Consider the following 57,002-nt stretch of genomic DNA (forward strand, 5'->3'; position numbering starts at 1 on the left):
CCTGACCGCCGTTTGACCCTCCACCACCGCCACCACCGTTGCCGCCGCTCGATCCTGAAGAACCGCCTGCGCCTCCGTAGAAACTGATGCCCCAGTCACCATTGCCGGCATCAAAGAATGCACCGCTACCCGAGCCAATCGCACTGCGACCATTCGGCATGGCGCCGCCCCCTGTAACTCCGTTGGACGGCCCGCCAGTACCCCCGCCGCCGCTTCCAGCCACGCTATCTGAGGTTGTCGCGTTTCCGCCTTGAGCAAGGATGTCAACACCCGCACCGCCGGTAGGAGCACCGCTTACAGCGCCTGGCTTGACGGACGCTGCACCAAAGTCCCAATCGACTGGCAAGCTTGGCCCGTTGGGTACTGCAGCAGGGCTGGAAGCCACAATTCCACCGGGTCCTCCCGGCGCTGTGTATGTGACACCCCCGACTGTGACCGTAGTGGCCCCACCGGCTGAGCCAGGTCCACTTGCAACGCCCCCAGCCCCTCCTGCGCCAATGCTGACCACGACAGAGTCACCCTTGTTGATCCGGATGAGCTTGGCTCCCCATGCCCCCGAATACCCGCCAGTGCAGCTGCGACCACCACCACCGCCCGCCCCCATGGCCCGCACCGTCAGCAAGCCATCTGCCGGCGCCGTCCATGTGCGACTCGTAAACACTGGCACCGCATGTCGCGGCCCCAGCTGTGATGAGCCATTAAAAATCCTGTTGTAGTTCATGCCCAGTTTCCTCCTGCCCCTGTCACATCGAATTCCCCACCGCGCGGAATGCGCATGGGCGCATCCGGCACCATGTCGCGCACCGTATTGCCCCGCCAGTCCACGTTGAACAGACCAGGGCTGGCATTCGTCACCTTGACCCGGCCCAAGGCAGCGGCGGGCATCGTCAGCGTGATGCCCGCCACCGTCACGATGTAGTGCACCCCGGCGACCGCCGTTGTGTTTGCCGTGACGATCTGCACTGCCAGGCCCGCCGCACCCTTTGCAGCAACGCCGATCACCCAATCTGCTTTGGCCGCCGGACCGGAGAATTGATCCACCCCCAGAACAAGGGCGCCGGTGCTCGGGTCGTAGCTCTGCACATAGCCGCTCATGCTCGTGCCGGTATCGCTGGTGGACGTGGCCACCAGGTACATGCCCAGCACAAAAGAGCGCGACGGCTCCATTGCAAAAGCCTTGGCCCCTGCCCCCGGTATCACGCTGGTCGAGCTGGTGCCCTTGAATTGCGCCGAGGCAAAAACCTCGGCCTGGTCGCGGTAGGCCAGCGTCTCGGCGCGAGCCTCAACCACCTCGGCCAGCAGGCCCACCGTGGTGTCTCGCGCCTGCTGAGACAGCACGCGCGCATCGTCTGCAAGCCTGGCTTGCGCGGCAGCAGAGATATCGCTGTCAGCAGCAGCGCCGGCGGACTCTGCAGATGCATTGGCAGAGGCCGCAGAATTGCGGGAGAACCCGTCCGCTGCGCCTGCACTGTCAGCTGCAGCATCACGCGCGGCTTCGGTGGCCTCTTGCGCGTCGATTGCCCCGCCAGCAGCATCGACCGCCTGTTGCGCGTTGTGCTGCACGTTGTCGGCGAGTGCATTGATTTCAGAGACGAAGGGGCCGGGCCCACCCATATGGGTGCCGAAGGTATAGGCCATGCCGTTGTATTCACCAGTCGCCCTACGGGCAAGCGATGGAAACTCAGGAATGGGCGTCAATTTCGCGGCTGGTTGTATTGCCATCAAATATTTCCTTTAACAGTCAAATTCAGCGAAGCCTGTCCAAAGTTGTCAGCCCGCATCGAACCGGACACAAACCCCAAAGTATTGAGATAGCCATACCGGGGGATGCCGGTTGCCTCAAATGGCACTGCAATATTCAGAATCTCCCCAAGCACGGCATCTGCATACATGGCCTGGTCTGACGAGAGAACCACGCGGCAGGTAACATCGCGCGCGGCCTCTCTGGGCATCTGCTTATATTTCCCGTCCTCTCCGTATTGTCGGTACGTATAGGACTTGCGCTGAGCTTCGGCCCCGTACTCGGCACCACCAAAATCAGCATCACCTATCAGCATTCGCCAATCACCCACTTTGATATCCCCAACAGCAACCGCACCATCACCAGGCGAGCTAATGGTTACAGTGACTTCCGCGTTGGGCGAAATCGGGATTTCATCCAGACTTATTTTTTCCAGAGCGGGCAGTGGAGAAAAAAGCAATTCCCAAAAGCCAGCGGCCTGCGCAAAAAGGTCGCCATGCTTTTCACGGATAATTTCACCGACTGGTCCCTCTCTGACAACAAGGGAATAGTTGGCGCCCACGGGGCCATATACGCTGATCCCATTGATAAACCCCGGAGTCAGCACAAACGTCAGCTCACCTTTGCCGCGCGCTTTCGTTGCAGAGTAGTCGTCAAAAGGGGCCATCCGATCAGATGGCCCCTCTCTCAACCAGTAGCCGGGATCTGCATCTGGAAGCTGCGTGCGGCCGGAGTGCGCCCGCACACAGGACCAGACCGAGCCCTTGTAAACACGCAGGTCGTCAATGGCATAGTTCGCACTTGCCACCCAAGCGACCTCCCCGTTTTCAAGGTTTGGCTCAGGCACCGAAGTGCCCGCAGCAACCATCGCAGCGGTGATGTTGATGGGCACCATCACCCTCGCGGACGGATTCATGCCATCTCCCTTCTAATTGCCAGTGCCAAGGCTTTCGCCAATGCATCCACGTTCATGATTTCTGAGCGCATGGCGTTTCCGCCCTCTGTCACATCGTCGGTAGATCCCGCCAGTGCAGCGACTTCATCACCGACAACGCCCATCTTCTGACCCAGCTGATCCACACCAACAATGAGCCGTTCAAGCAGTCCATCCGTCCGGGACGAATATCTTTCATCGGTCTGAGCGGCATTGGAATTGCGGGCATAGGAACCAAGAATTCCATAACCACCCAACCAGGGATTGAAAGCCTTCGGAATGATTGCTTCATCCTTATGGATTTTTGCAACCATGTCGTAGGGCACACGATTGGTGCCAACGTCATAGGAGGGCATTCGCTGATTTGCAAGCCATGTCTCCCAATCGGATTGCTTCAGCCCTGATAGCTCCGCAAGGTCTTGAGGTGTTGCGTTGACACGCTGCGCCCACGAATAAAGACCGGCAGCATCCCCCGTGCCATCAAAAGAGTGATAGCCATCTTTCAGATCGTTCAATCGCTTGACACGATCATCAGCCGTCACCGGCGCGTAATATGCCGATCCATCCGGGTTTGTGTAAACGTGCTTGTACTCAGAATCGGGATTTCCATTCCCTCCATGCAAATTACTCCCAGATCCTGGCGTGACATCAGAGCCCAGCCCCCCGCCCTTGCCCGGCTGATTTCCCGTGCCTGCAGGCTTTTCGGGGAACAGCCGTGATTCCAGCTTTTTGATGGCTGCTTCAACGGACAGATTCGCATCGATCTGCTTATCCACCCCCTCAAGCAGATCACGCCAGTAGGCGAGCGTTTTATCAAGGCGATCAATCTGCTCTTGCGAGTTCTTGAACAACCGTTCCTCAACGCTGAGCTGCTCATCCCCGAGGTCTGCCAGGTCAGCCAATTGGCCAGCCAGCACCAGGGCGTCACGCTCCCTTTCAAACTGCGTCGCATACACGCCGGCGGAAATCCCACCCCTGGCCGCCGCGATGGCTTCGCTCAGCTCTGTATAGCTGGACAGCTGCTTGCCGTTGCGCACCCCGGCCAGAGCGCTTTCCACATAGACCATGCCCTGCGCAGCCACCCATTGGGCGGACGCATCAGACATGCCCTGCAGATCTCTCGCATTCGAGCGCAGCGAGGCAATCGAGCCTGACAGCGCCTGTATGGCCTCCTGAGACGATGACGCGATGGCACTCCAGTAATCCCGCTCGCGGCTGACCGCTGCCTCAAAGTTCGCGCGGGCCTTGGCGTCCGCAGCCTTGGCGTCCTCCAGCGCCCAGATGCGTTCTTGCAAAGCCCGGTTGCTGGGATCCAGCGCCTCCAGCTCGCGGCGGCGCAGCTCGGCGGTGTCGCCGTTCAGTTCAAGCCAACGGCGCTCCAGATCCATCTGCTTGTCGCGGGCAGCGATTTCGGCGCGCAACGCTTCGTTGTAGTCCCACGCGGCGCGCTCGGCCTCGCTCATGCCCTCGGTCGCAAGCCTGCGCAGTGCCTCACGGTATTTGTCCGTCTGCCCCGTTGCACGCAGGTACTCGGCTTCGAGCTTCGAGCGGTCATCCTTGAGCCCATCCAGCACACGGCCTGCAGCGTCAGCGACCTCGCCAAACATCTGTGCCAGGGGCAGCAGCTTGGCGAGCAGCTCCACGTCGCCGGCGGCCATCGCCGCTTCGACCAACTTGCGGAACTGCTCTTTCGCAGCCTGACCCTGGCGCGGATCAATCTCCAGCTTCAGATCCTTCAGCGACTTGTCCAGCACCTTCGCGGCGTTCTCAACCCGTTCGCTTTCCGAATAGAAGCCGGTGTAGAAGGCATCCATACCTGCAATCAGGTTCTCGATGCCATCCATGTCCTTGATCAGCTTCGCAATGGCTTTGTCGCCCAACTCACCGAAGTTGGTGATGTTGCGGGTCCAGCCCTCAATAGCCGAGGCCGTGAGCTGCACCTTTTGCAGCATCGCGTTGAAGCTCTCCAGGGTGATGTCGTCGCCCAGCTCCTCGAAAGAGTCCCGCATCCAGGCCGGGATGTCGGCCTTTTTCAGCTCGCCGATGAGGGCGCCGCCCATGTCGGCCACGAACTGCGCCCAGGCCTTTTCCGGATCATTCCCAAGACCTCCATCCCGCTTGGTGTAGCTGGTCAGGACTTCGCCAGTGATCTTGTCGATCAGCTTGAAGTAGCCGTAGGAATCTTCATCGCCATACTTGGGATTGCTTGCGAACCCCGCAACGATGTCGATATCGCGTGCACTGTCACCAGCGTACTTAGCCAAGGACTTATAGACATCGGACAGGGCCTCAACCGTCGTGCCGAGCTGCTTGCCAAGATCCTTGTTGCCGCGCTTGGTCAAATCGTCATACCAATCACCGGCCGCACGCCCAAACAGCATTTCTGCCGCCTTGTCGTTATCCGCGCCCGTGGTGCTGTATGCCGCCCCGACGTGATTTGCCCCACGCGACCCGAACATCCCGCCCTTGAGCAGAGAGAAGATTGCAACAGCCCCTGCAATCCAAGGCAGCGCAGTAGTGAGCGCGGCACCGAAGCTGCTACCAACCCCAGCCCAGCCGCCATTGCCGGCAATGAGAGCACCCATTGCATCACCTCCGGCCAAGCCCACAGCATTCGCGCCCGCCAGACTCGCCGCAGAAGCACCAGGCATGAAACCGAACATCGCTTGCGCACCGGCACCCCATGTGCCAAGGTTGTTGACCACCCCCATTGCTGCACCACCGGACTTAGCCTCTCCCACATTCAGGCCAAGGGCACCGGCCGCACCATTCATGGCCATCTTTACGGTTGCCATGATCAATGGCCTGAAAACCAGCGTGCGCGCCAGATTCTTAAGGTAGTCGCCAAATGATCGGCCGCCGGCCATGAGTTGGTCGGTCAAGCTCTGGCCGATCTGCTCGACCCCCTTTTCCCATTCGCTGACACTCGCGGCGGCGGCTTGCGCCGACGCATCACGGGACTCCTTCATGGACGTGAGGCCCAGGCGCTCGCGCAGCAGTTCGATCTCCTGCTGCAGGGCGATCTGCTCACGGGTCATCGTGCCGGTCAGGGCGGCCGCACGCTCCATCTCGGCAAGCTGCTGCTCTTTGACCAGGATGATTGCCAGTTGCCGCTGCGTGAGGATCTGGGACTGTTGCTCAGCGTTGAGGCCGATCAGCTCGATTTCTTCACGCAGCGTCTTGTTGCTCTCCAGCAGGCTGGAGACGGTCTGCTCTGCAGCGGCAGCGATGGCGACGCGGCGAGTGCGCTCCAGATCCGCAATGCGCAGAAATTCCTTTTGGGCAGCGTTCTCTTTTTCCAACGCAGCCAGGCTGTCTATCTTCGCCAGCACATTGGCCCGTTGCGCATCGCTCAGCCCCTTGAGCGAGTCCTTGAGGTCCTCATTGAACTTGATGCGGATCTTGTCGGACTCGGCCAGCTTTTCACCGCTCGTCAGCTCTTGCTGCTGCTCGCTGGTTTTTTCAGCAATGGACTGCAGGAGGTTGTCATAGGCCGTCTGCAGCTGCTTGGCCGACTGCGCGCCGGCCTTGGCGCCAGCGTCCTGCCTGGCATAGGTCTCCTCGATCTGGCGCTGCATTTCAGGCGTGAAGGCAGCCCCCAGCTTTCGCTTCCACTCCTCGATTTCAAGCGCTGCCTTCTGGGCGGCCGTGCCGTATTTGCGAATCCAGTCCTCCGACTGCCCCAGTGCCTGCCCGGTGCTGGCGGCTGCGGTAGAGACACCGCTGACCGATTCGGCAAGGTCATCCGCAGCGTTGGCTGTCGTGGCCGCAGCGGCGTTGCGGGCCGCGACCACCTTGTCCAACTCCTCGCCAATCGCGCTGAGCTGACGGGCATAGTTCGCATTGCCCGGGTCCAGCTCAACGAGCTGCTGCATTTGCTCGCGCTGGCTGCGCAGCCATTTTTCCCGGCCCTCGGCAGCCCGCTCCATGGCAAGCGCCTGACGCTCCGTATCGTGCGCAAGCACGACAGCGCCACCCACAGCGGCGCCCACGCCCAGCAAGGCAAGGCCGGCCGGATTGGCAGCCATGACAGCCGTCAGCGCCCCAAAGGCGGCAGCAAGCTTTCCAACCGCGCCGGCCACGCCACCGATGCCCCCAATGGCCGCCGCCACTTGCATGGCACCAGCCGCAGTAGCTGCACCGGCGATCATGCCCAGGGCCATCCCAATTTCGCCCTTGTACTCGGCCACGGCCTGGCCCAGCTTGACGATGCCCGCCATGCTGCTGGCGGCAAAGCTGCCCACGTCCACCAGGCCGCCAATCAGCGTCTGCAAGCCGTTGCGGACGTCATCGCTGTTGAGCGTGCTGTTGAGCCCCTCAACGCTATCGCGCAGGCCTGGCAGGCTTGCACTGTCCGCCGTCATGAGGCTGTTGATGGTGTTGCTGACCGCTGTCAGCGAGCCGCCCAGCGTGTCACGCGCCGCCTTGGCCGCGCCGCCGTAGCTCGACTCCAGGGCCTGTAGGATGATGTCCTGCGCCTTGGCCGTCTGGCCCGTGCGCTCGAATTGCTTGACCAGCTCTTTCTGTGCGTCGGTGAAGCGAAAGCCCTGCTTTGACAGCGCAGTGAGGCCCTCGCTGGGCACGTCCAGCGCCTTGCCGATGGTCTCGGCCGAGGCCGTGACTTCGTAGCCCATGCGCTCGGACATGTCGATCACGGCCTGCATGGCGCGCGGGAACTGCTCGCCCACCACCCCCGCATAGCTGAGCATGCGGGTCTGGGCCTGGTTGATCTGACCGGCACTGAAAGTGCTGGTCTTCTCCATGGAATCAGCCATGGCGTTGAGCCGCTCAATGCTCCAGCCAGCGGCGCTGCCAGTGGACTTGATCGCCGCCGCGAGCTGGGTCTGTTCCTTCTCGGCGTCGATGGTTTCCTGCTTGATCTTGGCGATGGCCGAGGTAATCCCCACCACACTGACGGCGCCGCCGATGGCCGCCAGGATGGAGCCCTTGAGGCTGTCCATACGCGCCGACACGCCGGCGGCCATGTTGTCGTATGCGTCCTGCACACGCTTGGCGTGCTGCTTGACGTCCTGCTCCGAGGACTGCAGCCCCTGGCTGAACTGCGCATACTCCAGCGCGAGCTTGACGACCAGAGAACCCAATGCCGACATAGCTAGCCCTCCTCTTGTTCTCGAATTTCATTGAGCGCCGCCAAGCCGGCGCGCTCCATCAACATCAGCCCCTGCATGACGCCGCGCCGCTTTCGCACAGGCATGAACAGCTCAAGCCAAGCGGTCACGCCGGCATAGTTCAGGCCTGTGCGCACCGGCATGCCTGCGCCCCCTAAAACACTGACGGGCGGAGGAAGCCAGTTCCATTGGGTTTCCACGGCACCCCAGGCCTGCACCGTGGCCCAGTTCTCGCGGTACACCCCGAACTCTTCGGGGGGCCGCTCGACGGCCGCGCGCTGCTCGGCAATGGCCTGCGCCACGCGCTCGATGTCTTGCGCCGGCGCACCCATCGCGCGCATGGCCTCCAGCATGGATTCCTGCGGCGCGAAGGGATCGACAGCCTGCGGGCGTATGCCCGCCCACCAGCGCGCGGCCTCGATCAGTTTTTTTCTTTGGCGCCCGCGTTGGTGCGCAGATAGGTGATGGCCGTTTCACGGACGGCAGCGGGGATCTGCAGGAACGCGGCCTTGTTCTCGGGCGTGAATTCCACGGGCTTGCGCTGCAGGTCCACCATGTCCCAGCCCACCAGGACTTCATCCACGACCTCGCCGAACGGCTTGTTGTGCAGCTCCTGGCGGCGCTCCTCTGCCGTGCGCTTGAAAACGGCGGTGAAGGACTCTTCGCGCCACAGGCCGCTTTCGGTCTTGGTCTGGATCTTGACGGTTTCCTTGAAGGTTTCCGAGGGAGTGAGGTTGAACATGGATTGACTCCTGACGAGATGAAACTAAAAAAGAAAAAGGCCGCATAGAGCGGCCTCGGGTGAGGGGAAACAGGGACTGGTCAGCGCACGATCAGCACCAATTCGTCATCGCCGACGATGGGCACCAGGTCGAAGGGCAAGGCCATCATTGCCACGCCCTGGTCATCGCTGAGCGTGAACGGGCCGGGCTGGATGTTGGGCATCTGCAGCTCCACGATGTTGCCGGGGTCCACGCCGTGGATGATCACGGCCGGGCCGCGCTCGCTGTTGCGCACGATCTCGGTCCAGTCCTTTGTCGTGACCTTCGGAAACTCCATGGTGATGGAGCCCGTGGGCTGGCGGTCGGGGCTTGCCGCGCCGGCGCAGTTGATCAGCTCGCGCCAGTTCAACTGATTGGCCAGGTTGACCGAAAACGCGCTGGTGCAGGCGCTATGCCCGAAGATGGTGAGCGTGGGCGTGTTGGTCTTGCCAACGACCTTGGGCTGCATGAACTTCGAGTAATCCACGCCCGTGGGCATGGCGCCCTCCTCCGGCTTGGAGTAAGCGCCCAGGAACTCGAATTTCATGACGGGGATGCCCTTGGGATTCAGTTCGAAGCTGACCGTACCCTTGGCGTCCACGATCTTAAACAGCGTGCCATCCAGATAGCCATACAGCGTCAGCAGCGGCTCACCGCCGCTCACCAGCGTGTACTGCACGTCGGTGCCGGCCGTGACGGTCTCCGCGAAGCCGCAGGCCTGCAGCAGGTCGCCATAGGCAGGCGCCACGCCTGGCGTGCCGCTGCCGGCGATTTCCACTTCGCACGTCAGCTTGCGATGCTCGCCGGACGTGAGCTTGCCGCTGTTGCCCTTGTACGGGCGGATCAGATCGCGCGCCACCTGCTCGGCCGTAATGGGCTCGGGCATCAGCGCCCGGCACAGGATGGCATTGGCCGCCGCCGTGGGCGTGGCCGCAGCGCCTGCCGCCGTCTGGACCATCGCCAGCAGCAGCATCTGTTTCATGGACTTTGCCATGGGAATTCCTTTCAGAGGTTGAGGGATGGAGCCGGGGCTCAGGGTTGCGGCACGCGCAGGCCGGTCGCAGGGTCGCGCACGTAGCGGCCCGCCTTGCCGTGGAACGCATCCCGGGGCGGCAGCGCGGTGGCCTGGTGGTGCGCGGGCTTGGCCGGCTTGGTGTTCTGCGGGGCCGGTGCAGACGTGTGCACTGCCTCGTCCTTGTCTTTCTTTGCCGTCATGGCGTGTCCTTTGCTGTGATGAATCGGGGCGTGCGCAAGCGCACGATCAAGGCGCGGGCGTAGACCTGAGGGTCATCCTCATAGTCCGCGTCCTCGCAGCCCACTTCCCATTGGTAGTGCTCCATGGCCTCGACAGCCGCGCGCACGCTGCCGCCGCCGCTGGTCGGCAGCAGGGTGTCCAGCTCGGCCGCGCTGCGGCTGAGCACGATCACCGTGGCGTCGTGGGCGTCATAGCCGCCGCCGGCGCACCATCCGGGTTCCGGTGCCGTCTCGACGCTGAAAACAGCCGCTGGCCAGGTCGGGTCTGCAGGAAGCTCTTTCCACCATGTGTCCAGCGCCGTTTCCAGCACAGGCTGCAAGCGCTGGTGAATGCTTGGAGCTGCCGTCATGTGCCTCCCTTCTTTCGTTCGCTAGCCAGGTAACGATTCAGCGCCCGTTCCATGGCCGTGATCGCGTTGTCTCGCTCCTGTTGCAGCGCGGGTTCGATGAACGGTTTGCGGCCGACCACGCCCTGCGAGGCAGCACGCCGGCGCGCACGCAGACTTGAGGCCTCGTACTTGCGCGAGCGCACCACCACGCGGCCATTGCGCAGTCGCTGGGTGTATGTCGTGGTGCCGGACTTGACCGATGCGGGGACCACACGGCGGCCGGTCTCGACCCAGCGCCAGTAGAACGGGTCGTTGTCGCGCCGCACCTTGATGCGACCCCGGCTCACGACCAGGCGCTTTTGCCCCTTGGCCTGTACGCGCTTGGTCTGGTCGCGGCCGTGACGCACACCGATGTGATACTGCGCGGTCCCGTCCGGGGCGTTGTGCTCGCGCTTGATTGCGATGTTCTCGACCATGGCGCCGCTGATCACCGAGCCGTTTGCCTTGGCAATCGCTTTGGCGCGCTCCGTGATCACCTTGCCCCCGGCTACCACCATGCGCCGCGAGACCTTCAATGCCATGTCCTCGCGGACTTCCCGAAACGCTGCGGTCAGGTCGGGCACGCCTGTGACATCGGGTTTGTCAGCCATCGCGCACCCCCGTTTCGCAGGTCAGGATCAGCGTCTCATGGCGATCCGCCAGATCTTTGACATGTCGAATCTGGTAGTACAGACCGCGACTGACCACGCGCATGCCAGCCTTGATGCCGTCGCGCCAACGCAGCGTAAACACCTCCGCAGACACAGGCACCTCACCCCCTGCCGCCTTGGTGGCGGGGCGCAATGTGCCCGAATCACTGGTGTGCCCGGCATAGATGCCATCGGTCGGTGTGACCGGAGTCCATGCCCGAACAATGCCGCCTGAGCCGTCTTTGCCCTGCTGGAGAGCCTCGATCACGATAAGGCGCCTGAGCCTTCCTGATTGCAGCATGGGCCACCTTTCAGAATCGGGGCGGCACGGCGATCTCCGCCAGCATGCTGCCCAGGAATTTCAAGGGAAGTTCGGAAACAATGGTTCCGGTCACCAGGGCTTCCCGCTGTTGATACAGCGTCCCCGCCTGCAGCAGCAGCCAGGTGCGTACCGATGGGTATGCGTCAAGATCGACCCCGGCCACGTACTCGATGCGCAGACGACCAGGCGGCCGGCCGCCCACGAAAACGACGCGGCCGACACGCTGGTCCACCTCCAGCTCGAAGCCCTCAACCGGGATCGGATCTGCACCCGCGCGCAGCACGGTCACGCTGCTGACGGAACGCACCTGGCCGACATCCAGCGCATTGCCCAAACGGTCTTGCGACCAGTCTTCGACATACTCCGCCGTACGGATGGCCGCCCCGGTTTCCGCCTCGCACATCTGCGTCACGCCCGGCACGATGATGTTTTCAACCAGCGAGCGCTGCAGGTCATCGATGTGCTCGCGGCACCATTGCGCGACCTCGGCCGCAGACAGCACGGGATCGCCTGCGTAACGCTTGCGCCGGGCCATGGTCAGGGCCGGTCAGCGTTGAGGTTGCCCGCAGCGCCCGCGCCCAGCCCCGCCTCTGCGCTGGCAGCAGCAGTTGCCGCCGCTGCAGAAGCAGCCGGAGTACCGTCAGCACCGCTTTCCCCGTCCGCCGTTTGCGCCGCGTCACGCGCTGCGGACTTGCCACCACCACGGCCCGCCGCGCCGCGTGCACCCCGCCCGCTGGTTACGGCACCGCTCGCAGTGCCCGATTTCTCGGCCACGTCACCCGCTTCCAGGCGGTCCGCCTGGTCCGCCGGAAATGCTGCGGTTTCGCCCGGGTTGTAGCCGCGCCAGTGCTTCAGGAACACCACCGCAACAATCTCTTGTTTGCCTGCTTCTTGCTTGCTCATCGCCTTGTCCTTTCGATTGGTTGCGCCCCGGCGCCTGCCGGGGCGTCATCTCACATGCCCGCGCCCCACTTCACCTTGGCGCCGACCGCAACGGACTCGACATGGCGCACGCCGAAATCGTTGTGCGCGATCACACGCACCAGGGTCTGATCGCGCTGGAAGGCGGACACCATGTTTCCGCCCGCGTCCTTGTAGGAGGCCTCGGTGCTGTAGGCGATGGACAGCTGCCCCGTTTCGCCGATGTAGCAATCGGAGAAGTCCACGAAGTAGATTTCCGACTCATCGCCGCCGGCGCCCAGGTTCACCGGGATCTGTGTGGACAGGCCGAAGCGGTAGCCCTTGAGCTGGCCCTGATCGATCTCGGGATAGGCCTTGTTGCCGTTGCCGTCGCGCAGCGACTGGAGCCAGCGGATGGTGCGCGGATGCATCAGCCAGCCGCAGTTGGCCATCGCGGCATTGGCGGCTTCCAGGCGCAGCATCAGGCCGCCCAGGAACAGGTCGATGGCCTTGAGGTCCGGATCGACGGGCGCGTCCACCACATTGCCCGGCAGCGCCCAGTAGCGCAGGCCTTTGGGCAGCAGGGCACTGCCCGCCGAGCGGATGTAGTGCAGATCCTCGGCCAGGCCGGTGCTGATCAGCAGGTCATTGGCGACGATGCTGTCCACGCGCGGATTGATGCCAGCGAACGACAGCAGGTCATTGCTGATCGGCACCAGGGCGCCCATCTTCTTGGCCTGCAGCTTCATGTCCGCGAAGGTCATGTCGGTCACCGGGATATCGGTTTCAGTGCCGATGTAGCCCACCACCGTGGAGTCCTTGATGCGCGGCAGCGTCATGTTGCCGTTGACCAGGGGCAGGCTGACCGCCCCCATGGACCGCACGACAGAGCGAGGGCGCAGCGCCTCGATCACCGAGGCGGCCATGTTGGCGGGGATCAGCACACCACCCGCGCCCGGGGTGACCGTGCTCAGGGTCTGCACGATGTCTTGCCCGAAACCGCCCTCTTGCGCCATCTGGGCCGCATGCTGCTGGTTGCCGCCAGCAGCGGCCAGCAGGCGCGCCACCTGGGCGACGGACGCGCCCGGCGGGGCGTTGTCGGTAACGGAGACGTGGGCGCCGGCAGGCGGGCCGTTGATGCCGCGCGCGCTTTCGTTGACGGGCACCGCCGCCGCAGCATTGAGGCGCTCGGCGGATTCGGCGCGTGCAATCTTGGCGGACAGCTCGCCGATTTGGGTTTCCAGCGATGTGAACTGCTGCAGCTCTTCTGCAGACAGTTGCTCGCCGGCGGCATCCTTCTTTGCGAGGGCCTGCAGCGTTTCATTGAGCTGGGCGCGTTCGCTACGCAGTTGGGTCACAAGGGACATGGTTTTGCTTCCTAAAGAGCAATGAAAAAAGCCCGCCGAGGCGGGCCGGAAAACTGCCGCGAACGCGGTCAGATCTGGGCTTGCAGATGGGCTGCAGCAGCACGCACAGCCAGCCGGCCAGGCGCGGGGCGATTGGCGCGGCTTTCGGCCACGGCGCGGGTGATACCGTCCAGGGCATCTGTGGGGGTCTGCAGCCGGTCGGCGAGGCCTGCGGAGATAGCGGCCTGGCCACGGTAGAGACCAGCCTCAGTGGCGCGCACGACAGAGGCGCTCAGGCCCCGATACTCGGCCACGGCATTCACGAACATGTCATAGCCTTCGTTGACCAGTTCCTGCAGGAACTTCATGGACTGTTCTGTCAGCGGCTCATGCGGCGACAGGTCGTTTTTATGCGCGCCTGCATACACGGTTGTGACCTTGATCCCTTCGCGCTCCAGCATGGCCGAGCGGTCCATGTGCTTGGCGATCACTCCGATGCTGCCCACGCCGCTGGTGCGGCTTACCACCAGTTCGGTGCACGCCGCGCCGATCAGGTAGCCGCCGCTGTAGGCCGAGAAATTGACCAGGCCGATGATTTGCTTTTGCAAAGCCATGGACCGCAGATCCGCCGCCAGCTCAAAGGCGCCGGTGGCAGCGCCCCCCGGGCTGTCGATGTCCAGCACGATGCGCTCGACCAGGGGATCAGCGACCGCCTGGCGCAGCTGGCTGCGCAGATCCTCGTAGCTGGTCATGGTCTCGCAGACATTGAGGTGCGCCGCACGGCTGACCAGCAGCCCATGGACCGGGATCACCTGCACGCCCGTGGCCTGCAGGTTGGCACGGCGCCGCTCTTCTTCGCGGGCAATGCGCGACTCGTAGTCGTCATCGTCGTGCCACATGCGGGGCTCTGCCACCGGGGCCATGTTGATGATGTTCAGGCTCATCACCTGATTGGCCCAGCGCACCGCCATGTCCATGGCATCCGGGGTAGTGAGCAGCGGCTGATTGAACAGTAGGCCCGCTGCGCGAAGATAGCTTTTCATTGGATCAGGAGCCTTTCGATTTCTTGCCGCTGGATCTCCAGCTGGGCCCGCACTGCGGGATTCTTCGGATCGGGCGCCGCAGCACCCGCCGCAACCATGTTGAGCGGCTGCAGGTAGGTATCGCCCCCGGCCACGGGCGGCAGGTTCTCCAGGCGCCGGATGTCGTTGACAGAGAGCCAGCCCCATTGCCGCCCGATGGCATAGGCCTCATAGCGGCTCTTTTGATCGCCCCGCATGAGGCCCGACAGGTTGAATTCGATGAAGTAGCGCGGCCGCTCATCGTCCAGCAGAAAGTCGCGCATCATGGCCTGTTCATGCCGCTTGGCCCAGGGCAACAGTGCGAACACCACGAAGTGAATCAGCAGCTGCTCAATCGTGTTGTAGTTGGCCTTGTCCAGGTCGTTGACCATGGGCAGCGGCACCTTGTAGATGCGCGCGGCATCCACGCCCGACAGCTTCAGGATGGCCGCCACGTCCGCGTCCACATTGCTCATGGACACCGGCTTGAACGTCATGCCCTCCTGCAGCAGCGCCACTTTCCTGGCGTTGTCCACGCCGCTGAATTTGCTGCCCCACTGGTTCACGATGGAGTCAATGGTCCCCTGCTCCTTGATCGCGGCCACTTCCTTCGGCCGCTCGATCACCCCTGACAGCGTGACGCCATTGGCAAACGACTTGCCGGTGTACTGGCGCACCGCTTGGGCGAGGCCAATGGAGTCGGCGTGCAGCTCAATTGGGGACAGCCCGACATAGCCATTGTGGGAATGCCATCGAACGTGATGGACCAGGCGCATAGGCAGAGGATCGGACACGCCAGCCACCTGGTAATACGGCAGCATGTCAGGCCCCTTGAGCACGGTCACCTTTGCCGTATCCAGGGGCCACAGCTGCGCCACCTGGCCGTCCCGCCCACGCTCAATGAACGTGTACGAATTGCCGCGCAGGCCTGCGGACATCTGCGACAGCTCCACCCGGTCATACGGTGTCTGGAACGGGTTGGGCGTGTAGCGCAGCACCTGATACAGCGGATGGCTGCTCGCCGACTCGCGTTGCCCGCCGCCCTTGCGCTCGTAGAGTTCAAGCGGCAGTTGCGCCAGGCTTTCGGCCAGCAGCGTGACGCAGTTCTGAATGATCGGCAGGGCCAGCGCAGATTCTGGCGTCACACGCATGCCAGAGCTGCTGCGAGCGGCCCCGATCAGTCCACGCCAAAAGCCGCTGGAGCCGCTAGACACCAGGCCCTCATTGGCGCCAACCAAGGAAGAAAAGAACATGTCTTACCCCTCCCCGCGTGCAGCCGCAAGCGCAGCCACGCCAGATGCGGCGCGGTCAACACGCCAGGCGTAGGCGACAAGGGCGACGCCCGCCACCACCATGGCAGATGGTGGATGCATGCGCCAAATGCCCGCCACCACCAAGCCGAAGCCCAGCAGGCCGCACAGCAGCGACAGCAGCACCAGTGCCACCCGAAAACTCGGCAGCTGAAACTTCATATCTTTATCCCCTTGTCATAGACGGACGGGCCGCCCAACTTGCGACCCTTGCCGCTGATGCCACAGGCCATGATTGAGGCAACAACGCCGTCAATCCGGCCCACGGACTTGGCTTTGTCCACCTTGCGGTTATTCGCCGGGTCATGGGTCAACACCGCATTGGCGGCGTTCCATGTCAGCACCGGGTTGCCGTCATGGCGCAGTTGCTCCACTTCGGCGAGCAGCTCGGCCGGCTCGTCTGCACTTCCCGAATCCACAGGCGCACCCAGCAGCCGGCGTTCAAACTCATCGACGGCCGGCCCGAAAGACTCATACCCCTGACCGAAGCCAACCAGGGGCGGCAGCGTTATCCCGTGCTCGGCCATCAGCTGAATCACATCTTCGATACGCCAGCGGTCGAACGCGATGCGCTCCAGCCCCGTGAAATAGGCGCTGATGGCCTGCAGGCGCCGCAGCACAAACAACCGGCTCACCGCTCTGCCTGGCGTGGTCTCCAGCCAGCGCTCGGCAATCCACTGCCGGTAGGGCACCTTGTCGCGCTTCTCCCGTTCGTCCAGGTCGTGATCTGGAATCCAGAAGTACGGCATCAGCCGCCAATAAGGATCTTCCAGCGTCGGAAAGAACAGCATAACGAAGGCCGTCAGGTCGGTCGTACTGGACAGGTCCAGCGCGCCCACCGCCTTGCGATGTCGCAGCAGCTGCAGCGGCACCTTCCCCTCGGCCGCCGCCCATATCTCCCAGTCGAGCCATGGCGATTCGGCCTGCGTCCATACACAGAAATTGAGGCGCAAGACCTTGGCCAACTTCGCCGGCATGCCTCGCGCGTTCTGCACCTGGGCACGCAGATACTGATAGCCCGGGATGCCCTCGCGCTGCCCTGCCAGGCGAAAGCGCAGCGACGGGTTGACCTTCGGCCAGCACCGTTCATCGTTGATCGGGTCATCGCCCTTGTCCAGCGAGCAGATGAAGCCAAAGAAATGGTCATCCTGTGCACGCCCGGTGCACACGTCTGCACCGTAGTCGTGGTACTGGCCGCACGGCGTCGTCTTGTCGCTGCCGCTGTTGGTGATCATCACCACCATGGCACGCCGGCGGCTTTTCATGCCGGCCACCATCATGTCAATCACCGTCGCCGTCTTGTGCTCGTGCACCTCATCGATCAGCCCGACATGCGGACGCGGGCCGGACTGCCCTTCATCTGCAGAGATACATTTAAAGAAACTGTTCGTCTCCGCATAGAAGAGGTTCCAAACCTTCTCATCACGGCCCGACTGCACCAGGCGCGATTGCAAATGCGGCGACTGGTTGACCATCGCCACGGCATCGCGGAACAGGATCTGTGCCTGGTCTTTCTTGGTCGCGGCAGCGTAGATCTCGGCGCGCTGTTCTTTGTCGGCCGTCAGGCCGTACAACCCGATTCCGGCGACAAGCGGGCTTTTGCCCGACCCCTTGCCGGTCTCGATGTAGACAACGCGGAAGCGCCGGTAGCCGTCCGCCGTATACCACCCGTACAGACTGCCAACGATGAACGCCTGCCACGGGGCCAGCAGGAAAGGCCTGCCTTCGTATTCGCCACCGTTGAGCTTGAGCACATCCTCGAAGAATCCGATGGCTCGGTCTGCTGCAGCCTGATCCCACACCAGGCCACGCTTGTGCCCCTGCTTCAGATCCTGCAGATGGCGCTTGCACGCGGCCCGCACATACGGCCCCGCAATGATTCGCCCCTGCAGCACCCGGCGGGCGAACTTCTTCACCCGGCAGTCAGAAGTAGCGAGCGGCAGCGTCCTTTTCGTCATTGCCGAACAACTCCCCTTGCGGCGCCGCTTGGGCCTTCATGTTTCGTCGCGCCAGGGGCGACATACCGAACAACGCGCCGGCGGCGTTTGCCCGCTTCTCGGCATCGTTGGCGAGTTGCCGCCACACGCTGATTTGCTTGGCGCCCGTCGCATAAGTCTGCACATCGCCCGCCTCGGCCTGCTCTGCATTCTTCTTGACGATCAGCGCACGAAAGCGCCGCCAGTCGGCCACCGCCTCGCAGTAGGACGAAAGCGCCATGACATCGATACGGTGCACCCAGCCCAGCAGCAGCAAGTCGGGCATCACGCGCTTCCACTCTTCCCGCGCTTCCAGCGTGAGCACCTCGGGCATGTCAGGCTCGCTGGCGGAAACAGTGTTGGCCTCCTGCTCGCGCAGCAGAGCAGCCGCGTCTTTTTTTCCGGGATTGCCACCCGCCAGATGCAGGAACGGCGGTTTTGCACTGCGCCCGGAATTGGCGTTTCCAGCCATTGGGGTGCCTCCTGTCGTATACCCCCCTCCCCATATTTCCCGCATTTTGCGTACGGAGAGGAACGGTCGGTCTCTTGCTAAAAAGGGCGAAAGTTTTTCACCCCCCTACCCCCTCGGAGCAGGTTTTGGGCCGGATCGGGCCAAAAACGCCGAAATCGTCGATGCGGCGGGCCGATTCCACGGGTGACGCGGGTCCAGCGGGCGACCATCTGGCCCGCAACCGGCGACACGCCCGGACTTCTCAAGGCGCTGCTTGTCCGAGTCGTGGCACAGCTTGCACAGCGGCTGCCAGTTGGACCGGCTCCAGAAAAGCCGCTGCGCTTCGCCCATGCGCTCCGGGTCTCCAGATTCCCGGGCTTCAGCAAGGCGAGGCGCAACGATGTGATCCACGACCTGGGCCGGGATCGACTCGCCACGCTTTCCGTGCTCAGCACACAGCGGGTGATCCCGCAAGAACTGGTCCCGAGCAGCGCGCCAGGCGGCACCGTAGCCACGCGACGAAGCTGAGCCTCGCCGCTCATCGTGGTCCTGGCGGCTGATGGCTCGGCGGGTCTCCGGCGTCATAGATACTCCGAGGGGGACAAAAAGAAAACCCCACCAGGCTCGCGCTTGGCAGGGTTGGACTTGGGTCAGTGGGTTGGGACACCTTCCACAAGTTGCCTGAAATGTACCAGGACTCTCTATGACGTAAAACTATCCGGGCGCGGCTTGACCGCCCAGAGCTGGGCCAGCTTTCGCTCCCGCTCCTGCACCATTGCCACCAACCATTCATCAATGGCGCGGTCTGCGGCCTCAAGCTGCGCATGCACGGTAGACGGTGCCCTGCCTATCCTTCTGGCCGTGCCCTGCACCCCCAGGTCCCGCAGGTAGATCAGCTCAAGGGTCTGATGCAGATGCGGCTTGCTGGGCTTGAGGGACTGGACCGCCTTGTCTGTCTCCTCTGCCTCAAGGTGCAGGACGGGGATCACTGACTCGCGCAGCTTGGGCCGCTGCTCGGCACTCGCCATCCAGGCAGCGAGCATGTTTTGCGATGGAAAACCTAGACCGTGCCCGTCGCGCCGCGCCCGCCACAAGGCCCAGTTGTCCAGCCGCTGTTTGATCCGCTCAATGCGCGCCATGGTCAATCCTCCCGGGGCAGAGGTCCGAGCAGGCAGACAAAGGCGGGGCGCGCCATCTGCTGCAGCAGCTTCGCAGGTGCGTCCAAACTCGCCCACGCGACGAAGGGCGTGCCAGCCAGTTGCGGGCCTTCCATCGCCCAAAAGCAGTTGGGCCGACCCGCCAGGCCCATCCGCACCAAGCCCCAGATCCTTTTGTCTGCAGCCGCCGCTTTGCAGATGTGCCCATAGACCCCGGGCATGTTGCTCTTGATGATCTGCTGCCCCTGCTCGATACGGCGCCTGTCCTCTGCTGTCCACTGCTGCCCATCCGGCTTGCTTGCCGGCCCTGCTGATCCTGCTTGTGTCCGAGTGTCCATACTGTCCATCCCAACCTATAGAGATAACGGGTAACCGCCCGAATCCGCGCGAGCGCGCCCGCGCCCCTGCTCGCCAGCCTGTGCCCGCCCGCCGCTGCACAAGCCCGGCCACCCGCCCAACCGCACAGACAATGCAGCGGCTGCAACCCCAGGGAATGGGGAAGTGGTGGCCGATGGTGTCCATAGCAAAACCTTGGACACCCTGGACACTTGGACACTCAGGTCATGGGCGAAGGGCAGGCCATCCCCGCCACCGCTCCGCATCGGGGCCGAATAGCGACCACCGGCCCAGCACTGGGCACGCTGCAGCGAATCACGCCTCCAGCAGCGCATGCGGTGCGGCGCGTTTCAGGCGCTGCCCACATCGAAAAGGGTTGAAGATCAGAACGGCTCATGGACATCCCAGGGCGCCGGCTCAGCAGCAGGCGAAGGCGGCACAGGAGGAGCCAGGTAGACAGCGGGCACAACGGGCGCCGCAGGAGCTGACTCATCAGCTGGCGCGGGCGTGTCCAGACCGCTGGGGCGGTCCTCTGGGGGCCAGTTGCGCGGCCGCGCGAAGCCCCAGGCACGCACGCCATGGACCTGCTTTTTCACACGCTCCCAGCCCTCATGTTTGAGCCAGCCCGTGATCTGTGTCTGCAAGCCGGGCGGCGCCTTGGCGGCATCCACAGCCAGGGCCTGCACCAATTGAGACATGGTCACGAAGTCCGTTGCGTGATTGACCAGCGCGCCGATACCTGCAGGCTGTGACGGCCGAGTCAGCACATGCAGCAGTTCGCTTTCGACCGCCGTCTCTACCAGGCGGCTGTCCTGCATCGGCTTGAACAACCGCTCCTCCTGCTCGGGCGAAGGAATGTAAGCCTCGCCCTGCAGGTACAACGCGAAGGCCTCGGCCAGCAGTTGCTCGCGCTTTTCGGCAACCCAATCCGTATTGATGCGATGGCGCACAGGCACAGGCCAGAAGCGGCGATTGCCCGTGCGGTCTCGCAGGTAGGTGTCCTCGTTGGTGGTGCCCACCAGCACGCACTGCCGGGGAAAGCTCTCCACCGTGGTTCCATAGGCCACCCGGTAGCGGTCCACCTTCGCAGAGATAAAGGCCTTGATGGCGCCCACCTCGGCCTTGCTGAAGTGCGACAGCTCAGCGATCTCATAGACCCAGATGCCCTGCACCTGCTCTTGCGCCTCCTTGCCGCGCCCCACCTCGAAGGCGGTATCGCTGTAGAACTCGCTGCTGGCCAGCACCTCAACGAGGGTCGATTTGCGCAGTCCGCCGGCACCTTCCAGTACCGGGCAATAGTCGTACTTGCAGCCCGGCTCCATCACCCGATAGACCATGCCCAGCACCCAATACTTGCTCACAAGCCCCAGGTACTCGAACATTGCCGGCCGCAGCGTATCGGGCGTCTCGCCCAAGGCGTGAATCAGCCACTTGCTCAGCCGAGGCTTGCCATCCCAAGTCAGCCCCGCCAGATACTCGCGGATCGGGTGAAAGCGACGCGTGCTCGCCACGGTCAGCAAGCCCTCATCAAGTGCCGCCTTGCTGATGCTGGGCAGTCCGTAGGTGTCGGTCAGCCATTTGCCCAGCAGCAGCGCATCAGCATTACGCACCTCGCCTGCCCGGGCGTAGGGCCACGGCCAAGCCTTGCGGCATTGCACGGTGTTTCGCAGCTCGTCGTACCCCAGCACATCCCGCAGCTCAGGCAACCGCTCAAGACAGGCAATCACCAGCTTGCGCGAAACGTTCCAGCGGGATTTCTCAGCGTCGTAGTAGTACGACATCCATTCGGGGACCATCTTCCCGCCGATGCGCACCATCGGGCCATCATCTTCCAACGGCTCATCAAAGCCAGCGCCGCCACCCTGGGGCGCATCACCACCGCCGCCCGTGCCAACGGGGGTTTTAGCGCCGGGCGCCGGGCCTGCAGCTTCGCCGGCCTGGTCTGCTGCGGCCTCGATAAAAGGCTGCGCCTGGCCGAAGAACCGCAGAACAGCTTCCCCGTCCCATCCGTCCGCTTCAATGGCATCGCGTGCATCCCATCCATCCTTGACATCACCGGGTTTGGGAATGGGCAACATGCTCACTGTGCAGCCGTGCGTATCGCGCAGCAGCTTGCCAATGCCCAACATCGCAGCCATGCCAGGCTGTTTTTGCTCAGGCAGCAAAGGCTTGCCAGACTCCAACGCCTCGCGCGCCGCGTCGTCGCCCTTGACAGACTTGCGCTCAGCCGGAGTCAGCGGCATGTGCTTTGCATCGCAGTCGGGCCACAGCAGCACCGTGTTGCCTGCCAGCCAGCTCCAATCCGCCCGCTTCCAGGCCTTGGAACCTCCCGGCCAGGATGCAACGCAATAGACGCCTGGCGAGATGGCATCCAGCAACTGCTGCAGCACCTCGCCCTTGATCTCGCCCTCGACAAGGATCACTGTCCGCCCCTCGGGCATCCGGTGCGATGGCAGATACAACGGGCGCGGCTCATCCCACTGGCGCCAATGCCATTTGCTGGCCCCGTCCTTGGCCGACAGACAGAACGTGTAGGGCAGCGTGTCCTTGCCGCCATCGCTTGTCAAAAAGCGCGCGACATAGCCATGCAGATCGCCACCCAGGCGGTACTCTGCCGTATGGACAAGATCACTGGCTGTGCGGTGATAGTGCGTGAACGTAGGCGCAGGCGCATAGTCCGGCACAGGCCGCATCGTGCTCCACTCCGATTCCCGCTCGCGCTTTGGCGGTTGTTCGGGCTGCGGGCGCGGATTGGAAACCGGCGCAGACTTGCCCGCGCGAGATCCATATTTCACAAGGCCAGCGACATCTTCAAGCCCCTCCTCCTGCGCCACCTGTATTGCGGCCTTGGCAAGGCCCAGCCCGTGGATCTGCGCATACAAATCCAGCAGATCGCGGCCGCTTTCGCCAGACTGGAAATCGCCCCACATCCCCGTGTTGAGGTTGATGCTGCAACTGCCGCCCTTGCCCCCGGCCAGGCTGGCGCACTTGTACTCATGGCCAACAATCTCGCCCCCTGGCAGCCAGGCCGGCACAAGACGGTCAGCCCCCTTGAGCAACGCATCGGCCAGATCCGCAAATTTGATGGGGGGAAGATCCTCACGATCCTGCATAGACACCCCCTTGCGCGCGCAAAACCACACAAGCCGGCGTCCCAACCACCGGCAGCTTGCTCATCGCCATTGATTACCCCCAGGCCCGCAGCGCTTGCGCCAAGCCCACACATCCATCAGCGTCATTCGCCGCTGGCCTTTGGGCCACGGGCGCATACAAGGCCACGGGTCGATTGCGGTAGCTCACACGTCGCTCGCCCACCTTGACCAGCACGCCGGCGCGGCGCATGTTGTCCACGGCACGCCGGCAGGCATCCACGCCCACACGCGCCGCATCAGCCAACTCCCGCAAAGTGCAACCACTGCCAGGCGTAGCCAGTTGCTCACAAGCCAGGACCAACGCCTGGCGAACTTCGCCTGCAGGCCTCATGTGAAGTCCTCCGACCGACCAGCAGCACGGCGCGCATTGCGGCGCAGTCGAAACACCAGCTCGATGATTTCCATGCAGCCCGCTTCCAGCTCATCGCACTCACTGCTATCGATCTGGTTGTCTTCGGTGACGCGGGAGCAGATGCCGGCGAGCAATCCGTTTTTCGCGGTGATCTGCATGACCTTCTGGCGTATCGCCGTGGCCTCGCAGGCCCACCCACCCTCGGGCGGGGGCGGCAGATAGGCGGAGGCCATGGAGAAACGAGCGTTGAACGACTGAAGCCAGCGCCGAGCATCCGGGCGCCCCATGTCAATCAGCCACTCGCTCAGCAGCTCAAGCATTTCTGTGCTCAGCGACTCGCCATCAGCACCACGCAGACGCCTGCGCAGATCCTCGGGATGAATCGCCTTTTCGCGGCGGTCGGTCAGGAATGCAGCGGCAGCCGTCACGCCGCCAGGCGCCTCGCGCACCGCGTTGTAGAAGATGTCGCGCCAGTCGGTCGCGGAATAGCGGCGGGTCATGGGGCAACCAATCAGAGCGGCAGGCGCGAAACGTGCAGCGGCACCACCTCTGCAGCCTTGCTGTACGGCCGACGCATCCGAGCCGTGACAAACAATTCACCATCCGGCAGATGCAGTGATGGGTCTACCGTGGCCGCCAGCAACTGATCGCGTGTTGCTCGGCGAATGCGGTCCTGAGCGCTGGAAAGCGCATCACGCGCAATGGCCTCGCCATCATTGCCACGCGCCAAGGAAATGACCTGGTCGCACGGCAAAGCCTTGAACTGCTCCCCTGGCAGATGCTCCAGAAAAATCACGTCCGCTTCGGGCCAGTGCTTCATAGCGGCATCACGGTCCTTAACGAACTCCGAGTCGGGATCGTTCACCCCCGCACACCTGAGGCCTTGCGCTTCAAAAAACTTGCTCAGCATCTGAGCATGCGTAGACTTTCCGCTGCCCTGTGCACCAACCAAATGAAAGATCTTGACCATGAGTTTTCCCCTTAAAAAGAAACAGGAACTGCCCTACTCGCTGCTACTTGACCCGGACACGAACCGCGCAGCCGCGTACACCTTCAATCACCGCCTGATCACAGAAAACGCCAGCCAAACGCTGGTGCGGTTCGCGCTCGAAAACACCGCGCAAGAAGCGGCCTTCGACCGAAGCAAGCACGACCCCAAATCCGAATGGCGCCCGCTACCTGGATGGGCATCCGATGACCTGCTGGACAGGCTCAAATTGGTGTGGATCAAGCGCCCGGACGGAGAGGCGCCGGACGAAGAGTGGCAAGCCATCCCCGCGCGATGACGCCGAGGCCGTTCCCCTTGAACGGCTGAAATTTCAGGATGGCGACAACCCGCAGTGCGCAAGACACTGCGGGCATGACGAAAAGAAAGACCCACTCCAGCCAGCAACGCAAGCCGCACACGCCTTCCCGCGAGTGCGGCACCAAGTTGGGGAAGGAGACGAATCCCGGGCGACGTTGCCGGGTTGCTGGAGGGGGGAAAAAGACTATGCATTGGTATCCCCTGCCGCATCAGCACCACGGCGCAGCAGGACATCCCAACGGACTCTCGGCCTCAACTGCTCACAAAGAACACCTGTGCCCTCCTCGATGAGGGGGCAATACTCAGCCGGGACACCGTTCCCAGAGTCCAGCCAATAGGACACATGCCCCTGCTTCTTCCCAATAAGACGAGCAAGCGCGGCTTGACCGCCCGCCTTCTTGATGGCAGCAAGCAGAGCATCGTGAGGATTCAAAGCAGTTTGTTGAGTCATAACAAGCTGCTTTGTATCTTACTACAAAGAATTTTGCAACCGACAAAACAAAGAAATTTGTAGCATCACCCTCATGTCAGAACACAGCCCACAACTCGCAGAGCGCATACGCATCGCCATGGAACTTGCAAGCATGAGCAGCCAAAGCGAACTGGCGCGTGCCGTGGGCATCAAGCCGCAAGCAATCCAGTACTTGCTCGATCCAAAGAACAACGCCACTGGCAGCAAACATCTTGTGAAGATCGCTGAAGCGCTTCGCGTTAGCGCTGTCTGGCTTGCTACTGGCGTCGGCAGGCCAACAGACATCTCCACCCCCGCTAATGTGGAACCCGGCCCGGACATCAGACAAGGCGCCCTGTATCCGCTAATCACCTGGGTGCAAGCTGGGGCCTGGAACGGCAACTGCGAAGCCTTCACGCCCTACCAGGCCGAGCAGTGGTACATGAGCCCGCATAACCTGGGGCCAAGGGGATATGTGCTCCGAGTGCGCGGCGAATCCATGACCAACCCACAGGGGCGCTACTCATTCCCGGAGGGCATGCTGCTGTTCGTCAATCCAGACAAAGACCCAACGCCCGGCCAGTTCGTGATCGCGCGAAGGGAAGCCGACAACGAAGCAACCTTCAAGCGCTATACGGTCATCGATGGGAAACCCTACCTTGAAGCCATCAACCCTGACTGGCCGCACAAGTACCTAGAAATGAAAGCCGGAGACACGTTCACCGGGATCGTCGTGGACGCCTCCTTCGGGACACTCCCCTGAGCTACAAATTGCCTTGTTGACACGCTCAACAAATTGATTTGTAATTCGCCTGCCTGAGTCATCGCTCAGGCGGGCGCCACCGCATCGACCGGGGTAGCCCCCCGGATCGTTAACAACCTGTTGAGCACATGCGTCACCCTTGACACAAAAAAGCCGCCCTTCGGCGGCTTTCGTTTCGAGCGCTCTACTGTTTGGGCTTGCTAGGCGTAGCTTGCCAAGCCCAGTCGGGAAGCTCTTGCATAGAAGGCAACGCAACCATGCCAGTACAGCGCTGTTGCAACGCCGCACGAGCAGCGCTCAAACCTTTAAGGGAGATGTTTATGCTTATCGGCTCGCGGGTAACCGTCTCCCCGGTCACCACCAGATTCGGCAACGTCAGCACCTCGCTTATAAAAACGGGGACGCTGATCACGCTGTTCTCGTCGTCGGTCACTGTTTCGCCATGACTCGGGACAGACTTACCGAAGCGGTACCGAAAAAACGATGCACCACCCTTGCCGCGCATGTTGACTTTGAAGCTGTCTCTACTCGTATAAACGATGCTGCTGTCCTTTGAATAGAGCGCACCGCAGACCTGCTCATCAGTCATGGCATTGGCCGTAATGACGGCGGTCCAATCTCCGAACTGCTTGCGGTATGAGACCTCATCAGCAGCCGCAAATGTCGAAAGCGTCGCCATACTGGCGAGCAACCACCCAAGACGTTTCATAGCATCTCCTCCGAAATATTTGAATCCTAGCAGCCCTATCTGGGGTGCCGCATGTGCTCAACAGGACAAGCCCGCCAATAAATCGGCGGGTTTTTTTTCGCCTGCTTGGAGCAAGTAGGCAAGGAGTGCAGCGTATGAATCAACTGAATCCAAGCACCGCAACCAGTGCACGCGTCTGCACTCAGGCATCGTGCATTGCCCTCGGACACGATTGCTCAAGCGCGGGCTTCTGGCGCGACGTAGTTGCACCGTCCATACAAGACGCAAGGCCAGAGGGTCGCACTGCGCTCGATTTGGACGCCATGTGCATGGCAGCGCAGGCCCGAGTGCAGCAGGGCATCCTCAGAGCAGCAGGCGCCGCTTACATGGCTCTGGATATCCCGCCACCGGACAGCCACCTCATCGACGTGCTGATGTGCATTCCCGGCTTGGCCGGCGTCGTGCTGACCGATGCCGATGCGGGAGGCCTGTGATGTCGGCAGCCGTCTCCAAGCACGCACCATTCTCTGCGCCTGTAGCCATGTACTTGGCCTTGGCCAGCGACACCCTCAGGCACGCCGAGCAGTTGCGCGCCCTGTTTGCTCGCCGCAAAAAAGGCCCCGTGGCAGACGCCCTTTGGTCTGGCCATTGGGCAGTGATGGACGAAACGAGGCGACACATCAAGCAGTTGGCAGAGAGCGGCGGCCTGCTGTTTTGGGGCCAGCCGCCCGCAATCGCTGCAGCTCGACGCATCTACGGCGAGGTGTCCAAATGCTGACCCTCTACACCGTCACCTGCGGCCGCACGCGCCACACCATCCGAGCCACCGGCGCCGCTGATGCCATCGCCCGCGCAATGGCCCTCTTCGGCCACAGCCACCCCATCAGCGCGAGGGCCGCACGATGAGCCGCCCGCCCATCCAGATGGACGGCCCGCACCGTCCGCGCCGCGTCCGCCGCACCGTGCTGCGCTGCCTAGTCCTGGCCCTGTTCGGCGCCCTCATCGCAATCAAGTTCGGGGGCGCGCCATGGCTCTGATCCAGATCACCGGCACGCTGCTGCAGGACGCCGAGGTCCGCACTATGCAACTCGGCGCTGAACGCACAGCCATGCCCGTGCTGACCCTGCTGATCGACTCAGACGGCCCATGCGACATGCCCGTGCGAGCCGAACAGGTCTACCCGCCCCAACTGCGCACAGCAGCCCAGGACGCCGCAAAGGCCATGCGCAAAGGCATGCGTGTTTGCGTCTCCGCCCCCATCGAACAGATCCGCACGACCCTCGGCTACTGCAGCGCAATCACGCCGTTGCGCAAAGCCGGCGACATCACCCCAAAGACCCACAAGGAGGCCGCTCATGGCTAAAGCAATCGTCATCGAAATCAAGCATGTCGGCCCTGGCGCTGTCCAAGTCGAATCGGATCTGCGCACACCCCGCGTAGGTGCGCCTTTGGCTCCACAGGAATCCGCAGCACTGGAAATGATCCAGCACATCCAGCGGCAACCGGCCTGCCGGCGCGTGATCTATGACAGCCCGCGCGTCGATCCCGACACAGCCGCCTGCGTTGCCCTGGTGCGCGATCTGCTGGACCCGGAGGAGTTCGGCCACAGCGTCACAGCCGAAGTGCGCAACGCGGCGCGCCGCGCCTTTGGCATCAAGGGCCAGCAGGAGGGACTTGCAGCATGACCAGCACACACGACACCCAGACCGCCGCCATGCCCACCCCTGGCGCAGGCGCCCTGATGCTGCATGTGCCCGTCATGAGCATTGCACGGAGCCTGCGCAACCCGCGCAAGCACTTCGACCAGGCGAAGCTTCAGGAGCTGGCCGACTCAATCAAAGCCACGGGCGGCGCGCTGCAGCCCATCCTGCTGCGCCCCCTGCCCGAGTCGCGCATTGGCGATGAGCAGCAAATTGCGAAGGCCGAGAAGCGCGAGCGCGCGCAATACGAACTGGTGGCAGGGGAACGCCGTTGGCGCGCCAGCCAGCTCGCAGGCGTGGCCGAGATCCCGGCAATGATCCGCCCGATGTCGGACGCTGACGCCCTGCGCGCGGCCGTCATTGAGAACCTGCAGCGTACCGATATCACGAAGCTCGAAGAAGCCGAAGGCTATCGGGAACTGCTGGACCTCGGAGAAACCACGGCGGAGAAAATCGCGGAGGACGTGGGCAAGAGCCGCACCTACGTTTTCAACGTCATGAAGATCCTCGACCTGTGCGAAGAGGTCCGCGAGGTGCTGCGCAAAGGGGACATTGACTTCAGCCGCGCGCAATTGCTGGCACGCATCCCCAGTGCACAACTTCAAATCAAAGCACTCAAAGACATCACCCGCACCGACTGGCAGGGGGAGAAGCCCAGCTACCGCGCGTGCGAGGATCTTGTGCAAAACGAGTACATGGTGCGCCTGGACCGTGCCAAGTTCACGATCACAGACGCCAGCCTAGTGCCTTCCGCTGGCAGTTGCGTGGACTGCAGCAAGCGCACCGGCGCCAATGCGGAGCTGAAAAAGGAAATGGGCCGTGCAGACATCTGCACTGACAAGTCCTGCTATGAGGCCAAGTCCGAAGCGCACACGGCCCGCATCGTGCAGGAGGCCAAGGACAAGGGGCATACCGTCATTGTTGGCAAGGAAGCTGCAGAGCTTCAGGCCCAGGGCTACAACGAGAAGCTGCTCGGCTACCGCCGACTGGACGCCATCGAGGACAGCCCAGGCGACCACCCCCTGCGAAAAATCATTGGCGACCAGATGAAGGCCGAGGGCATCCAGCCGGTCAAGATCGAAAGCCCGCGCCGCAAGGGCGAGCTTGTAGACGCCCTACCCAATGAGACGGTTCTGCGCCTGCTGAAAATCGTGGACGGCCAGGCAAAGGCGTCTGAGAAAGTGGCCAAGGAAGCCCGGCAGTTCTCCGAGTCCAAGAAGGCACAGGCCGAAGCGAAGGCACAGGCCAAATTTGAACAGGCATGGCGCGATGCCCTGCTTGATCGCGCATGGAACACCCTCAATGCCGAACAGCCGCCGGCCTTCAATCTGGATGTGCATCGCTATCTCGCACTGCGCTCCGTCAAGAGCCTCGGCACCGACGACGCACAGGCCATCGCCGATGTGCTCGGCTTCGACCGCGTGGGCGCCCATGCCGCGCTGATCGAGTACGCCAAGGAAACCGTCAACCCCGATTTCCTACAACTCCTTTGCATCATGCAGGGGGACAGCCGCGCCACGCACAACCCCTACAACGGCACGCCGAATGAGGGCCTGATGCTGGTCGCCGGCGCCGTGCTGCAGGAGCGCCTGCAGGCTGAAATTAAGGAGGTCAAAAAGGCAGCGGCCGACAAGCATTTGCCGAAGATTGCCCCCGTCAAACCTGCCGCTCCGAAGGCGGATCTACCCCTTGATCCCGCTGCGCGCGCTGGCGAGAGTCGCGCGAAGGGCAAAGCCAAAAAATCCCCCGCTGCGCGTGCGAGCGCCGAGCCGAAGACGACTGCCGCCGAAGCCTCGGCCGCTATCGCGGCCGCACTCCAAGACCAAGAATCAGGCGCGGCTGCAGCCGCACAGGGCGACGATGCAGGTCCAGTCGCAGCTGACGCTGCGCAGGGCCTGCCGCCCTCCCCTGCGGCCGCTGATGTTGACCAGGCCGTGACCCATGACGCGCAGCAGTCTGCGCCTGCGCAGACTGCCCCCGCTAACGATGGCCAGGACAGTGCGGACGCCGGCACCGGGGCAGCAGATCAAGCAGCCACCAGCCAGGCGCCCGAGTTTCACAGCGGCGATCTGGTGCGCGTGAAAGCAGGCCTCAAGGGAACAACCGGACGCCCACGCAAAGAGTGCGGCCGCGTGGGCGTGGTGCGGTCTGGCCACCTGTCGCTGATCGTGGAATTCGGCGCCGGCGTAGGCCAGCGCGCAGGCTTCGAGCCCGAGGAACTGGAACCCTACACAGCGGACCCCATTGTGGGCAAGCGCGTGCGTGTGCTCAACCCCGATAGCGCACATCGCTGGCAAGAGGGAGCCGTGGCCGCGCTGACGGCCGAGGGCTGGAAAGTAGAGTTTGCGGGCAAGCCTGGCTCTGTGTCCAAGGCCGCGACTTTTGAGACCAAGGAACTGGAGAGCCTGGCATGAGCAGCCGACGCAAACCATTCCGCAGTCGCTGGGCTGGCCGCCCTGACACGTTTGCCGTGATCAACCACCACGGCACCAAGCTGACCAGCGAAGAGATCGCATCGATCATCGACCCTGTGCGTGAATGCTTCGCGCAGATCCGCGCCGGCACGGCTACCGAGGTGCACGCGACGGTCATGCACAGCACTATCCAAGTCGCACAGGAGATCGAGCGCGGCGGCATCGTGCGGGGCCTGGCCGAGCACTTCGACAGCGCCCTGGCGGCGTGCGATGCCTACTATGCACGCGGCATGGGCAGCGGGGCATGGCGCCCCAGCGCAGTGCACTTCTACGAGCTGGACGCCCTCACGACAGCGATTGATCTACACGTCTACCAGCTGCAGCAGCTCACGGCCGGCGAGATCCACGAAGTGACGCGCCGGCTTGTCGCCCGAACGCAGAGCAGCGGCGGCGAGATGCTGCAGGCTGAGACGGACCTCAGCGCAACCAGCCCCTACCACCCAAAGCGCAAGGAGGTGCACGCATGATCGGGACACAACCCACTGGCGCCATCGACGGCGTGCAAATCAGCGCAGTCAGTCATGAGGGCCTGAGCGTCAGCATCAACGGCAAGCCCGGGCGCTTGGCCATAATCTCAGAGGACGGCCAAGTCATCGCGGCAGGTAAAGACGTGGCCCGCGAGGCCCAGGCCGTGGCCGTTAACTGCTACCGCAATTTCCTTCAGGGCAAAGGATTCCTGCGCATCCTGAGCAAGCCCATCCAGCCAGGTGCAGTCGATGCTCCCGAGTAGACGCTACACCACCCCAACAAAAAGCCCGCCCGGTTACCCTGGCGGGCTTTTTTGAAGTTCACGGACAGCTGGATAACTTAGTCAAACAGGCTCTTCACAAAAGAAACCGCTCCGGCAGCAACTGCCAATGGAACCACGATAGGTGCGGCAACAGCAGCAACACCCGTCAGCCCAACTGCAGCAGCCCCGACAGTTAAGGAGCCAGCAGCAACTGCCCCCATACCGGCTCCCAGAGCCGTCGAAGTAGCAGTTCGGCCCACACTCACTTCCGAACCTGCTATCTTCTTTCCAAGTTCATCACCAGCAACACCAAGAGCTACGGCTTGAGGAATTGTCATTTGATCTCCATATGTATGCGATTGAGAAACATTTGTCGATAGGCTCAGAACTTGAGAACCAGATCCACCGAAATTATTGTAACTCCCGGTATCAGGAATTCAACCACCTGTTGAGACGCCGCCCTCATCGTTGCCTATCGAGGCTATGCTGAACATTGCCATATTTAATTACCAACATAACTACTCTATCGGCAAAATGCGCTTCATTTAATCAAAGTTTCCCATACACACCATTAGGAGAAGATAGTGCTGAAAATCACTGGATTAGATGCCATGTCAAAAAACTTGAACGCCCTATCAGCGGCTCTAGAAAGCCTAGGCACTATGAACGTTGAGTTCGATCCTAACGACCCAGCATCTATCGATGCTGCTGTCAAAAACATCGAATCCCAAGTCGATGAGCGAGTGGCGCCATGGGCTGGCACACCCTTTGTAGATCAGATCGTCGCCGACACCAAAGAAAAGCTAGCCGATATGATCTTTCGTCGCGCGGCCGAGCTTCGCCGTGAACAGGGAGCAGACAATGTCGAATGAAAAGGCCCTGTTCAACCGCATTAACAATGCGGTACTCGACCTACAAGGGGCTGACTATCAATCTCTCCCAAGACCTTACCGCGTGCTGGTGCAGACTCTAGATTCGGAGGAATTTCACCCTTTCACCAAGGAACTCACAAGGCAAGTAGATCTTGAAGCATTCTTAGCCCAAAGCGAACGCTCTGCCGCAAGCATTGTAGGCAGCGCAAGGCTTGCTTGGCCCGATGACCATCGCCAATACCTCGGCTTGTGCCTATTGCTGCTTCGCAAGTTTCGCGATCAACCTGACCAGCTCATCCCCTTTGCACACACCTACTTTAATGGCAACAATCTAACTCAGAGCTTACGAAAATTTGTTAGCTCTCTGGTTCTCCCGTTTGTTCGAGATTTCAAGGAGCATGTTGAGTATCACTTGGAAAAATCACCTGAATCCGCTGAGAAATTCAACCCAAGCAAAACCTCAATGACATCCACAATTAATATTGAAAATTTTCAAGGTATTCTTGGTGACATTAGCGGAAGCACAATCCAGCAGACCTTGAACATGGGCTTATCCGCCAGCGACTTGGAGGGCCTGTTAACACATCTTCGCAAACACAATGTTGGCGAACCAGAGCTGACCGAACTTAAATTGGCGATTGAGGCTGACCCGAAACCTACTTCGACGGGCGCGTTCGGGGAAAGGGTGAGCCTGTGGATAGGAAAAATGCTGAGCTTGTCTGCATCGGGTGCCTGGGCAGTGAGTCTTGGAACTGCTAGCAATCTTCTATCTAGCGCTATTGCGACTTATTATGGAATTGCAGCATAGATAGACTTGCCCAATTAAAAATGGGCATCAGACATACCCAGAAGAACTATAAGGTCGCCCGACTCGCAAGCACGCCGTCAAGCGTGGTCACCTTGAACATGCTTGACGAGCAGAGATGGGGCGATCGCTGTTCATCAACAGACCCACCTTACAACGGTAGGACATATCAACGCGTATAGACAGGCTATCCTATGGGCACCCAAGAGACACGAAGCCCACGCGCGGAGCGGCCGCGCCGGCAGGGGTTGTCATGGTTGTTGCGTCGCTCGTGGGATTCATAGGGGCGATATTGTCCCAGTTCTGCGTGAACTTGGCACATCGCCCCCGAACTTATCCCTGAAAGCTCAGCTGCCGCGCTTGATGCCCAGGGCGCTCAGCATCTGCTCGGTCTGCTTTTGCATCTGGTCCTGCATCTGGGTGAACATGTTCTGCGACTGCTCCATGTAGCTGCTCATCATGTTCTGCATGGCGGGCGGCTGCATGCGCATGAACTGGCTCCAGGCCTCGGGCGAGGTGCCCTGGGCCTGCTCGGCCAGCTTGTTCTGGAAGTCGGTGAACATCTGCACGTTCTTTTCCAGATAGGAGCCCATGTAGCCCTGCATGGCATGGCCGTAGAAACGGATGATGTTGGCCAGCACGGTCTCGGAGAACATGGGCGCGCCGCCGGCCTCTTCTTCAAGAATGATCTGCAGCAGGATGCTGCGCGTGAGGTCTTCGCCGCTCTTGGCGTCCTTGACCACCACGGGCTCGTTGCTCATCACCAGCTGCTTGACTTCCGTCAGCGTGATGTAGGAGGACGTGTTGGTGTCGTAGAGACGGCGGTTGGGGTATTTCTTGATCACGCGCTGGGCGCTGGGGGCGGCGGCTGTTGTCGTCTCTTGCATTGCAATGCTTCTCCTCTTGTACGTGCTTGTACGGGCAATTGATCTATTGCACTGCAGCAGATTCTAGGCAGCGCCCACATCACCTGGCGCAGCAGTAACCCTGATGGTAGCCGCGTACGGCGCGCCTGCGGGCCTTGCCGCGCGCAACAGCGTCTCAAGGGCGACCTTGGCCAGGCCGCAGTGCGCAGCCCGTTGCAGGTCGCACGCCGTCAAGCCGGCAGGCCCGGGCTGGCAGGCGGCATTCCCAGGCTGGCATGCGTGGCCAGTTGCTCCAGCAAGGCCTCGCCGATGGCCCAGGTATAGGCGGCATTGATGCCTGCACAAGTCAGCGGTCCGGTGAACCAGCTGGCAATGGAGGCCAAGCGCAGCACCTGCGTGCCCAGGCGCGGCGGCTCCATGGCCTGCACGAGCCCGGTGATGACCTGCACCGCAAGCTCCTGTGTGAAAGGCGCGCCGAACAGCAGGCACAGCCGCTGCGCCATGCGCAGCTGCACGGCCATGGCGACGGCCGCGCTGATCATGCCGGGAGGCGCCGCAGCGCCGGCAGCGGTCATCAGCGTGTGATTGCGGATGACTTCGCGCGCACGCAGCCGGCGCAGGCCATCGCGGGTCAAGGCACGGGAAATGGTCATGGTTCAGCCCTCGTTTCACGCATGGTGTGCACGGCGCGCCGGGATCAGCCCCGCTCAGGCCTCCATCTCCAGCAGCAGCACTTGCACCTGGACTCCCGGCGCCCCCACGGCCAGCGCGCCCACATAGCCGGCCGGCACAGGCAGATCCAGCGTAGTCCAGTCCTGTGGCGCCATGCCGGCCGGGGCATGGCACAGCCAACCGGAGGCGGCAGGCCCGCAGTCCACGGCATAGGCATCCAGCGGCAGCGACAGCCCCTGGCCCACTGCCTTGGACACTGCCTCCTTGCGCGCCCAGCAGCGCATGGCCGCACCGGGCGCCTCTTCGGCAAGGGCCTCCATGGCCCGCTTCTCCGCGGGGTGGAAACAGGCCGCAATGCCCAGGAAGTCAGGGGGTGCCTGGGCGGATTCGACGTCGATGCCCGCCGTGGTGCAGCGCGTGGCCACGGCCCAGACCTGGTTGCCGCTGTGGCTCAGGTTGCAACCCAGCCCGAAGGCCGCGAAATCGGGCCGACCGAAGGAGTTGAGTGCCAGCGGCGCCAGCGCCGGCATGCCGCCATAGGCGCTGGCCAGACGCCGCAGCAGGCTGCGCCCCGCGAGGTGGCGCAGCGCATCGCGCCCCTGCACAAAACGCGCAGCGCGCGCATGTTCGCAGGTGGCGGTATGCGCCGCCAGCGCCGGGCGAAAGACGCGCTCGAGTGTCCAGTCCAGTGTCAGCCCCAGGCAGACGGCAGAGTCCGGCGCCAGGGGTGGCAGCTCAAAATCCAGCGGCGCATGGGCCGGCACGCGCAGCCGCTGCAGTGTCACCTGGCGGCCGCGATGCCATCGCGGTGCATGGACGGAGCAGGAGCAGGAGCCGCAGCCGCAGCAGGCGCCGGGGTGGCTTCCGGCCTGGCCGTTTCGCGCCGGTGCGTGTCGGGAACCGTCGGCCGTGGCATGGCGGACGAGGCAGGCCTGGCGTCGCGCACCAGCGGTCCGGCAACGGCATCTGCCGGCGTGGAGGCATCGCCCCTGCTGGTGCCGGCGACCGGCTTGCCGGCCGTCTTGCCCTCGGGTTTGAGGCCCTCGCCACCGATGGAGATCAGCGGCAGCCCGCCCGTCTTGTCGTTGCCCATGATGACCACCTTGGCATTCTCGGAGCGTGCCAGCTCCAGGGTCGCCTCGATGCCGCGCCAGCGCAGATAGGCATCGTTCATGCCGCCACTGATGATTTCCTGGAAGTTGCGGATGCCCAGTGCCTCGACCCGCTTGCGCTCGCTCTCCTGCCCTTCCTTTTCCACCATCAGCGCGTATTGCTCGACTTCGTGGCGGGTGACGTTCTTGCGCACGATGGCATCTTCCACGCCGCCCGGCAGCACGATGCGCTTGATCAGCACGTCCTCGATCAGCACCCACTCCTGGCCAGAACGCAGTTCGGTGTTGAAGCGGTGGCGGATGTCGTAGCGCACCGACTCCGAGATCTGGTTCTGGATTTCCAGACGGTGACTGGTGTAGATATCCTCGGGGCGGTAGATGGCGATCACGTCGCGCGCACGCGCACCGATGGACTGGCCCACCAGGGTCTCGGTGTAGTCGCTGCCGATGTAGCGGTGCAGCTCCCCCAGGAACTCGGGCACCAGGCGGAATCGCCAGGCCAGCGTGACCTGCAGCTTCAGTCCGTCGGAGGCCAGCACCTCGTACTCGCGGTCCACGCTCTGCAGGCGGGCGTCGTAGATGTAGAGGATGTCCCAGGGCGGAATCAGGGTCGTGCCCTCGGAGCGCACCGAGTCGATGTCCGTGCCCCCGCCAAAGCGCTTCCAGTGGACCCCGAGGTGGCCCGCCGGAATGGTGACGACCATGGAGGGCAGCAGAAAGACCAGCATGACCAGCAGGACCACGGCGGCGATCAGCAGATCGTCCCCGAAAAAACGCAGCCGTGCCCACAGCCTGCGGCCCATCGCGGCCATGCCGCCATCCCGGCTTGCGGTGGTGGCGTTCATGATGCACTCCCTCGGTTGGAGACGGAGGCGATGCGCCCGTCCTCTATGTGTACGCGGCGGTCCGCATGGTGGAAATAGCGGTCGTCATGGGTGATGGCGATGACGGTCACCCCCTTGTGCTGCAGGCGCGGCAGCAGGACCTCGTAGAACTTGGCGCGGAAATGCGGGTCCTGGTCTGCCGCCCATTCGTCAAGCACCAGCACGGGCCGGCCTTCCAGCTGGGCCGCCACCAGGGCCAGGCGCTTGCGCTGTCCGGTGGACAGGCCCACGGTCGAGAAGCGCCGGCCGCCCTCTATGTGCACCTTGCTCTCGATCTCCATCTCGTCGATCAGCGCATCGGCATGTGCGCTATCGACAGGGTCCAGGCCGTACAGCGTGCGAAACAGGTGGAAGTCCGAGAAGATCGCGCCGAACAGGTCGCGGTAGGCCTGCAGACCCTGGGCGTCCACGGGCTGCCCGTCCAGGACGAGGGAGCCGGAGTCCAGCGGATACAGCCCCGTCAGCAGCTTGACCAGCGTGGTCTTGCCCGAACCGTTGCCGCCCGTGATGAACAACGTCTCACCCCGGTTGATGCTCAGGTCGACAGGCCCCACCGTGAAACGGTCGCTGCCCTCGCCTCGCGTGAAGACGGCATGGCGCAACTCGATGGTGTCGAACCCCGCGGAAGCACTGGCCGCACGCGTACCGGCATCAGCACCCGTACCGGTGCCGGTGCCGGTGCCGGTGCCGGTGCCGGTGCCGGTGCCGGTGCCGGTGCCCGGAGGCTCCACGTTGTCATCCAGCAGTTTCTCGACAGCCAGCAGGTTCTCCGCAGCCGCATTGGCCACGGTGATCTGCGGCGCGGCGGAGATCACACCCGACACCGGCCCGACCAGAAACAGCACGGCGGTCAGCACCTTGACCGTGATGGCCGCGAAGGTCGTGCTCAACACCGGCAGGATGAAGACCAGCGAGCCCAGCAGCACGAAGATCGCCGCCTGGGAGAACACGAAATTCATGCCCAGCGTGCGCTGCGCCAGCGAACGGTAGTGGGCCGTGCGCGAGGAGACGCGCACCGCATCGTCCAGCAGTTCCGCGGCGCGGCGGCTGGACAGCTTGATTTCCTTGAAGCCGCCCAGCAGCGCCTCGACCATCTCGTGCAGGGCGCCGATTTCCTCATGCGCGCGGCGCAGATCCTGACTGGCACGCTGGCCACGGCGGGCATACACGCGCGCGGCCAGCAGCAGGACCACCACCACCAGCCCGAGCGCAGGCAGGGACAGCGTGGCGATGTAGACCGCCGTGCACAGGATCATCATCACGGCCTGCACGCCCAGGATCAGGCTGCCGGCAGTGTGCGAGACGGTCTGCGTATCGGCATTGATGGCCGTGAAGATGGCGCCATGGCCGATCTTCTCCACCCCCACCAGGCGGCTGGCGGCCAGCTTGCGGATCAGGCGGCGGCGCCATTCGTCAACGATGCGCTCGACCTCGTCGGTGGTGGTGTTGAGAACATAGCGCTGGCTGAAGATGTAGACCAGCAGCGCCAATCCGTACAGCGCCACGTACTGGGCGTTGCCGCCCGAACGCAGCTGGCTGTCCGTCGCCACCGAGTTGACCACGGCCAGGATCACCGTGCTGGAGGCACCGGCGAGGAAAGCGACAAAGCCCAGGCGCTGCAGCGGGGTCCGCGCATCGCGGATCAGGAGTTCCGTCAGGCGCATGCGTCAGCGGCCACCCAGGCGGTCTTCGGCCTGCAGCGAGGCGAACAGCAGAAGGTAGATGAATGCCACCAGCGGCGTCAGCATGAAAGCCACGACCAGGGTACGCATCCAGCCCAGGCGGGTGCGCCGGCCGATGAAGGAAACGATCAGGCACAAAATCAGATAGATGAGAAAGGCGTTCGACATGCCCGGGCTCCTATTTCTTGTCGATGATCTTCAGGGGAATGGCGCCGTAGGCCAGCGCACGCACGTCGGCGGAGCAGTCGGCGCCGTTGGAGTACGTGCACTCGATGACTTCGAGCTCTCCGGTCAGGTTGTCGCAGCTGCCCACATCGATGGCATTGGACAGATGGGTCAGGTCCTGCTTGCCGACCTTGAGGACATAGAAGCGGGCGATCGTGCTGCCGGCCGACTTGTCGTTGCCCTGCTTGCGGTAGCGGATGCCGGCCACCAGCTCCTCCATGGTCTGGTTGGAGGAGTTGTTCACCTGGATCTGGGGCGAGCACACGGAGCGGCGGTTCATGCCGTCGTTGGCCAGGATCACCAGGGCCTGGGGAATGGACACATAGATCTGACCCTTGGGCCGGCGCCTCTTGACCAGTTCCTGCAGCGGCTCTTCGATCACATGGTTGTTGCTGCCCAGCCGGTGCCCCACGTCCTGGGCCCTGGCGCCCGTCGTGGTGGCGGCCAGGCCGCCCGCCATCAGCGTACACAGCAGCGCGGCACGCAGCGCGCCGCTCGTCATCATCGGGAAATCGTTCATGCAGGCACCAGGCAGGCCGCTGCGCCCAGGCGCAGGCGGTCGATGTCGGCGGACAGAGTGTCCAGGAAGTCGGGAGCCGACTGGAGGAAGAAATGCCCGCCATCGAAGCAATGCAGCCGCGAGCCGCCCGTGGTCATGGCGGACCATCCGGCCATCGCCAGGGGCGTGGCGAGCGTATCGGCCCGTCCCGCATAGGCCACCACGGGGCAATCCAGGGGATGCCCCGGCCCCGGCAGCGGCTGGGCCGCCAGCGCGAAGTCGGCCCGCAGCACGGGCAGCGCCATGGCCCAGAAACCGGGGTCGGCATCCAGCTCGGGCGGGATGCCGCCATAGGAGCGGACCAGCCGCTGGAAGGCGCCATCATCCAGGCCAGCCGTATCGGCCACGGCCGGGCGACCGGGGGGCGCGCTGGCGGCCACCAGCAGCCCGCACGGTGGCGGCAGGCCGCGTTCGGCAAGTTGCCGGGCCAGGGCAAACGCCAGGCGCGCGCCCAGGCTGCAGCCAAAGAGCGCGTAAGGACGGTCCAGCCAGGGCGCCACGGCATCGGCAAGGCCGGCCAGCATGGCGTCCAGGCTGACCAGCGGCCTTTCCGACAGCCGCGTTTCGTGGCCCGGGTACTGCAGCGGCGCCACGGCCACGCCTGGCAGATGACGGCGCCAGCCCAGATAGGTCGAGGCACCGCCACCGGCGAAGGGCAGGCACAGCAGGCGCAAGCCTGCATCCGCCGCACCTGCACCGAAGGCCAGCCAGGGGCAGCGGGAGGGCTGCATCGATGTCATCGCAACCGGGCAGTGCCTGCTCAGGACGCGCCGGCCTTGCCGCCGCCGACGTTCTTCTGGACGAAGGCCTTGCCCTCTTCCACCTGTTGCTTGAGCTTGCTGCTCATGTCCGAGACCTTGACATCCAGGAAGGTGCCGCCCGTCTCGAAATGCTGCATGAACAGCTTGCCGACCGCGTAGGTGGTCGCGCCCGCCAAAGTGGACTGGGCCAGCACGCCGGCGGCGATGCCCACGCCCGGAATGAACTTCAGCAGGCTGGCCAGCGGTGCCGTCACCACCAGCGGCAGGTAGCCCCCCAGCAGCGCGCCCAGCAGCTTCTTGCCGGTCTCGTCCGACAGCGAATGGCCGTACAGGCGGCCCACCTTGCGCAGCAGGCTCAGCTGCACGCCGGTGAGGGCGATCAGGTCCAGGCCCGGAACCGGCAGGATGCCGATGCCCATGGCCGTGATCACGTGGTTCTTGATGGTGTGCAGGGCCTCGTTTTGCCGCTCCTGCGGGGTCAGGGGCGCATCGGCTGTCTCGGCAGAGGCCACGGCAGCATCGGCAATGGCCGTGTCGGTGGCGGGGCTCACGGTACTTTCGGCTTTTTCCACGCTCATGGGAAATCTCCAGTTGGGGAACAAGTGGCCCGGCGCACGGCGCCGGGAAGGCGGCACAGGAAGCGGAGTTCGCCCAGTGCCACGGCGGAACACAAATGTTCCAAAGTGTCACCGACACCGGAATCATTCGTGAAACACAGGGAACAGTCAACCCTGCGCGCCGCGCCCTGGCCGGGGGCGCAGGAGGGGGTCAGGGGACTGCGAACGGGGTGCATTCGGGGCCTCAGCCTTCGGCTTTTCCGTAGAGGCGCTCGGCCGGGATGCCCAGATCCTCGCAGGCGGCCAGCAGGGAGCGCACGGAGCGCATGGCGGCCGACTCCGGGTCGAACTCGATGCTGGTGATGAACGACAGCCACGGCTCCAGCCCCAGTGCATAGACGAAGACCTGCTCGCACTGCAGCATGCGCAGCAGGCCCATGGCGCGACGGTAGTCCGAGCCGTCGAGCCGGCGCGACTGGTCGCGTGCGCGGTCCAGCGGTGCCGGCAGCAGCGGACCGTACAGCCAGCTCAGGGGCGCGCCCTCGCACTCCATGCCGATGAACAGGGCCTGCAGCGAGCCCACCACGGGGCGCAGGTGCTCGTACAGGCGAGGCTCCAGATTGTTGGAGTCCGCCGCGAACAGCAGGCGGCTGCCGGCGGCATCCACCAGCCAGGCGGCCTTGGTGCGAATGTCCAGGTCGGCATGCTCGCCCAGGAAAGGCAGGGCGGTGACCGTCAGGTCGCCCTCGCTGAAAACCTCCAGCGGGCCGATTTCCTGCACATCGGCAAAGCCCGCCGCCTGCAGTGCGAGCTTGAGCGAGGGGTCGGCAAGACTGCCTCCCCCGCCGGCTGGCACCAGAACCCGACCGATGCGCGAGCGCAGGGCCAGCAAGGTCTCCAGCTGCACATGGTCCTGGTGGTTGTGCGTCAGCGCCACGCAGTCGATGCGCTGCGGCAGGTCGGCCAGCGTGAAGCGCGGTGTCTGGCCCGCGCTGCCACCGGCAGGCACCAGGGGATCGATCAGCACGCTGCGCCCACCTGGCGTCTCGACCAGCACGCAGGCATGGCCGAAATACCGCCAGCGCGCACTGCCCACCGGCGCCGTGTCCGCCAGGTCCCCACCGCGCCGGGCCGGTGGCGTGCCGGTCAGCAAGGCGTGGAAGCGATCGGCCCGAGCGCCCTCCAGCCCGAGCGACTCGGCGATGGCGTCGAAGGGGCGCGGTGCGTTCCGCAGCGCTGCCAGCATGTCGTTGGCGGGGCTGGCATACGGTATCTGCAGGGCGACCGCCCCGTCACGTTCGAGCTGCGGCGTGCCCAGGGCAAAGGGCCGCACATCGCCGCCGCGCATCACCAGCGTGCTCTGAGCCGAGGTGTCATACAGCGGGCTGCGGTAGAGCAGCGCCTCGATCAGGCGCAGGTCCGGTGCGCCGGTCAGCGAGTACACGAGCTCCGCATAGCCGCGCACCGAATCGGGAAGGCGCGGATACAGCTGCGCCATCGAATGCCCGTCGGCCTGGGTCTTGAGCAACTCCCAGCACTGCCCCAGGTCGGCAGCAAACGACAGCAGCCCGGCATGGCGCTGGCGCGTCTCGTCCAGCAGGGCCTGGATGTCCCCGCGGCGCTCGGCCGGCCAGTCCATGAAGGGGCCTCCGCGCATGGCGGCATTGGCCACGGCCTGGGCATGCAGCTCGGGCGCCTCCAGATAGGACTCCATGATGCGCACGTAGCGGTTGGCCAGGTACAGGGCCGCCGTGGCGGGCGAAATCAGAAAGGACCAGGCATACCAGCCCGCGAACCGTGGCACGGCCACCACGTCCTCGCGCAGATAAAGCGGTGTTGCGTCAGCCATGTGTCTCCTCAAGCCAATAGGTCAGCGGCCGGTCCTGGTCCAGCGTCTCCAGCAGGTGCGCCATGCACTCCAGCAGGGCGTCGGCCACGGCCGGGGCGACCTTGAGCGCGTCGTGCACCGCCAGCAGGCGAAAATCGTCGCCGGGCATGACTTCCAGGTTGAACGGGTGGTGCCAGGCGTCACGGATGTCCACATCGTGAAAAGCCAGGGCGGCGCTGTCGCTGCCCAGCTCGCCCAGCGGGTAGTTCTGGATGCGCAGCGCCGTGCCGAACAGGTCATCGGCAGCGGCCAGCCCGGCGGCCGATGCGATAGCCCGCGGCGCCAGCCAGGCATGACCGGACGCCTGCATGCGCCGGCGCTGCAACTGCTGGCAGGCGGCGGCAAAGCCCTGCGCCCGGTCCAGCCTCACGCGCAGCGGCGGTGTGGCCAACATGGCGCCCACCATGGCCTCGGCACCCTCGAGTTCGGCGGGACGCAGGGCCGAGGTGACGCCAAAGGCCAGGTCGTCGCGCTCCATGTGCCGCGCCAGCACCAGCGCCCACGCCAGCAGGGCCACGCTGGGCACCGACAGGCGGTGGCGGCGGGCAAAGGCAGCCACGCTGGCGCCCGTCCCGGCTGCCAGCACCCGGTGCACCTGGCGGGAACGTCCGCTGGCCACGGCTGCCTCGGCAGCAGGCCAGCGCGAGGGCGCCAGGCCCGCCAGTTCATTCTTCCAGAAGGCCTGCGCGCTGCCCGCATCCTGCGCACCCAGCCAGTCGAGGAAGCGCCGCACGTCGGGCGCTGGAGTGTCGGGCGCCGCCGCGCCGGGCAAGCGGCCCGCATAGGCAGCCTGCACATCGGCCATCAAAATCGGCATCGACCAGCCATCGACCAGCAGGTGATGGTAGGTCCAGCAAAAGCGCCAGCCGCCGTCCGGCATGCGGGCGAGCGCAAAGCGCATCAGCGGGGCGCACGCAAGATCGAAGCCGCGCGCCTGCTCGATCTCGCGCAGTGCATCGTATGCGACCTGTGCATCGGCGGGTGTCCAGGCAGACCAGTCCTCGGTGCGCCAGGGCGCGGCGGTGAGGCTGTCGTCCACATGCTGGCGCCCCGACCCGTCTGCTGCGTCCACAGAGAAACAGGCGCGCAGCGCCGCATGGCGAGCCACGGCGGCGTTCCAGGCAGCCATGAAAGCGGGCACGTCCAGCGTCGCAGGCAGGCTGGCCCCCAGTTGCACCACATAGGCGGACGATCCCGGGCAGGCCAGGGCGTGGGACAGCATGGCGTCCTGCTGCGGCCCCAGGCCATGCGAGGGCAAGGCTGGCGCGCGCAAGGACGGGCTGGCCTGTGCGCCGCCTGCCTGTACAGGACCGGCTTGCCGCGCACTGGCCGCCGCGTGCACCAGCCAGGCCTGCATGTCGGCGGCCAGCGCCGCAATCCAGCCTTCCTCCAGGTCCCGGGGATCGTAGGTGAGGTCCAGCGCCAGCCGCCCGCCCGCCACCATGGCATTGACTTCCAGCGGGAAGGCACGCGGCGTGCTCGCCGCGAAGCCCGGGCCATCGCGCTCCGGAGCCGGGCGCAGGCCCTCTCCTTCGGGCCAGGCCGTATCCCATTGCCCCAGGTAGTTGAAGGCGATGCCGGGCCGGGCCTGCGCGGCCAGGGCCTGGCGCACGGCCGGCTCGGGCGAAAGCTGGCTGAGCACGCCATAGCCGAAGCCGCGCCGCGGCATGGCGCGCAGCGCCTCACGCACGACCGCAAGTGCAGACAGCGCGGACGGGCCCGCAGCGCCGTCCGCAGGCGGGGCGTCAGGCAACGACCGTGGCAGCGGCAGTGCCAGGGGAGCCAGTGCCGTGAACCACCCCACGGTGGAGCCCACCTCCAGGCCTTCAAGCACCACATCGCGGCCATGCGACTCCAGCGCCACACCGATGCAACGGCCCTGGACGCGACCGGCCAGGGCCGAGGCCAGCGCCGCCAGCAGCAGTTCCTGCATGGAGGCACCATGGACCCGTGGCGCCTCGCGCAGCAAGGCGCCAGTCTCGTCCACGGACAACTGCACGCCGAGGGTGACGGCTCCGCCCACCGTGGAGGCCGCCCCGGCGCCACGCGCCAGCGGCAGGCAGGCGTCGCCAGACTGGGCCAGCCAGTACGGCAGCTCGGCACGCGCCGACTGCGATGCCGCATGGCGCGACACGGCTGCCGCCCAATGGCTGAAGGACGCGCCAGGCGGCCTGGCAATGCGGCCAAGGCGGCAGGCCTCGGCCAGATCGTCCAGCAGCACGCGCCAGGACACGGCGTCGATGGCCAGGTGGTGAACGACCAGGTGCAGGCGTGCCTGTGCCTGAGTTGGCGCCTCCTCCTGGCCCGGGGGAAGGTACAGAGCCGCGTGCATCAGCGGGCCCGCCTGCAAGTCCAGCCGCTCCTGGTTGGCCACGGCGGCGGCCTGCAGCCGCTCGCGCCAGGCGGCCGGCGTTTCGCCAGGGGGCGATGCCACCACCTGCAGCAGCGGGACCGCAGGCGGCACAAGGCCATCGGCCAGCGTCTGCACCCAGCCGCCGTCCTCGCGGCGATAGCGCAGGCGCAGCGCATCATGGCGCTGCAGCAGCAGCGCCAGCGCGGCCTGCAGCCGCTCGGGCGCGAGGTCGGCAGGCACGGTCAACAGGAAACTCTGGTTGTAGTGCTGGCGCTGCGGAGCCTCCAGCGCCAGGAACCAGCGCTGGATGGGCGTGAGCGGCACGCGGCCATCGCCCGCAACGTCCTCGGTGGCGCGGGGCAGCACCACCGGCCCTCCGTCCTGATCCAGCAGCGCCACGAGAGCGGCCACCGTCTGCGAGGCCGGGTCCATCAGCTGCGCCAGCGTGATGGCCAGCCCCTGCCGGTTGGCCCGCGCAACCACCTGGATGGCAAGAATGGAGTCCCCGCCCAGCTCGAAGAAGCTCTGGTGCGGCCCCACCTCGGCAACGCCCAGCACCTGGGCCCAGACCGCCGCCAGCCGCGCGCAGGCGTCGCCTGCAGCGGCATCGGCTGCAGGCGCTGGCGAAGACGGCCGGGCCGGCTGCGCCGCCAGTTGCCGGCCCAGTGCCTGGCGGTCGATCTTGCCGCTGTGGGTGAGCGGGAGCTGGTTCAGCTCCACGAAATAGGCGGGAACCATGTGCGCAGGCAGGCGGGGCGCCAGGTACGCGCGCAACGCCTCGGCGCCGACGGGGTGCGCGGCCCCCACGAAGGCCGTCAGCCGGTGATCGGCCTCGCCGTGCGCAATGACCAGCACCGCTGCGGCCTCCACGCCCGGGTGGGTGGCCAGCGCAGCCTCGATTTCGCCCAGCTCGATGCGCAGGCCGCGCAGCTTGACCTGGTGGTCGTTGCGGCCTGCAAAGTGCACGCGCCCATCGGCCAGGCGCCAGCCCCGGTCGCCCGTGCGGTACAGCCGCTCGCCGGGGTCGCCGAACGGATCCTGCACAAAGCTGGCCGCCGTCAGCCCGGGACGCCCCAGGTAGCCCCGCGCCAGCCCTGCACCGCCGATGTACAGCTCCCCCGGCGCCCCCGGGGGCAGCAGGCGCATGTCCTCGTCCAGCACATGCAGCTGCATGTTCGGCAGCGGCCGTCCAATGGGCAGCCGGTCAGCGCGTTGCACGCCCTCCTGTACGCTGACCGCCACCGAAGCCTCGGTCGGGCCATAGGCATTGAAAAAGCGCCGGCCCACCGACCACCGCAGCGCCAACTCCGGTGCACAGGCCTCGCCGGCCACCACCAGCAGGCGCAGCGCATCAAGCGAGGCCGCATCCAGGGTGAACAGCACCGTGGGCGGCAGCGTTGCGGCGGTGATGCCATGGCGCCGCACAAAGGCCTGCAGCTGCGGCCCAGCCCTTGCCATGTCCGGGGCAGGCACCAGCAGCGCCGCCCCATGGCGCCAGGCCATGGTCATCTCCCAGACGGAGGCGTCAAAGGACAGCGAGGCGAACTGCAGCACGCGATCGCTTCCATCCAGCGCGAACACGCGCTGCTGGGCATGGGCCAGGGCGCGCATGCCCGCCCGCGTATTGACCACGCCCTTGGGCGTGCCCGTGGAGCCGGACGTATAGATCACATAGGCCGAGGACGAGGCCTGCGGTTGGGCAAGCACAGTGGCCTGGGCAGCCTCGGCTGGCGACATGGTGCCGAACAACTGCTCCGGCGTGAGGCAGCGCAAACCCACCTCCTCCGCCACGGGCAGCGCGGCATCGGCCAGCACCAGCACTGCGCCGCTGTCCTCCAGCATGAAGCGCTGGCGCTGCGCCGGCAGCGCAGGGTCGATGGGCACAAAGGCTGCGCCCGCGCGCAGGATTGCGGCAATTGCCGCCAGGCAGACGGGCGAGCGGCCCAGGCACAGGGCCACACGGGTTTCTTGCCCTGCGCCCAGGGCAGACAGCGAGCAGGCCGCCTGGCGCGACAGCCTCGCCAGTTGCGCATAGTCCATGCGGCCGTGCGGCCCTTCCAGGGCCGTGGCGCCGGGCGTGTGCTGCGCCCAGTGGTCGATCCAGTCCACCAGAAAGCGCTCGTCCATGGTCTCGGCAGGGCCGGTGCCGGCCTCCAGGGCATCGCGCGCCTGCTCGGGCGCGAGCTGCAGCAGCGAGCCCAGAGCCTGGCCGGGCTGCGCCGCCATGGCGGCAAGCAGCGCATCGAGGTGCGACAGCAGGCGGCGCGCTGCCGCAGCCGGCACCTGCTCGCGATCGCGGTGCAGTGCCAGGTGCCATCCGTGCGCGCCTTGCATGCAGGCCAGGGTGAGCAGGAAGTTCGTGCGCTCATGGCTGGCGACTGCGGCCAGGCGCAGACCACCGGCCTGCAGCGCATCGGGCGCAGGATAGTTCTGCACCAGAACCAGGGACTGGAACAGATCGCAGCCTGGCTCCAGTTCCGAAGCCTGGCGGATTTCCGCCAGCGATGCGGCCGCATGCTGCTCGCGCTCCAGGTGGTCCTGCTGCAGCGCGGACAGCCACGAGAGCAGCGGCATGCCGGCAGCCACACGCACACGCGCCGGCACCGTGGCGATCAGCATGCCGACCATTTGCTCCACGTCAGCGATGTCGGGAGAGCGCCCCGACACGGTGACACCGAACACCAGGTCGCGGCTGCCGCTGTGGCACGACAGCAGCAGCGCCCAGGCGGCCTGCAGCACGATGCCGGGCGTGGCACGCGCGGCGCGGGCCAGCGCGGCCAGGGCGCTGCTGGTGGCGGGCGACAGCAGGCATTCGATCGGGTCCGGAGCCTCAGGCTCGACAGGCTCCCCGGCCTGGCGCAGAAAGGCCAGCGAGGTGGGCTCGTGCAGGCCCTGCAACGCCTGGCGCCAGAAGGCCTGGTCGGCCTGCACGTCGCGCCGCTGGTGCCAGCGCACGCAGTCGGCGAAATCGGGCGCGCGCGGCAGCGCTGGCGTGCCATCGCCCAGGGCCTGGCCGTACAGGCGGAAGACCTCGTCCATCACCACCGAGACCGACCACCCGTCCAGCAGCAGGTGGTGGGCGCTCCACAACAGCTCATGGCGGTCTTCTGCCGTGTGCAGCAGATGCAGGCGCATCAGGGGTGCGCGGCGCAGGTCGAAGCCCCGGGCCCGGTCCTGCGCCAGCAGTGCCGACAGGGCGGCAGGCTGCGCGGCCGCATCCATGGTGCGCCAGTCGTCGTGCTGCCAGGGCAGCTCCACGTGGGCATGCACATGCTGCATGGCCTCGCCATCGTCCCATTGGAAGCTGGTACGCAGCACGCCATGGCGTGCCACCACAGCCTCCCAGGCACGGCGCAGCGCTGCCGGGTCCAGCGGACCCTGCAGGGTCAGTGTCAATTGATCGAAGTAGACCTGGTCATCGGGTGCACGCAGACTGTGGTAGAGCAGGCCGTGCTGCAGGGGCGTGAGCGCCAGCACGGCCACCGGGGCACGGCTGCGAGGAACGGCCTGCGGCACCTGCCCGGCCGGGGCAGCACATGCTCCACGGCCCTCACGCGCGGCACTGGCGATCTCGGCCAGCACGGCCTTCACCTCGTCCAGCCAGTGGGCGATGCGCTCGCGGTTCGGCTCCCCTGCCGGAAAGCTCAGCTCCCCGCGCAGCCGGCCATTCCAGAGCCCCGCATTGAGTTCGATCACATGGCTGCGCGCCAGGCCGGGGGCCTGCGCAGGGCCCGCCGCCTCATCCACCGGGGCGATGGTCTCGTCCCCGGCAGGGGCGCCATCCATGCGGCCCAGGTAGTTCAGCAGCAGTTCCGGTTCAGGCAGCGCGGCCAGACCGGCGCGCACGGCGCCGTCGGGCGAGCGGTAGCGCAGCAGCCCCAGCGCCAGTCCCTGCCATGCGGCGCCGCGCACCTGAGCGGCAACCTGTGCCACCACCGCCGCGGCATCGGCGGCGCCGTGGGCTGGCTCGATGCCCACGCGCTGCAGCGCCGTGAACCAACCGACGGTGCGAGACAGGTCCAGCTCCTCGAAGAGGTCGGCGCGTCCGTTGCGCTCCAGATCCAGCCGCCAGGGTCCGTCCACCCCCAGCCGCACGCCTCCCAGAACCAGGGCGGCGAGCAAAGCCTCGTCCACGCGGGCGGCAAAGGCACGCGGCACCTCGTGGACCAGGGCCTGCGTCGTCTCCTCGTCCAGTTCGAAGGCCAGGGTCTGGGCCTGGCCCACGCAACCGGCTGGCGTCTGGCGAGGCAACACGGTCGCGCCCACCTGGCTGAACGCCTGTTGCAACGCCTGCGCCTGCGCAGCCGCCTCGGGCCCGGCGGCCAGTTCGCCCAGCCGGTGCGCCCAGCGCGCATAGGAACTGGTGGGCGCGGGCAGTCGCACGGGCTCGCCGCGCGACACCTGTGCGCAGGCCAGGGCCAGGTCCTCCAGCAGTACCGACCAGGAGTAGGCATCCACCGCCAGGTGGTGAATGGCCAGCATCAGCCGGCCCGTGCCGGGCAGCAGCACGCCACGCACCATGCGGCCGGACGCCGGGTCCATGGCGCGCTGGGCCGCGGCAAAGGCTTCGGCCCGGCGCTGCTGTGCCTCTGCCGGCGCCAGGCCCTCCAGGCAGACCACGTCCAGCACAGGCCCGGGCGCCATGGGGGCAATATCCAGCCCGCCTTGCGCGTCCACCCGCAGGCGCAGCATCTCGTGGCATGCCACCACGCCCGCCAGCGCCCGCTCCAGCGTTTCGGCCGGCAACTGCGGGGGCACGCGCAGCACGGCCGCCTGGTTGTAGTGAGCGGCCCCTGCCCCTGCATGCTCCAGGAACCAGGCCTGGATGGGGGTCGGTGACAACGGTGCCCCGGCCTCCGCCACCGGTACCGTCGGCGCGGCCCGCGACCGCAGGGCGATCTCCCCGGCCAGGGCACGCACGGTCTGGGCGCGGAAGATGTCGCGCACCACCAGGTCCAGGCCCTGGCGGCGCGCACGCGAGACGATCTGCAGGCAGCGGATGGAGTCCACACCCAGGTCGAAGACGTTGTCGGTGACGCCCACCTGCGCAAGGTTCATCACCTCGGCAAAGAGCCTGGCCAGGGTCGCTTCCAGCGGGCTGCAAGGCTGGGCCGTGCCGTCCCCCACAGGCAGCTGCGGCGGCGACTGGAGGGCCAGCCCCGCCAGCGCGCGCCGGTCGATCTTGCCCGAAGCCGTATGGGGCAGGCTCTCCAGCACGCGGCACACGCCAGGCACCATGTAGGGCGCAAGCCGCTCGGACAGCCAGCTGCGCAGCGCCGCCGCATCGGCCTGTCCCGCAACCACCGCGAGCATCACCGGCTGGCCTGCGCCATCGTGCGCCAGCACCACGGCAGCCTCGCGCACGCAGGGATGGGCCATGAGGGCGGCCTCCACCTCGGCGGGCTCGATGCGAAATCCCCGGATCTTCACCTGCGCATCGCGCCGGCCCAGGAACTCCAGCGCACCGTCGGCACGCCGCCTCGCCAGGTCGCCGCTCCAATAGGCGCGCGCCCCGCCCAGTGCGGCGCAGGCGCGAAACGCGGCCTGTGTGGCCTCGTCCTGTTGCAGATACCCCTGCGCCACACCACCGCCGCCGATGACGATTTCGCCGATGGCCCCGGCAGGCAAGGCCTGCCCGGCGCCGTCCACCACGGCCAGTTGCACGCCCTGCAGCGCATGGCCCAGCGGCAGGATCTCGGCCCCCAGCGGCAGCACGTCGTGCGCGGGGTCGAAGAACGCGGCCGAAATGGTGGCCTCCGTCGGGCCATAGCCGCTGAGCAGGGCCACAGGATGGCGGCACAGCGCCTGCCACTGGCGCAAGCTGCGCACGAAAACGCGGTCGCTGCCCGTGACCACCAACCGCAGGTCGGGCGGAACAGCCGTGCCCGACGCCTGCAGCATGCCCACCCACTCGTGCCAGAACGCGGACGGCAGATTGAGCACGGTCAGCCGCGCGCCTGCCACCTGGGCCTGGAAAGCCTCCAGGCTGTCAAGACTGTTCTGTGCCCGCAGCACCACGCAGGCACCGCAGGCCAGCGTGGGAAAGATCTCCTCGGCAGCCACATCGAAATCGGGGGCCGCGAACTGCAGCACGCGATCGGTCTCGCACAGGCCGAACTCACGCGCCACCGCCGCCGCATGGTGGGCCAGGTTGGCATGGCTCACGACCACGCCCTTCGGGGCGCCGGTCGATCCCGAGGTGAAGCAGACATAGGCCCGTTGCGCGGGGTCTGCGAGCCAGGGCTGCTGCGCGGCGCTGCCGGCAGGCTCTGCCACCAGGTCCGGCGCCACCAGCACCGTATGCGAAGGCCACTGCTCCGCCGCAGACGCGGTAATGACCAGGCGCACGCCGGCCGCCTCCATCATGGTCGCGCGCTGTGCCAGCGGCCTCGCCAGGCTGAGTACGGCATAGGCACAGCCACAGCGCCAGGCCGCCAGCATGGCCACCGGCAGGGCCAGGCAGTTGCCCAGGCCCAGGCCGATCAGGTCGCCGGGCCTGGCACCCGCGCCGCGCAGTCGCCCGGCCAGTGCGTCGGCCTGGCACACAAGCTCGCGCAGCGAAAGTGCCGCGCCATCCGCCTGCACGGCCATGCGCTGCGGCCAGCGATCGGCAGCGCGGGCTATCAGCGCGGGTACGGATGCCGGCGCAACGCCCTCGGCCATGGCCGGTGCGGGCGCCACGGCGCAGGCCTGCGGGGCCAGTGCCAGCCGGGACAGTGCAAGGCCGCACGCCCACTGCCCCGCCACATGCGCAAACTGCGCGCACAGCGCAGCCACGGTGGCCGGGTCGAACAGGTCGGCGTCGTACTCCATGTCGCAGGCGAAGGCTTCGCCGTCCAGGCGCGCCGACAGGTTCAGGTCCAGCTCGGGTGCCGCCGCTGGCACGGGCAGCGGCCGCACGGCCAGCCCCTGCATCGCCAGCACGGCTGCACCAGCGGTCTGCTGCACGAACATGGTCTGGAACAGGGGCGCGCGGTTGAGCGCCCGCTCGGGCCGCACGGCCTGCACGATGCGCTCGAACGGCAGGTCCTGGTGCTCGAATGCCTGCAGGCAGGTGCGGCGAACGCGCTGCAGCAGCTCGGCCGGTCGGGGGTCGTCGCGCAGGTCGATGCGCAGCGGCAGCGTGTCGATGAAGAAACCGACCAGTCCCTGCGTCTGCGGCGTGTCCCGGTGGGCCACCGGGCAGCCGATGACGATCTCGTCCTGGCCGGTCCAGCGCCCCAGCACGGCGGCATAGGCGGCCAGCAGCGCCATGAAGGGCGTGACGCCTGCGCGTGCTGACGCCTCCTGCAGCGCCTGGGTGCCCTCCGGCGAGATGCGAAAGTGATGGTGGGCGCCACTGGCGCCGCGCTCTGCGGGCCGGGGCCTGTCCAGCGGCATCGCCAGCTGGGTGGGTGCGCCCTGCAGTTGCGCCTGCCAGAAGGCCAGTTGCGGCGCCAGCCGCGCCTCGTCCAGCATGGCGCGCTGCCAGGCCGAGTAGTCGGGGTAGCGCAGGGGCAGCGGTTGCAGCGGCGACGGCAGGCCCCGGCAGGCCGCGCCATACAGCTGGCCGAGTTCGGCCAGCAGCAGCCCCATGGACCAGAAATCCCCGGCAATGTGGTGCAGCGACAGGGCCAGCACGTGGCGCTGCGGCTCCAGTGCGAACAGGCGCAGCCGCAAGGGGGGCGCCTGCGTCAGATCGAAGGGCTGGCGCGCCTGCTGCGCCATCAGCTCGGCCAGGCCCCGGGGTGAGGCATCGTCCACGGCCTCTGGCTGAAGGCGCACGGCCGTGGCAGCGCCGATGCGCAGCACCGGCTCGGCGGCCTCGTCCACGATGACGCTGCGCAGCAGCTCGTGGCGCTCCACCAGCACCGTCAGCGCCTGCTGCAGGGCCTCAAGGTCCAAAGGGCCGTCGAGCTCGAAACAGGCGGCCATGATGAAGGCGCTGCCACCGCCCTCCAGCCGGTCCAGGAACCAGAGCCGGCGCTGGTTGAAGGACAGCGGCACGCGGTCGGGGTCCACCTCTGCAGCCGCTCCTGCGGCCACCGGCGCGGGCCCGCTGCGTGACAGCAGGGCCAGCAGCTGCGGCTTGAGCGCGCGCAGCTCATCGCGCATCTGCCCGTCAATGGCACCTGCCGGGCCGCGCACTTTCAGATCGCCGCCCTCGCCTTGCACGGTCACGCCCAGCTGCGCCAGGCGGGCCAGCAGATCGCTTGCCCTGTCGCTCGCACTCTTCATAAGGTGAATTCCTCCACGGTACCGCCCATGGGCCGGCACGCGTCAACAAAGTCCGCCAAGTCGCCGAGCACCGGATGCTCGAACACCGCCGCGATGCCCAGCTCCACGCCGAAGTACTCACGCACATAGGCCAGCACGCGCATGGCAATCAGGGAATGGCCGCCCAGTTCGAAGAAGTGGGATTGCGCACCGATCTCGGCCACGCCCAGAACCTCGCGCCAGACTGCGGCCAGCCGTTGCCGCGTGTCCGGGCCTTCGCCGCCCTGCTCCGGGGGCTGTGCAGGCTCGCCGCTGGCGGGCAGGCCTGCGGGCGCCGCAGCCGCGTCCGTCCAGACGCTCCCGGCCAGGCGCAGCAGGGAGGGCAGGTCGCGCACGCAAACCGATACGCGGGGATGGGGCGAGGCCAGGGCACGCCGCAGCACGGCCACGCCTTCGGCGGGCGTCAGTCCCTCGCTGGCGGCCAGCGCGGGCAGGCCCCAGCGCTGGCGGGCCATGACGGTCATGCCCACTTCGGTCCAGTCGTCCCAGTCGATGGCCTGCGTGAATCCGCCACGGCGCGCCGTGCGCTCGGCGGCGAACAGCGCCAGGAACTCGTTGGCGGCGGCATAGCCGATCTGGCCGAACTTGCTGCCCGGCACCACCGTGCCCAGCGAGGAGAACAGCACGACGAAGTCGGGCTCGTGTCCGGCCAGGGCCGCATCCAGCGCCAGGGCGCCCTGGACCTTAGCTGCCATGGCCGTGGCGATGCTGGCGTCGTCGCGGTTGTGCACCACCCCGCCCTGGTCCGCCACCCCGGCCGCATGCAGCACGCCGTCCACGCGGCCAAACCGGCTGCGGGCCCGGGCCAGGGCATCGCCCAGCGCTCTGGCGTCCGACACATCGCAGGCCAGCGCCAGCACCTGGGCGCCGCGCGATTGCAACTGCGCGACCAAGGATGCATCGACATGCCGGCCCAGCAGCACCAGATGCGCGCCACTGCCGGCCAACTCGCGCGCCAGCGCCGAGCCCATGCCGCCGAATCCGCCCGTCAGCACATAGACGCCTGCAGGCCTGAAGCGCGCCTGGCCGGCCTGCGGCTCGGGCAGGCGCTGCGCCGTGAACTGCGGCACCCAGCGCCGCCCGCGCCTGAGGGCGACCACGGGCTGCTGCGGGGCCTGCTCCAGCGGATCGGTGCGCAGCAGCTCGGCAGCCAGCGCCTGGAGCGCCTCGCCTGCGCCCGGGCCGTCCAGGTCACGGACATCGATGAGGCGGCAATCGAGGTTCGGATACTCCAGCGGCAACACCTTGACGGCGCCGAGCAGCGTTGCCGCGCCCGCGGCCAGGGCCTCGTCGCCGTCCACATCGGCTGCGCCGGTGGTCACGATGTCCAGCCGCACCGGCCAGGTCGGCACCGCGCTGCCCAGGGCGCGTGCCAGCCCCAGGACGCCGAAGAAGCCGCGCCGCAACAGATCGTCCGGCGCGCCGCCGCGTGTGGCCTCCAGGTGCACGATGCGCTGCGGCCGTGCATGCTCGGGCAAGGCATCCAGAAGACGCCGGAAATCCTGGTGATCTCCAGCACCGATCGTGAAATGGCCGGGCGCCGCCTGCGCAAACGCCTGGCCGGCGCGGACGGCAAGCACCTGCTGGCCGGCCACGCTCAGGGCCTGCGCCAGCGCGGCGCCGGCCGGCAGGTGTACGCCCACCACCATCCAGCGCAGCGAGGCTGTGGCGGGTGCCGCAATGCCAGCGGCCTGTGCAGCTGGCTCGCGGCGCCAGCCCGGCACATGGAACCAGTCGGCCATGTCGGGCAGCTTCGGCGGAGCGGCCCGGACATCGCCCAGGAAAGGCGAGGCCGGTGAAACAGCGGAAAGCGAAGGGGCTGCTGGCGCATGCGGCTTGCCTGCCACTTCGGCAGGCCAGTGCCGGATGCGTTCGAAGGCATATCCGGGCAGGGGAATGCGCCGGCCGGCTGCGGGCAGCAGGCGCCCCGGACGCGAGGCAGCGCCCAGGCACCACAGCCGCGCATGCAGCGCATCCAGCGCAGGCTCGGCGGCGGACCCCTCGCTGCGCTGCAGCGCCGAGGGCGCCAGCGCATCTGCAGCCCATCCATTGGCGCCAGCGAGCTTGCCCAGCACCCTGCCCGGGCCGAATTCGGCCAGCACACCGATGCCCTCGGCGCGCAGGGTCTTCAGGCCGTCGGCAAAGCGCACTGGCGCACGCAGGTGGCACGCCCAATACGCCGGGTCCGTGGCCTCGGCGTCCGTGATCCAGGTACCCGTGAGATTGGACAGGAAGCGTCGCTGCGGAGGGTGCAGCACCATGCCATCGAACAAGTCGGTGAACGCGCGCTGCATGCCCTCCATCGATACGGAGTGGAAGGCATGCGAGGTGTCCAGCCGCATGGCGGCCTGGCCCGCATCCGCCAGCGCCGCCTGCAGCCGGTCTATGGCCGGCACCGGCCCGGCGAACACGCACTGCTGCGGCGCGTTGATGGCGGCCAGGTCGATGCCGGCATGGGCCGGGCTGGCCAGCAGTTCGCGCGCCTGAGCCTGGGTGAGCGGCGCGGCCAGCATGGCACCGTGCGGCAGCGCCTGCATCATGCGGCCGCGCGCGGCCACCAGGGCGAGGGCGTCGTCCAGCGAGAAGACCCCGGCCAGGCAGGCTGCCACGTACTCGCCCAGGCTGTGCCCCAGCAAGGCCGCCGGCTCCAGGCCGCGGGCCAGCGCGGCGCTGGCCATGGCATAGGACACGGCGAACAGCGCGGGCTGCGCCAGCTCGGTCTGGCGCAGTGCCTGGGCATCGACGGCCACGCCGACCGGGCCGTACAGAATGCCGCGCAGATCCTGCCCCAGGTGGGGAGCCAGCCCATCGGCACAACGATCGAAGACGCTGCGGTAGTCGGCGTCCTGCTCGTACAGCGCGCGTCCCATGCCGGGATACTGGCTGCCCTGGCCAGGAAACAGCCAGGCCTGCGCAGGCCGGTCGCCCTGAGACACCTGGGACACCTGACAGGGCGCGGCACGGCGCAGCAGCGCCGCCGCCTGGGCCGTGCCGTGCGCCACCACGGCCGCGCGCCAGGCAAATGCGACCCGGCCCTGGTGCAGCGTGAACGAGAGGTCGGCCAGCGAAGTCTCTGGCGCCTTGTCCAGCATCCCTGCCAGGGCCAGCAGGCCTGCCTGCAGCGCGGCCGGCGTGCGCGCCGACAGCGGCAGCACCCAGGCCTGCGGCAGCGCGCCCGTGCTGGACCCATGGGGCGCGTGCGCCGCCGCCTGCTCGATCACCACATGCGCATTCGTGCCGCCGATGCCGAAGGCACTGATGCCTGCGCGGCGCGTGCCGTCATGCGTCCACGGCCGCTGCCGGGAGACCACCTCGATGGGGACGGAGGCAAAGTCCGCATGCGGATTGGGGGCCGAAAAATGCAGGCTGGCCGGGAGCACGCCATGGTGCACGGCCAGCACGGCCTTGATGAAGCCTGCAATGCCTGCAGCCGTATCGGCATGGCCGATGTTGCTCTTGACGGAGCCCAGCGCCAGGGGACGGCTGCGGGCCGCCGTGTCCTGCGCGCCCGCGCCACCGGCTGTGTTGCCGAAAACACGGCCCAGGGCCGCGATCTCCACCGGGTCGCCCAGTGCCGTGCCCGTGCCATGGGCCTCGATGTAGTCGATGTCGGCCGGAGCCAGGCGCGCCGCTGCCAGCGCGGCGGCAATCACCGCGGCCTGCCCGTCGGCGCCGGGCGCGGTGTAGCCGACCTTGGCGGAGCCGTCATTGTTGACGGCGCTGCCGCGCACCACGGCGAGCACGTTGTCGCCATCGGCCAGGGCGCGGGACAGCGATTTCAGCAGCACCATGCCCACGCCGCCTCCCGGCACGGTGCCGCCCGCGTCGGCCGAGAAGGGGCGGCAGCGTCCATCGGGCGACAGGATCATGCCGGGCTGGTGGACGTAGCCGTCGCGCTGCGGGAACTGGATGGACACCCCCCCGGCCAGGGCCATCTCGGCACTGCCCTCGCGGAGGGCACGGCAGGCCATGTCCACCGCGACCAGGGACGAGGAGCAGGCCGTCTGCACGGCCATGGCCGGGCCCTTGAGGTTCAGGTGATAGGCGATGCGGCTGGCGGCAAAGTCCTTGTCATTGCATGACAGCGCGTGGTAGGTGTCGGCGCCGGCCGGCAGTTCGCCGCCCGGATACAGCACGCGCAGATAGGTGTTGGTGCCCACGCCCAGGAAGACGCCGATGCGCCCGCCATGGGCTTCGG

The 57,002-nt window shown here is 65.8% G+C and carries 50 protein-coding genes (1 of these 50 running past the window's edge); 11 read left to right on the forward strand and 39 right to left on the reverse strand.

Going from position 1 to position 57,002, the window contains the following annotated elements:
- Window positions 1–717: 717 nt before the first annotated feature.
- The 24 genes from A9976_RS00590 to A9976_RS00705 form a co-directional block, all read right to left on the reverse strand.
- Entirely contained in the window at window positions 718–1,638 is a 921-nt protein-coding gene (locus tag A9976_RS00590; protein ID WP_183017369.1) for a hypothetical protein, read from the reverse strand.
- Window positions 1,639–1,721: 83 nt separating this feature from the next.
- Window positions 1,722–2,657 (reverse strand): hypothetical protein, encoded by a 936-nt coding sequence (locus tag A9976_RS00595; RefSeq protein WP_183017370.1) that lies wholly within the window; start codon window positions 2,655–2,657, stop codon window positions 1,722–1,724.
- Window positions 2,654–7,786, reverse strand: a complete 5,133-nt coding sequence (locus A9976_RS00600; RefSeq protein WP_183017371.1) for a phage tail length tape measure family protein — start codon at window positions 7,784–7,786, stop codon at window positions 2,654–2,656. Before A9976_RS00600 ends, A9976_RS00595 begins: the two co-directional genes overlap by 4 nt.
- Window positions 7,787–7,788: 2 nt before the next feature.
- Window positions 7,789–8,157 (reverse strand): DUF1799 domain-containing protein, encoded by a 369-nt coding sequence (locus A9976_RS00605; protein ID WP_183017372.1) that lies wholly within the window; start codon window positions 8,155–8,157, stop codon window positions 7,789–7,791.
- Window positions 8,158–8,225: 68 nt separating this feature from the next.
- Entirely contained in the window at window positions 8,226–8,546 is a 321-nt protein-coding gene (locus tag A9976_RS00610) for a hypothetical protein (protein ID WP_183017373.1), read from the reverse strand.
- Between the two features lie 80 nt (window positions 8,547–8,626).
- Window positions 8,627–9,559, reverse strand: coding sequence for a phage tail tube protein (locus A9976_RS00615; protein ID WP_183017374.1), 933 nt, complete (start codon window positions 9,557–9,559; stop codon window positions 8,627–8,629).
- A 38-nt stretch (window positions 9,560–9,597) separates the two neighbouring features.
- Window positions 9,598–9,780, reverse strand: coding sequence for a hypothetical protein (locus A9976_RS00620; protein ID WP_183017375.1), 183 nt, complete (start codon window positions 9,778–9,780; stop codon window positions 9,598–9,600).
- The gene (locus A9976_RS00625) at window positions 9,777–10,169 is read right to left on the reverse strand and encodes a hypothetical protein (RefSeq protein ID WP_183017376.1); all 393 of its coding nucleotides are present in this window, start codon (window positions 10,167–10,169) and stop codon (window positions 9,777–9,779) included. Before A9976_RS00625 ends, A9976_RS00620 begins: the two co-directional genes overlap by 4 nt.
- A complete protein-coding gene (locus A9976_RS00630) occupies window positions 10,166–10,798 on the reverse strand; it encodes an HK97-gp10 family putative phage morphogenesis protein (RefSeq protein WP_183017377.1) in 633 nt (210 codons plus the stop codon). Before A9976_RS00630 ends, A9976_RS00625 begins: the two co-directional genes overlap by 4 nt.
- Window positions 10,791–11,138: a head-tail adaptor protein gene (locus A9976_RS00635; protein WP_183017378.1), complete on the reverse strand. Its 348-nt coding sequence runs from the start codon at window positions 11,136–11,138 to the stop codon at window positions 10,791–10,793. Before A9976_RS00635 ends, A9976_RS00630 begins: the two co-directional genes overlap by 8 nt.
- A gap of 10 nt (window positions 11,139–11,148) precedes the next feature.
- Window positions 11,149–11,694: a hypothetical protein gene (locus A9976_RS00640; protein WP_183017379.1), complete on the reverse strand. Its 546-nt coding sequence runs from the start codon at window positions 11,692–11,694 to the stop codon at window positions 11,149–11,151.
- A 2-nt stretch (window positions 11,695–11,696) separates the two neighbouring features.
- Window positions 11,697–12,062: a hypothetical protein gene (locus A9976_RS00645; RefSeq protein WP_183017380.1), complete on the reverse strand. Its 366-nt coding sequence runs from the start codon at window positions 12,060–12,062 to the stop codon at window positions 11,697–11,699.
- A gap of 50 nt (window positions 12,063–12,112) precedes the next feature.
- The gene (locus A9976_RS00650; protein ID WP_183017381.1) at window positions 12,113–13,426 is read right to left on the reverse strand and encodes a phage major capsid protein; all 1,314 of its coding nucleotides are present in this window, start codon (window positions 13,424–13,426) and stop codon (window positions 12,113–12,115) included.
- A gap of 68 nt (window positions 13,427–13,494) precedes the next feature.
- Entirely contained in the window at window positions 13,495–14,448 is a 954-nt protein-coding gene (locus tag A9976_RS00655) for a S49 family peptidase (protein ID WP_183017382.1), read from the reverse strand.
- Window positions 14,445–15,617 (reverse strand): phage portal protein, encoded by a 1,173-nt coding sequence (locus A9976_RS00660; RefSeq protein ID WP_259649057.1) that lies wholly within the window; start codon window positions 15,615–15,617, stop codon window positions 14,445–14,447. Before A9976_RS00660 ends, A9976_RS00655 begins: the two co-directional genes overlap by 4 nt.
- Before the next feature lie 105 nt (window positions 15,618–15,722).
- The gene (locus A9976_RS00665; RefSeq protein WP_220808445.1) at window positions 15,723–15,938 is read right to left on the reverse strand and encodes a hypothetical protein; all 216 of its coding nucleotides are present in this window, start codon (window positions 15,936–15,938) and stop codon (window positions 15,723–15,725) included.
- Window positions 15,935–17,734, reverse strand: coding sequence for a terminase large subunit (locus tag A9976_RS00670; RefSeq protein WP_183017384.1), 1,800 nt, complete (start codon window positions 17,732–17,734; stop codon window positions 15,935–15,937). The genes A9976_RS00665 and A9976_RS00670 overlap by 4 nt, the downstream gene beginning before the upstream one ends.
- Entirely contained in the window at window positions 17,700–18,224 is a 525-nt protein-coding gene (locus tag A9976_RS00675; RefSeq protein WP_183017385.1) for a P27 family phage terminase small subunit, read from the reverse strand. Before A9976_RS00675 ends, A9976_RS00670 begins: the two co-directional genes overlap by 35 nt.
- Before the next feature lie 680 nt (window positions 18,225–18,904).
- Entirely contained in the window at window positions 18,905–19,342 is a 438-nt protein-coding gene (locus A9976_RS00680; RefSeq protein WP_034368378.1) for a hypothetical protein, read from the reverse strand.
- Window positions 19,343–19,344: 2 nt separating this feature from the next.
- Window positions 19,345–19,698, reverse strand: coding sequence for a hypothetical protein (locus A9976_RS00685; RefSeq protein WP_183017386.1), 354 nt, complete (start codon window positions 19,696–19,698; stop codon window positions 19,345–19,347).
- Between the two features lie 381 nt (window positions 19,699–20,079).
- The gene (locus tag A9976_RS00690; RefSeq protein ID WP_183017387.1) at window positions 20,080–22,809 is read right to left on the reverse strand and encodes a VapE domain-containing protein; all 2,730 of its coding nucleotides are present in this window, start codon (window positions 22,807–22,809) and stop codon (window positions 20,080–20,082) included.
- A gap of 73 nt (window positions 22,810–22,882) precedes the next feature.
- Complete coding sequence (locus A9976_RS00695) at window positions 22,883–23,101, reverse strand: hypothetical protein (protein WP_259649058.1); 219 nt, start codon at window positions 23,099–23,101, stop codon at window positions 22,883–22,885.
- A gap of 74 nt (window positions 23,102–23,175) precedes the next feature.
- Complete coding sequence (locus A9976_RS00700; protein WP_183017388.1) at window positions 23,176–23,700, reverse strand: hypothetical protein; 525 nt, start codon at window positions 23,698–23,700, stop codon at window positions 23,176–23,178.
- Between the two features lie 11 nt (window positions 23,701–23,711).
- Window positions 23,712–24,170, reverse strand: coding sequence for a hypothetical protein (locus A9976_RS00705; protein ID WP_183017389.1), 459 nt, complete (start codon window positions 24,168–24,170; stop codon window positions 23,712–23,714).
- Between A9976_RS00705 and A9976_RS00710 the strand changes: the two genes are divergently transcribed.
- Window positions 24,169–24,486: a hypothetical protein gene (locus A9976_RS00710; protein ID WP_183017390.1), complete on the forward strand. Its 318-nt coding sequence runs from the start codon at window positions 24,169–24,171 to the stop codon at window positions 24,484–24,486. The two genes, A9976_RS00705 and A9976_RS00710, sit on opposite strands and share 2 nt — an antisense overlap.
- A gap of 204 nt (window positions 24,487–24,690) precedes the next feature.
- Here A9976_RS00710 and A9976_RS31835 read toward each other — a convergent pair whose 3' ends face one another.
- A complete protein-coding gene (locus A9976_RS31835) occupies window positions 24,691–24,957 on the reverse strand; it encodes a YdaS family helix-turn-helix protein (RefSeq protein ID WP_183017391.1) in 267 nt (88 codons plus the stop codon).
- 133 nt (window positions 24,958–25,090) lie between these two features.
- Between A9976_RS31835 and A9976_RS00720 the strand changes: the two genes are divergently transcribed.
- Window positions 25,091–25,720 carry a LexA family transcriptional regulator gene (locus A9976_RS00720; protein ID WP_220808447.1) on the forward strand — a complete coding sequence of 210 codons (630 nt, stop codon included), beginning with the start codon at window positions 25,091–25,093 and terminating at the stop codon, window positions 25,718–25,720.
- Window positions 25,721–25,904: 184 nt separating this feature from the next.
- Here the strand turns inward: A9976_RS00720 and A9976_RS00725 are convergent, their stop codons facing one another.
- On the reverse strand, window positions 25,905–26,429 hold the full coding sequence (locus A9976_RS00725) for a hypothetical protein (RefSeq protein ID WP_183017392.1): 525 nt from the start codon (window positions 26,427–26,429) through the stop codon (window positions 25,905–25,907).
- A 472-nt stretch (window positions 26,430–26,901) separates the two neighbouring features.
- Between A9976_RS00725 and A9976_RS00730 the strand changes: the two genes are divergently transcribed.
- From A9976_RS00730 to A9976_RS00755, 7 genes are all read left to right on the forward strand, one after another.
- Entirely contained in the window at window positions 26,902–27,186 is a 285-nt protein-coding gene (locus A9976_RS00730; RefSeq protein WP_183017393.1) for a hypothetical protein, read from the forward strand.
- Window positions 27,180–27,314, forward strand: coding sequence for a hypothetical protein (locus tag A9976_RS31260; RefSeq protein WP_259649059.1), 135 nt, complete (start codon window positions 27,180–27,182; stop codon window positions 27,312–27,314). Before A9976_RS00730 ends, A9976_RS31260 begins: the two co-directional genes overlap by 7 nt.
- A 121-nt stretch (window positions 27,315–27,435) precedes the next feature.
- A complete protein-coding gene (locus A9976_RS00735) occupies window positions 27,436–27,771 on the forward strand; it encodes a hypothetical protein (protein WP_183017394.1) in 336 nt (111 codons plus the stop codon).
- Window positions 27,764–28,093: a hypothetical protein gene (locus A9976_RS00740; RefSeq protein WP_139223855.1), complete on the forward strand. Its 330-nt coding sequence runs from the start codon at window positions 27,764–27,766 to the stop codon at window positions 28,091–28,093. Before A9976_RS00735 ends, A9976_RS00740 begins: the two co-directional genes overlap by 8 nt.
- Complete coding sequence (locus A9976_RS00745) at window positions 28,090–30,522, forward strand: ParB/RepB/Spo0J family partition protein (protein ID WP_183017395.1); 2,433 nt, start codon at window positions 28,090–28,092, stop codon at window positions 30,520–30,522. Before A9976_RS00740 ends, A9976_RS00745 begins: the two co-directional genes overlap by 4 nt.
- Entirely contained in the window at window positions 30,519–31,049 is a 531-nt protein-coding gene (locus A9976_RS00750; protein ID WP_183017396.1) for a hypothetical protein, read from the forward strand. Before A9976_RS00745 ends, A9976_RS00750 begins: the two co-directional genes overlap by 4 nt.
- The gene (locus A9976_RS00755) at window positions 31,046–31,312 is read left to right on the forward strand and encodes a hypothetical protein (protein WP_183017397.1); all 267 of its coding nucleotides are present in this window, start codon (window positions 31,046–31,048) and stop codon (window positions 31,310–31,312) included. Before A9976_RS00750 ends, A9976_RS00755 begins: the two co-directional genes overlap by 4 nt.
- Before the next feature lie 77 nt (window positions 31,313–31,389).
- On the opposite strand, the gene A9976_RS00760 is transcribed toward A9976_RS00755, so the two are convergent.
- Window positions 31,390–31,650: a hypothetical protein gene (locus A9976_RS00760; RefSeq protein ID WP_183017398.1), complete on the reverse strand. Its 261-nt coding sequence runs from the start codon at window positions 31,648–31,650 to the stop codon at window positions 31,390–31,392.
- Between the two features lie 246 nt (window positions 31,651–31,896).
- On the opposite strand from A9976_RS00760, the gene A9976_RS00765 reads away from it, so the two are divergent.
- Both A9976_RS00765 and A9976_RS00770 read left to right on the forward strand, forming a co-directional pair.
- On the forward strand, window positions 31,897–32,184 hold the full coding sequence (locus A9976_RS00765) for a hypothetical protein (RefSeq protein ID WP_183017399.1): 288 nt from the start codon (window positions 31,897–31,899) through the stop codon (window positions 32,182–32,184).
- Window positions 32,174–32,992 carry a hypothetical protein gene (locus A9976_RS00770; protein ID WP_183017400.1) on the forward strand — a complete coding sequence of 273 codons (819 nt, stop codon included), beginning with the start codon at window positions 32,174–32,176 and terminating at the stop codon, window positions 32,990–32,992. Before A9976_RS00765 ends, A9976_RS00770 begins: the two co-directional genes overlap by 11 nt.
- Before the next feature lie 344 nt (window positions 32,993–33,336).
- On the opposite strand, the gene phaR is transcribed toward A9976_RS00770, so the two are convergent.
- The 12 genes from phaR to A9976_RS00830 form a co-directional block, all read right to left on the reverse strand.
- The gene (gene phaR, locus A9976_RS00775; RefSeq protein WP_183017401.1) at window positions 33,337–33,876 is read right to left on the reverse strand and encodes a polyhydroxyalkanoate synthesis repressor PhaR; all 540 of its coding nucleotides are present in this window, start codon (window positions 33,874–33,876) and stop codon (window positions 33,337–33,339) included.
- Window positions 33,877–34,085: 209 nt separating this feature from the next.
- The gene (locus A9976_RS00780) at window positions 34,086–34,508 is read right to left on the reverse strand and encodes a hypothetical protein (RefSeq protein ID WP_183017402.1); all 423 of its coding nucleotides are present in this window, start codon (window positions 34,506–34,508) and stop codon (window positions 34,086–34,088) included.
- Between the two features lie 54 nt (window positions 34,509–34,562).
- Entirely contained in the window at window positions 34,563–35,312 is a 750-nt protein-coding gene (locus A9976_RS00785; protein ID WP_183017403.1) for a 4'-phosphopantetheinyl transferase superfamily protein, read from the reverse strand.
- Window positions 35,309–36,484: a prohibitin family protein gene (locus A9976_RS00790; protein WP_183017404.1), complete on the reverse strand. Its 1,176-nt coding sequence runs from the start codon at window positions 36,482–36,484 to the stop codon at window positions 35,309–35,311. The genes A9976_RS00785 and A9976_RS00790 overlap by 4 nt, the downstream gene beginning before the upstream one ends.
- Window positions 36,481–38,187: an ATP-binding cassette domain-containing protein gene (locus A9976_RS00795; protein ID WP_183017405.1), complete on the reverse strand. Its 1,707-nt coding sequence runs from the start codon at window positions 38,185–38,187 to the stop codon at window positions 36,481–36,483. The genes A9976_RS00790 and A9976_RS00795 overlap by 4 nt, the downstream gene beginning before the upstream one ends.
- A gap of 3 nt (window positions 38,188–38,190) precedes the next feature.
- Window positions 38,191–38,373: a hypothetical protein gene (locus A9976_RS00800; RefSeq protein ID WP_016445291.1), complete on the reverse strand. Its 183-nt coding sequence runs from the start codon at window positions 38,371–38,373 to the stop codon at window positions 38,191–38,193.
- Between the two features lie 10 nt (window positions 38,374–38,383).
- Entirely contained in the window at window positions 38,384–38,950 is a 567-nt protein-coding gene (locus tag A9976_RS00805) for a hypothetical protein (protein ID WP_183017406.1), read from the reverse strand.
- The gene (locus A9976_RS00810; RefSeq protein WP_183017407.1) at window positions 38,947–39,720 is read right to left on the reverse strand and encodes a thioesterase II family protein; all 774 of its coding nucleotides are present in this window, start codon (window positions 39,718–39,720) and stop codon (window positions 38,947–38,949) included. Before A9976_RS00810 ends, A9976_RS00805 begins: the two co-directional genes overlap by 4 nt.
- 29 nt (window positions 39,721–39,749) lie before the next feature.
- On the reverse strand, window positions 39,750–40,328 hold the full coding sequence (locus tag A9976_RS00815) for a YcjF family protein (protein WP_016445288.1): 579 nt from the start codon (window positions 40,326–40,328) through the stop codon (window positions 39,750–39,752).
- Window positions 40,329–40,551: 223 nt separating this feature from the next.
- Entirely contained in the window at window positions 40,552–42,156 is a 1,605-nt protein-coding gene (locus A9976_RS00820) for an MBL fold metallo-hydrolase (RefSeq protein ID WP_183017408.1), read from the reverse strand.
- Entirely contained in the window at window positions 42,149–52,765 is a 10,617-nt protein-coding gene (locus A9976_RS00825) for a non-ribosomal peptide synthetase (RefSeq protein WP_183017409.1), read from the reverse strand. The genes A9976_RS00820 and A9976_RS00825 overlap by 8 nt, the downstream gene beginning before the upstream one ends.
- Window positions 52,762–57,002 carry the final stretch of a non-ribosomal peptide synthetase/type I polyketide synthase gene (locus tag A9976_RS00830; RefSeq protein ID WP_183017410.1) on the reverse strand. Its footprint extends 6,823 nt past the window's final position, so only the last 4,241 of its 11,064 coding nucleotides appear in the window; its start codon lies off the right edge, out of view — the gene reads right to left on this strand; the stop codon is at window positions 52,762–52,764. Before A9976_RS00830 ends, A9976_RS00825 begins: the two co-directional genes overlap by 4 nt.

This window comes from Delftia sp. UME58, assembly GCF_014170385.1.
Classification (GTDB): domain Bacteria; phylum Pseudomonadota; class Gammaproteobacteria; order Burkholderiales; family Burkholderiaceae_C; genus Comamonas; species Comamonas acidovorans.

What these genes read in the sequence shown, in the direction of transcription:
- A9976_RS00595 (WP_183017370.1), bottom strand. Translation starts at nt 2,657, where the DNA reads ATGAATCCGTCCGCGAGGGTGATGGTGCCCATCAACATCACCGCTGCG.
- A9976_RS31835 (WP_183017391.1), bottom strand. Translation starts at nt 24,957, where the DNA reads ATGACTCAACAAACTGCTTTGAATCCTCACGATGCTCTGCTTGCTGCC.
- A9976_RS00795 (WP_183017405.1), bottom strand. Translation starts at nt 38,187, where the DNA reads ATGCGCCTGACGGAACTCCTGATCCGCGATGCGCGGACCCCGCTGCAG.
- A9976_RS00625 (WP_183017376.1), bottom strand. Translation starts at nt 10,169, where the DNA reads ATGACGGCAGCTCCAAGCATTCACCAGCGCTTGCAGCCTGTGCTGGAA.
- A9976_RS00755 (WP_183017397.1), top strand. Translation starts at nt 31,046, where the DNA reads ATGATCGGGACACAACCCACTGGCGCCATCGACGGCGTGCAAATCAGC.
- A9976_RS00680 (WP_034368378.1), bottom strand. Translation starts at nt 19,342, where the DNA reads ATGGCGCGCATTGAGCGGATCAAACAGCGGCTGGACAACTGGGCCTTG.
- A9976_RS00820 (WP_183017408.1), bottom strand. Translation starts at nt 42,156, where the DNA reads ATGGCTGACGCAACACCGCTTTATCTGCGCGAGGACGTGGTGGCCGTG.
- A9976_RS00720 (WP_220808447.1), top strand. Translation starts at nt 25,091, where the DNA reads ATGAGCAGCCAAAGCGAACTGGCGCGTGCCGTGGGCATCAAGCCGCAA.
- A9976_RS00685 (WP_183017386.1), bottom strand. Translation starts at nt 19,698, where the DNA reads ATGGACACTCGGACACAAGCAGGATCAGCAGGGCCGGCAAGCAAGCCG.
- A9976_RS00690 (WP_183017387.1), bottom strand. Translation starts at nt 22,809, where the DNA reads ATGCAGGATCGTGAGGATCTTCCCCCCATCAAATTTGCGGATCTGGCC.
- A9976_RS00660 (WP_259649057.1), bottom strand. Translation starts at nt 15,617, where the DNA reads ATGCGTGTGACGCCAGAATCTGCGCTGGCCCTGCCGATCATTCAGAAC.
- A9976_RS00800 (WP_016445291.1), bottom strand. Translation starts at nt 38,373, where the DNA reads ATGTCGAACGCCTTTCTCATCTATCTGATTTTGTGCCTGATCGTTTCC.
- A9976_RS00700 (WP_183017388.1), bottom strand. Translation starts at nt 23,700, where the DNA reads ATGACCCGCCGCTATTCCGCGACCGACTGGCGCGACATCTTCTACAAC.
- A9976_RS00745 (WP_183017395.1), top strand. Translation starts at nt 28,090, where the DNA reads ATGACCAGCACACACGACACCCAGACCGCCGCCATGCCCACCCCTGGC.
- A9976_RS00750 (WP_183017396.1), top strand. Translation starts at nt 30,519, where the DNA reads ATGAGCAGCCGACGCAAACCATTCCGCAGTCGCTGGGCTGGCCGCCCT.
- A9976_RS00770 (WP_183017400.1), top strand. Translation starts at nt 32,174, where the DNA reads ATGTCGAATGAAAAGGCCCTGTTCAACCGCATTAACAATGCGGTACTC.
- A9976_RS00640 (WP_183017379.1), bottom strand. Translation starts at nt 11,694, where the DNA reads ATGGCCCGGCGCAAGCGTTACGCAGGCGATCCCGTGCTGTCTGCGGCC.
- A9976_RS00705 (WP_183017389.1), bottom strand. Translation starts at nt 24,170, where the DNA reads ATGGTCAAGATCTTTCATTTGGTTGGTGCACAGGGCAGCGGAAAGTCT.
- A9976_RS00710 (WP_183017390.1), top strand. Translation starts at nt 24,169, where the DNA reads ATGAGTTTTCCCCTTAAAAAGAAACAGGAACTGCCCTACTCGCTGCTA.
- A9976_RS00665 (WP_220808445.1), bottom strand. Translation starts at nt 15,938, where the DNA reads ATGAAGTTTCAGCTGCCGAGTTTTCGGGTGGCACTGGTGCTGCTGTCG.
- A9976_RS00630 (WP_183017377.1), bottom strand. Translation starts at nt 10,798, where the DNA reads ATGGCTGACAAACCCGATGTCACAGGCGTGCCCGACCTGACCGCAGCG.
- A9976_RS00790 (WP_183017404.1), bottom strand. Translation starts at nt 36,484, where the DNA reads ATGAACGCCACCACCGCAAGCCGGGATGGCGGCATGGCCGCGATGGGC.
- A9976_RS00600 (WP_183017371.1), bottom strand. Translation starts at nt 7,786, where the DNA reads ATGTCGGCATTGGGTTCTCTGGTCGTCAAGCTCGCGCTGGAGTATGCG.
- A9976_RS31260 (WP_259649059.1), top strand. Translation starts at nt 27,180, where the DNA reads ATGCTGACCCTCTACACCGTCACCTGCGGCCGCACGCGCCACACCATC.
- A9976_RS00825 (WP_183017409.1), bottom strand. Translation starts at nt 52,765, where the DNA reads ATGAAGAGTGCGAGCGACAGGGCAAGCGATCTGCTGGCCCGCCTGGCG.
- A9976_RS00730 (WP_183017393.1), top strand. Translation starts at nt 26,902, where the DNA reads ATGTCGGCAGCCGTCTCCAAGCACGCACCATTCTCTGCGCCTGTAGCC.
- A9976_RS00810 (WP_183017407.1), bottom strand. Translation starts at nt 39,720, where the DNA reads ATGCAGCCCTCCCGCTGCCCCTGGCTGGCCTTCGGTGCAGGTGCGGCG.
- A9976_RS00805 (WP_183017406.1), bottom strand. Translation starts at nt 38,950, where the DNA reads ATGAACGATTTCCCGATGATGACGAGCGGCGCGCTGCGTGCCGCGCTG.
- A9976_RS00650 (WP_183017381.1), bottom strand. Translation starts at nt 13,426, where the DNA reads ATGTCCCTTGTGACCCAACTGCGTAGCGAACGCGCCCAGCTCAATGAA.
- A9976_RS00815 (WP_016445288.1), bottom strand. Translation starts at nt 40,328, where the DNA reads ATGAGCGTGGAAAAAGCCGAAAGTACCGTGAGCCCCGCCACCGACACG.
- A9976_RS00670 (WP_183017384.1), bottom strand. Translation starts at nt 17,734, where the DNA reads ATGACGAAAAGGACGCTGCCGCTCGCTACTTCTGACTGCCGGGTGAAG.
- A9976_RS00605 (WP_183017372.1), bottom strand. Translation starts at nt 8,157, where the DNA reads ATGCTGGAGGCCATGCGCGCGATGGGTGCGCCGGCGCAAGACATCGAG.
- A9976_RS00735 (WP_183017394.1), top strand. Translation starts at nt 27,436, where the DNA reads ATGGCTCTGATCCAGATCACCGGCACGCTGCTGCAGGACGCCGAGGTC.
- A9976_RS00615 (WP_183017374.1), bottom strand. Translation starts at nt 9,559, where the DNA reads ATGGCAAAGTCCATGAAACAGATGCTGCTGCTGGCGATGGTCCAGACG.
- A9976_RS00635 (WP_183017378.1), bottom strand. Translation starts at nt 11,138, where the DNA reads ATGCTGCAATCAGGAAGGCTCAGGCGCCTTATCGTGATCGAGGCTCTC.
- A9976_RS00620 (WP_183017375.1), bottom strand. Translation starts at nt 9,780, where the DNA reads ATGACGGCAAAGAAAGACAAGGACGAGGCAGTGCACACGTCTGCACCG.
- A9976_RS00760 (WP_183017398.1), bottom strand. Translation starts at nt 31,650, where the DNA reads ATGACAATTCCTCAAGCCGTAGCTCTTGGTGTTGCTGGTGATGAACTT.
- A9976_RS00740 (WP_139223855.1), top strand. Translation starts at nt 27,764, where the DNA reads ATGGCTAAAGCAATCGTCATCGAAATCAAGCATGTCGGCCCTGGCGCT.
- A9976_RS00675 (WP_183017385.1), bottom strand. Translation starts at nt 18,224, where the DNA reads ATGGCTGGAAACGCCAATTCCGGGCGCAGTGCAAAACCGCCGTTCCTG.
- A9976_RS00645 (WP_183017380.1), bottom strand. Translation starts at nt 12,062, where the DNA reads ATGAGCAAGCAAGAAGCAGGCAAACAAGAGATTGTTGCGGTGGTGTTC.
- phaR (WP_183017401.1), bottom strand. Translation starts at nt 33,876, where the DNA reads ATGCAAGAGACGACAACAGCCGCCGCCCCCAGCGCCCAGCGCGTGATC.
- A9976_RS00780 (WP_183017402.1), bottom strand. Translation starts at nt 34,508, where the DNA reads ATGACCATTTCCCGTGCCTTGACCCGCGATGGCCTGCGCCGGCTGCGT.
- A9976_RS00655 (WP_183017382.1), bottom strand. Translation starts at nt 14,448, where the DNA reads ATGAAAAGCTATCTTCGCGCAGCGGGCCTACTGTTCAATCAGCCGCTG.
- A9976_RS00610 (WP_183017373.1), bottom strand. Translation starts at nt 8,546, where the DNA reads ATGTTCAACCTCACTCCCTCGGAAACCTTCAAGGAAACCGTCAAGATC.
- A9976_RS00725 (WP_183017392.1), bottom strand. Translation starts at nt 26,429, where the DNA reads ATGAAACGTCTTGGGTGGTTGCTCGCCAGTATGGCGACGCTTTCGACA.
- A9976_RS00590 (WP_183017369.1), bottom strand. Translation starts at nt 1,638, where the DNA reads ATGGCCTATACCTTCGGCACCCATATGGGTGGGCCCGGCCCCTTCGTC.